This window comes from Methylobacterium sp. 22177, assembly GCF_052045615.1.
GTDB lineage: Bacteria > Pseudomonadota > Alphaproteobacteria > Rhizobiales > Beijerinckiaceae > Methylobacterium > Methylobacterium radiotolerans.
Genome location: NZ_JBQEPK010000021.1, coordinates 1 through 45,403 on the forward strand (window position 1 = coordinate 1; position 45,403 = coordinate 45,403).

General features: G+C 71.4%; 40 protein-coding genes. 20 read left to right on the forward strand and 20 right to left on the reverse strand.

The window, feature by feature from the left end:
* Together ACTJK8_RS18665 and ACTJK8_RS18670 are read right to left on the reverse strand one after the other, a co-directional pair.
* Positions 1–746: MFS transporter (locus ACTJK8_RS18665; protein WP_440762357.1), on the reverse strand; the 746-nt coding region annotated here is incomplete at its 3' end.
* A gap of 215 nt (positions 747–961) precedes the next feature.
* Positions 962–1,933 carry a c-type cytochrome gene (locus tag ACTJK8_RS18670; protein WP_024829192.1) on the reverse strand — a complete coding sequence of 324 codons (972 nt, stop codon included), beginning with the start codon at positions 1,931–1,933 and terminating at the stop codon, positions 962–964.
* A 342-nt stretch (positions 1,934–2,275) separates the two neighbouring features.
* Here ACTJK8_RS18670 and ACTJK8_RS18675 point away from each other — a divergent pair, with 342 nt between their 5' ends.
* A complete protein-coding gene (locus ACTJK8_RS18675) occupies positions 2,276–3,019 on the forward strand; it encodes a 3-deoxy-manno-octulosonate cytidylyltransferase (RefSeq protein WP_012320585.1) in 744 nt (247 codons plus the stop codon).
* Positions 3,020–3,043: 24 nt separating this feature from the next.
* On the forward strand, positions 3,044–3,901 hold the full coding sequence (locus ACTJK8_RS18680) for a prephenate dehydratase (RefSeq protein WP_012320586.1): 858 nt from the start codon (positions 3,044–3,046) through the stop codon (positions 3,899–3,901).
* 4 nt (positions 3,902–3,905) lie between these two features.
* On the opposite strand, the gene ACTJK8_RS18685 is transcribed toward ACTJK8_RS18680, so the two are convergent.
* Complete coding sequence (locus ACTJK8_RS18685; protein ID WP_012320587.1) at positions 3,906–4,631, reverse strand: tyrosine-protein phosphatase; 726 nt, start codon at positions 4,629–4,631, stop codon at positions 3,906–3,908.
* A gap of 209 nt (positions 4,632–4,840) precedes the next feature.
* Between ACTJK8_RS18685 and ACTJK8_RS18690 the strand changes: the two genes are divergently transcribed.
* Together ACTJK8_RS18690 and ppa are read left to right on the forward strand one after the other, a co-directional pair.
* Complete coding sequence (locus ACTJK8_RS18690; RefSeq protein ID WP_063111567.1) at positions 4,841–5,347, forward strand: GNAT family N-acetyltransferase; 507 nt, start codon at positions 4,841–4,843, stop codon at positions 5,345–5,347.
* Between the two features lie 111 nt (positions 5,348–5,458).
* The gene (ppa, locus tag ACTJK8_RS18695; protein WP_012320589.1) at positions 5,459–5,992 is read left to right on the forward strand and encodes an inorganic diphosphatase; all 534 of its coding nucleotides are present in this window, start codon (positions 5,459–5,461) and stop codon (positions 5,990–5,992) included.
* A 42-nt stretch (positions 5,993–6,034) separates the two neighbouring features.
* Here ppa and ACTJK8_RS18700 read toward each other — a convergent pair whose 3' ends face one another.
* Complete coding sequence (locus ACTJK8_RS18700; protein ID WP_024829190.1) at positions 6,035–6,568, reverse strand: gamma carbonic anhydrase family protein; 534 nt, start codon at positions 6,566–6,568, stop codon at positions 6,035–6,037.
* Positions 6,569–6,725: 157 nt separating this feature from the next.
* On the opposite strand from ACTJK8_RS18700, the gene ACTJK8_RS18705 reads away from it, so the two are divergent.
* Positions 6,726–7,004, forward strand: coding sequence for a hypothetical protein (locus tag ACTJK8_RS18705; RefSeq protein WP_063111566.1), 279 nt, complete (start codon positions 6,726–6,728; stop codon positions 7,002–7,004).
* Between the two features lie 383 nt (positions 7,005–7,387).
* Here the strand turns inward: ACTJK8_RS18705 and ACTJK8_RS18710 are convergent, their stop codons facing one another.
* A complete protein-coding gene (locus tag ACTJK8_RS18710) occupies positions 7,388–7,552 on the reverse strand; it encodes a hypothetical protein (protein WP_012320593.1) in 165 nt (54 codons plus the stop codon).
* 94 nt (positions 7,553–7,646) lie between these two features.
* A complete protein-coding gene (locus ACTJK8_RS18715) occupies positions 7,647–8,162 on the reverse strand; it encodes an META domain-containing protein (protein ID WP_012320594.1) in 516 nt (171 codons plus the stop codon).
* A gap of 221 nt (positions 8,163–8,383) precedes the next feature.
* On the opposite strand from ACTJK8_RS18715, the gene ACTJK8_RS18720 reads away from it, so the two are divergent.
* The 4 genes from ACTJK8_RS18720 to ACTJK8_RS18735 all read left to right on the forward strand — a co-directional run bounded on the left by ACTJK8_RS18720 (position 8,384) and on the right by ACTJK8_RS18735 (position 11,060).
* A complete protein-coding gene (locus tag ACTJK8_RS18720) occupies positions 8,384–8,707 on the forward strand; it encodes an XRE family transcriptional regulator (protein ID WP_024829187.1) in 324 nt (107 codons plus the stop codon).
* Between the two features lie 177 nt (positions 8,708–8,884).
* Positions 8,885–9,622, forward strand: a complete 738-nt coding sequence (locus tag ACTJK8_RS18725) for a PIG-L deacetylase family protein (protein ID WP_012320596.1) — start codon at positions 8,885–8,887, stop codon at positions 9,620–9,622.
* On the forward strand, positions 9,619–10,212 hold the full coding sequence (locus tag ACTJK8_RS18730) for an SAM-dependent methyltransferase (protein ID WP_012320597.1): 594 nt from the start codon (positions 9,619–9,621) through the stop codon (positions 10,210–10,212). Before ACTJK8_RS18725 ends, ACTJK8_RS18730 begins: the two co-directional genes overlap by 4 nt.
* Positions 10,209–11,060: a glycosyltransferase family 2 protein gene (locus ACTJK8_RS18735; RefSeq protein ID WP_063111565.1), complete on the forward strand. Its 852-nt coding sequence runs from the start codon at positions 10,209–10,211 to the stop codon at positions 11,058–11,060. The genes ACTJK8_RS18730 and ACTJK8_RS18735 overlap by 4 nt, the downstream gene beginning before the upstream one ends.
* A 189-nt stretch (positions 11,061–11,249) precedes the next feature.
* Here ACTJK8_RS18735 and ACTJK8_RS18740 read toward each other — a convergent pair whose 3' ends face one another.
* The 8 genes from ACTJK8_RS18740 to ACTJK8_RS18775 all read right to left on the reverse strand — a co-directional run bounded on the left by ACTJK8_RS18740 (position 11,250) and on the right by ACTJK8_RS18775 (position 21,854).
* Positions 11,250–12,221, reverse strand: a complete 972-nt coding sequence (locus ACTJK8_RS18740) for an HpcH/HpaI aldolase/citrate lyase family protein (RefSeq protein ID WP_043074238.1) — start codon at positions 12,219–12,221, stop codon at positions 11,250–11,252.
* Between the two features lie 188 nt (positions 12,222–12,409).
* A complete protein-coding gene (locus ACTJK8_RS18745; protein ID WP_070999993.1) occupies positions 12,410–15,160 on the reverse strand; it encodes a phosphoenolpyruvate carboxylase in 2,751 nt (916 codons plus the stop codon).
* Positions 15,161–15,383: 223 nt separating this feature from the next.
* Entirely contained in the window at positions 15,384–16,274 is an 891-nt protein-coding gene (gene sucD, locus ACTJK8_RS18750) for a succinate--CoA ligase subunit alpha (protein WP_010687110.1), read from the reverse strand.
* Between the two features lie 16 nt (positions 16,275–16,290).
* Positions 16,291–17,469, reverse strand: coding sequence for a malate--CoA ligase subunit beta (locus ACTJK8_RS18755; RefSeq protein ID WP_012320601.1), 1,179 nt, complete (start codon positions 17,467–17,469; stop codon positions 16,291–16,293).
* A gap of 433 nt (positions 17,470–17,902) precedes the next feature.
* The gene (gene fchA, locus ACTJK8_RS18760; RefSeq protein WP_012320602.1) at positions 17,903–18,544 is read right to left on the reverse strand and encodes a methenyltetrahydrofolate cyclohydrolase; all 642 of its coding nucleotides are present in this window, start codon (positions 18,542–18,544) and stop codon (positions 17,903–17,905) included.
* 10 nt (positions 18,545–18,554) lie between these two features.
* Complete coding sequence (locus ACTJK8_RS18765) at positions 18,555–19,418, reverse strand: NADP-dependent methylenetetrahydromethanopterin/methylenetetrahydrofolate dehydrogenase (protein WP_012320603.1); 864 nt, start codon at positions 19,416–19,418, stop codon at positions 18,555–18,557.
* Positions 19,419–19,597: 179 nt separating this feature from the next.
* The gene (locus ACTJK8_RS18770) at positions 19,598–20,542 is read right to left on the reverse strand and encodes a D-2-hydroxyacid dehydrogenase (RefSeq protein WP_024829184.1); all 945 of its coding nucleotides are present in this window, start codon (positions 20,540–20,542) and stop codon (positions 19,598–19,600) included.
* A gap of 103 nt (positions 20,543–20,645) precedes the next feature.
* Positions 20,646–21,854 carry an aminotransferase class V-fold PLP-dependent enzyme gene (locus ACTJK8_RS18775; protein WP_012320605.1) on the reverse strand — a complete coding sequence of 403 codons (1,209 nt, stop codon included), beginning with the start codon at positions 21,852–21,854 and terminating at the stop codon, positions 20,646–20,648.
* A gap of 519 nt (positions 21,855–22,373) precedes the next feature.
* On the opposite strand from ACTJK8_RS18775, the gene ACTJK8_RS18780 reads away from it, so the two are divergent.
* Genes ACTJK8_RS18780 through ACTJK8_RS18790 form a run of 3 tightly spaced genes read left to right on the forward strand, consistent with a single transcriptional unit; the run spans position 22,374 to position 24,983 of the window.
* Entirely contained in the window at positions 22,374–23,189 is an 816-nt protein-coding gene (locus ACTJK8_RS18780; RefSeq protein ID WP_024829183.1) for a UDP-2,3-diacylglucosamine diphosphatase, read from the forward strand.
* A gap of 10 nt (positions 23,190–23,199) precedes the next feature.
* The gene (locus ACTJK8_RS18785; RefSeq protein WP_012320607.1) at positions 23,200–24,246 is read left to right on the forward strand and encodes a glycosyltransferase family 4 protein; all 1,047 of its coding nucleotides are present in this window, start codon (positions 23,200–23,202) and stop codon (positions 24,244–24,246) included.
* 38 nt (positions 24,247–24,284) lie between these two features.
* Positions 24,285–24,983 (forward strand): ribonuclease HII, encoded by a 699-nt coding sequence (locus ACTJK8_RS18790; protein WP_234740701.1) that lies wholly within the window; start codon positions 24,285–24,287, stop codon positions 24,981–24,983.
* A gap of 15 nt (positions 24,984–24,998) precedes the next feature.
* Here ACTJK8_RS18790 and ACTJK8_RS18795 read toward each other — a convergent pair whose 3' ends face one another.
* Entirely contained in the window at positions 24,999–27,101 is a 2,103-nt protein-coding gene (locus ACTJK8_RS18795) for a methyl-accepting chemotaxis protein (RefSeq protein ID WP_012320609.1), read from the reverse strand.
* Positions 27,102–27,851: 750 nt separating this feature from the next.
* On the reverse strand, positions 27,852–28,967 hold the full coding sequence (locus tag ACTJK8_RS18800) for a PA0069 family radical SAM protein (RefSeq protein ID WP_440762347.1): 1,116 nt from the start codon (positions 28,965–28,967) through the stop codon (positions 27,852–27,854).
* 157 nt (positions 28,968–29,124) lie between these two features.
* Here ACTJK8_RS18800 and ACTJK8_RS18805 point away from each other — a divergent pair, with 157 nt between their 5' ends.
* Both ACTJK8_RS18805 and ACTJK8_RS18810 read left to right on the forward strand, forming a co-directional pair.
* Positions 29,125–29,655, forward strand: coding sequence for a hypothetical protein (locus ACTJK8_RS18805; protein WP_083461000.1), 531 nt, complete (start codon positions 29,125–29,127; stop codon positions 29,653–29,655).
* Between the two features lie 149 nt (positions 29,656–29,804).
* Positions 29,805–31,253: an amino acid permease gene (locus ACTJK8_RS18810; protein ID WP_012320612.1), complete on the forward strand. Its 1,449-nt coding sequence runs from the start codon at positions 29,805–29,807 to the stop codon at positions 31,251–31,253.
* Between the two features lie 7 nt (positions 31,254–31,260).
* Here the strand turns inward: ACTJK8_RS18810 and moaB are convergent, their stop codons facing one another.
* Positions 31,261–31,818: a molybdenum cofactor biosynthesis protein B gene (moaB, locus tag ACTJK8_RS18815; protein ID WP_012320613.1), complete on the reverse strand. Its 558-nt coding sequence runs from the start codon at positions 31,816–31,818 to the stop codon at positions 31,261–31,263.
* Between the two features lie 157 nt (positions 31,819–31,975).
* Here moaB and maiA point away from each other — a divergent pair, with 157 nt between their 5' ends.
* The 4 genes from maiA to ACTJK8_RS18835 all read left to right on the forward strand — a co-directional run bounded on the left by maiA (position 31,976) and on the right by ACTJK8_RS18835 (position 34,783).
* Complete coding sequence (maiA, locus tag ACTJK8_RS18820) at positions 31,976–32,623, forward strand: maleylacetoacetate isomerase (protein ID WP_116656052.1); 648 nt, start codon at positions 31,976–31,978, stop codon at positions 32,621–32,623.
* Between the two features lie 140 nt (positions 32,624–32,763).
* A complete protein-coding gene (locus ACTJK8_RS18825; RefSeq protein ID WP_012320615.1) occupies positions 32,764–34,095 on the forward strand; it encodes an NAD(P)/FAD-dependent oxidoreductase in 1,332 nt (443 codons plus the stop codon).
* Between the two features lie 65 nt (positions 34,096–34,160).
* Positions 34,161–34,472 (forward strand): EthD family reductase, encoded by a 312-nt coding sequence (locus ACTJK8_RS18830; RefSeq protein WP_012320616.1) that lies wholly within the window; start codon positions 34,161–34,163, stop codon positions 34,470–34,472.
* Complete coding sequence (locus ACTJK8_RS18835) at positions 34,469–34,783, forward strand: hypothetical protein (RefSeq protein ID WP_012320617.1); 315 nt, start codon at positions 34,469–34,471, stop codon at positions 34,781–34,783. The genes ACTJK8_RS18830 and ACTJK8_RS18835 overlap by 4 nt, the downstream gene beginning before the upstream one ends.
* A gap of 33 nt (positions 34,784–34,816) precedes the next feature.
* Here the strand turns inward: ACTJK8_RS18835 and ACTJK8_RS18840 are convergent, their stop codons facing one another.
* From ACTJK8_RS18840 to ACTJK8_RS18850, 3 genes are all read right to left on the reverse strand, one after another.
* Positions 34,817–38,152 carry an ATP-binding protein gene (locus ACTJK8_RS18840; RefSeq protein WP_440762348.1) on the reverse strand — a complete coding sequence of 1,112 codons (3,336 nt, stop codon included), beginning with the start codon at positions 38,150–38,152 and terminating at the stop codon, positions 34,817–34,819.
* A gap of 54 nt (positions 38,153–38,206) precedes the next feature.
* On the reverse strand, positions 38,207–39,481 hold the full coding sequence (locus tag ACTJK8_RS18845; protein ID WP_012320619.1) for an O-antigen ligase family protein: 1,275 nt from the start codon (positions 39,479–39,481) through the stop codon (positions 38,207–38,209).
* Between the two features lie 113 nt (positions 39,482–39,594).
* Entirely contained in the window at positions 39,595–40,602 is a 1,008-nt protein-coding gene (locus ACTJK8_RS18850; RefSeq protein WP_012320620.1) for a CobW family GTP-binding protein, read from the reverse strand.
* A 293-nt stretch (positions 40,603–40,895) separates the two neighbouring features.
* Between ACTJK8_RS18850 and ACTJK8_RS18855 the strand changes: the two genes are divergently transcribed.
* Complete coding sequence (locus ACTJK8_RS18855) at positions 40,896–42,218, forward strand: efflux RND transporter periplasmic adaptor subunit (RefSeq protein ID WP_012320621.1); 1,323 nt, start codon at positions 40,896–40,898, stop codon at positions 42,216–42,218.
* 16 nt (positions 42,219–42,234) lie between these two features.
* Positions 42,235–45,384, forward strand: a complete 3,150-nt coding sequence (locus ACTJK8_RS18860; protein ID WP_024829172.1) for an efflux RND transporter permease subunit — start codon at positions 42,235–42,237, stop codon at positions 45,382–45,384.
* Positions 45,385–45,403 lie beyond the last annotated feature (19 nt).

Sequence of the window (45,403 nt, forward strand, 5' to 3'; positions counted from 1 at the left end):
GCCAGGACGGCCCCGCCGACCATGCCGAACACGACGATCAGGCAGTCGAACCCGACCTCCTGCGAGGAGCGCCCGAGCCGGTCCACGAGGAGGAACGGCGCCACGGCCAGGAAGGCGTAGAGGCTGGTGCCGCCGCAGGCCCCCGCCACCAGGTAGGCGCGGAACACCGGGACGCGCACCAGCCGCAGGTAGCCGGACAGAACGGCGACGAAGCCCGGCAGCGCGACCTTGTGGCGGTTGGTCTCGGGCAGGGTGAAGACCACGAGCGCGCCGAGCACGGCGACGAGGCCGGCCAGCACCACGAACACCGCGCGCCAGCCGAAAGCCTCGTTCACCACGCCGCCGATCGCCGGGGCCAGCGCGGGCGTGAGCGTCATCGCGGTGGTGAGGATCGCGAGCTTCCGGGCCGCGTCCTCGCGGGTCGAGACGTCGCGGACCATCGCCCGGCCGATCACCAGCGAGCCGCAGGCGCCGAGCGACTGCAGGACACGGGCGACGAGCAGGACGCCGATATTCGGCGCGGGGATCGCGAGCAGCAGCCCGGCGAGGTAGAGGCCGAGTCCCCCGATCAGGATCGGGCGCCGCCCGTACCGGTCCGAGAGCGGCCCGTAGAGGAGCTGACCGCCCGCGAGCCCGATCAGGTAGACGGTGATCGTCAGCTGGGCGCCGGCGGCGTTGGTGCCGAGGTCGACGGCCGCCGCCGCCAGCGCCGGCACGAAGATGTGCAGCGCCACCGTTCCGGTCATGGTCACGGCGACCAGGAGCGGCAGGGGTGCCCGGCGCTCCGCCACATCGGGACTTCGATCAGCCAAGGGGTCCTACGCGGTTCTCGATCCGGCAGGATGCCGGGGCGCGGCCGCCTTAGAGCAAGGGCCGCGCCCGGAGCCATGCCGGCGGAACGCGCCAGACACGCGAGGGGCGGGACCGTCCCCGGCCCCGGACCCGGACCCGGAGGTGCCGCCTACTCCTTCGGCAGCGGCTGCGGGGTCGGCAGCGGCGCGTTCAGATCCTTGGTCGGGCCGCCGACCTCGAGATCCTTCGCCCGGTCGACGGCCTCGGGATTGGCCTGCGCGGGCGGCTCCTTGGCGGCCGGCGCCGTCGGCGCGGTCGGCTCGGCGGGGATCAGGCTCGAGGGCTGGCCCTGCTGGTCGCTGTCGTGGGCGCTGGCCGGCGGGGCCGGCGCGTTGCGGTCGCTCGACTCGCCGGTCGTGCGCGGGCTGCCGGGCGACTTCGCCTCGACCGGCTTGGCGGTGCCGGTATCGGCGGGCTTGGCCGGGCTGTCCTTGCCCTCGGACGCCTTGCCGGCGGCAGGCTTGTCGGCAGACGGCTTGTCGGCTGCGGGCTTGTCTTCGGGCTTGGCCGCGGCGGGCGCGGCCGCCGGCGCGGCGTCGCTCTTCTCGACGGCCGGCAGCGGCTTCGGCGATTCGGCGAGCGTCCGCAGGTAGGCGATGACGTTGGCCCGCTCCTGCGGCGCGGCGATGCCGGCGTAGGCCATCTTGGTGCCCTTCACGTAGGCCTTCGGGCTCGTGAGGAACTCGTCGAGGTCGGCGTAGGTCCAGGTGCCGCCCTTCTCCTTCATGGCCGCCGAGTAGTCGAAGCCCGCATGCGCGCCCTTCGGCCGCTCGACGATGCCGTACAGGTCGGGACCGACCTTGTTGGGGCCGCCCTTCTCGAAGCTGTGGCAGGCGTGGCAGGCCTTGGTGCCGGCCTCGCCCTTCTCGACGTTGGCGCTGGCGAGGCGGACGGCGATCGGCTCGACCTTGGCCTCGGGCGCCGCGGAGGCGGCCTCGGGCTGCGGCTCGGGCAGGTCGTAGCCGGCTTTGCCCGCCGGCTTCGGGTGATAGATCAATTCGGCGACGAAACCCGATCCGGCCGCGAACAGAAGGGCGCCGAGGACTGCACCCAGGACCTTGTTCACCTCGAACGAGTTCATGCTCTTCTCGCAACTCGGCCGTGCCGATCGCGCGCCTGACACGGGCGAGCGGGCTCGGACACCGGACATTGGAAGATTTCGAGGTTGCCTTAGCGGTTCCGGGCGGTTCCTGACAATGCCGCAGGGGCGTTCCGCGTCGCTCCAGCGCAGGATTGTTCCACCGAATTGCCCAGCTTGTCACCAGGTGGCACCTTTTCTCCACCGCGGTCCGGCCGCATCCCGGCCCTCTGCCCGGCCCTCGACCGGCCCGTTTCCGGGGACGACAACCGGGGGCCGGCCTGTTAAGCAGCCGGCCGCCTCCCGCCGCGGCCGCTCGACCCGCGCATCCGGATCCGAATCTCGATGTCCGATCCCCTGGTCCTGATCCCGGCGCGCCTCGCCGCGACCCGCCTGCCGAACAAGCCGCTGGCCGACATCGCCGGCGAGGCCATGATCGTCCATGTCTGGCGCCGGGCCGTGGAGGCCGGCATCGGCCCCGTGGTGGTCGCCACAGACACGGCGGAGATCGCCCGCACGGTCGAGGCCGCGGGCGGCCTCGCGGTGATGACCCGGGCCGACCATCCGTCGGGATCCGACCGGCTCGCCGAGGCGCTGGAGATCGTCGATCCGGAGGGGCGCCACGACGTGGTCGTCAACGTGCAGGGCGACCTGCCGACCATCGACCCGGCGATCATCGGCGCCGCTATCGTGCCGCTCGCCGACCGCACCGTCGACATCGTCACCCTGTGCGCGCCGATCACCGATCCGCACGAGGCCGACAACCCCAACGTGGTCAAGCTCGTCGGCCACGCGGTCGGTCCCGGGCGACTGCGCGCCCTCTACTTCACCCGCGCCCGCGCGCCCTGGGGCGACGGGCCCCTCTGGCACCATATCGGCCTGTACGCCTACCGGCGCACGGCGCTGAGCCGATTCGTGGCCCTGCCGCCCGGCGAGCTGGAGGTGCGGGAGAAGCTGGAGCAGCTGCGGGCCCTCGAGGCCGGCATGCGCATCGATGCCGCCATCGTCGACGACCTGCCGCTCGGCGTCGACACCCCCGCCGACCTGGAACGGGCCCGCGCCCTGCTGCAGGGCCGGCGCCTGAACTGACACGCCGAACGAATCCGCGCCGCCATGACCGACCGCACCATCGCCTACCAGGGTGAGCCCGGGGCCAACTCGCACATCATCTGCGCGGAGGCCTACCCGGACTGGACACCCCTCCCCTGCCCGACCTTCGAGGACGCCTTCGCGGCGGTGACCGAGGGGCGCGCCCAGCGGGCGATGATCCCGATCGAGAACTCGATCGCGGGCCGGGTCGCCGACATCCACCACCTGATCCCGATCTCGCCGCTGCACATCGTGGCCGAGCACTTCCTGCCGATCCACTTCCAGCTGATGGTCCTGCCGGGCACGAAGCGCGAGTCGCTGAGGAGCGTCCACAGCCACGTCCACGCGCTGGGCCAGTGCCGCCGGATCATCCGGCGGATGGGCCTGAAGGCCGTGGTCGCCGGCGACACCGCCGGGGCGGCCCGCGAGATCGCCGAGATCGGCGACCCGAGCCGGGCGGCCCTGGCGCCTGCGCTCGCCGCCGAGGTCTACGGCCTCGACATCCTGGAGCGCGACGTCGAGGACGAGGCGCACAACACCACCCGGTTCGTGGTCTTCTCCCCCGAGCCCGTGCCGGTCGCCCAGGGCACCGAGCCCTGCGTGACGAGCTTCGTGTTCCGCGTCCGCAACATCCCGGCCGCCCTCTACAAGGCGCTCGGCGGCTTCGCGACCAACGGCGTCAACATGTCGAAGCTCGAGAGCTACATGGTCGACGGCGAGTTCACCGCCACGCAGTTCTACGCCGAGGTCGACGGCCACCCGGAGGATCCGGGCCTCAGCCGCGCGCTCGACGAGCTCGGCTTCTTCTCGCGCGAGCTGCGGGTGATCGGCACCTACCCGGCCCACCCGTTCCGCGAGGCGGCGCGGCCGGCGGCGGAGTGAGCCCTCACTCCCGCCGGAGCACCCGGTCGGCCGCCAGATCCGACCAGAAGCCCGGCCGGAAGTCGCGCTTGAGCGCCTCGGGATCGTAGACGGTCTCGACCCAGGTCAGGAAGTCGAGGCCCTTCGCCTCGCCCTCGGCGCGGTACCGGGCGAAGAACGCGTCGAGGATGCCGGTCTTGGCGAAGCGGAGATGGCCGTAGCGGGCGGAGAGCTGCCGCGCGGCCTCGGCCACCGGGCGGCCCTCGTGCAGGATCAGGTACAGGGCCGAGGCGAGGCCGGCCCGGTCGGCGCCGGACTTGCAGTGCATCACGGCCGGGTACTCGATGCCGGCGAAGAACGCCTTCGCGCCGAGGATGGTGGCCCGGTCGGGCGCCTCCCGCGAGCGGAGCACGAACTCGACGAGCTTGAGCCCGTGGCGCTCGCAGGCCTCGCGCTGGAGCGGCCAGGACCCGTGCTCGCGCCCGCCGCGCAGGGAGATGATCGTCCGCACCCCCTCGGCCCGGAAGCGGGCGAGCTGGTGGGGACCGGGCTGGGCCGAGCGCCAGAGGGCGCCGGACCCGACCCGGTGCCGATTGAGGTAGGCGAGGCGGAAGACCCCGTGGTCCATCAGCAGCATGTTGGCCCAGGCCATCAGCCGGTCGCCGGGGCCGGCGATCGGCCGCTCGAAGCGGGCGATCCGGGCCATGCGCCGCGCGTAGCGCGTCTCGGGCTTGAGGAAGCGGTTGAACAAGGCCGTGCTGCCGAGGGAACGAGCCCGGGCTCTACCAGCCACCCGCCCACCCCGCAATTCGCCGGCCGGCAGGTGACCGGCGGGCGGGCAACGCCCCGGAGCCGGCGCGATCCGGCGCCATTCTTGCCTTCACTCCGCCCGGATCGGCACCGAACCTGCGCGGGCCGCGCGAGTTATCCGCCGGTCGGACGATCGGAGGCCCGAAGCCCATGAGCACGCGCACCACGAGCATCCGCCGGGCCCGCGAGGCCGATCTCGGCGGCTTGTCCAAGGTGTTCGATGCGTCCTGGCGCGAGGCTTATCGCGGCATCATCCCCGGCGTCGCCCTGGAGCGGCTGATCGCCACCCGGGACCGGGCGTGGTGGCGGGGCGCCCTGCGCCGCGGGCGGCCGATCGCGGTGGTCGAGACGGGCGAACTCGTCGTCGGCTACGCGGCCTACGGGCGGACGCGCAGCCGGTCGCTCGGGCCCGAGGCCGAGATCGACGAGCTCTACCTGCTTCCGGAGTACCAGGGCGTCGGCCTGGGCCGGCGCCTGTTCCGGGCGGTGCGCAACGACCTCGCGGATCACGGCCTCACGCGGCTCGGCGTGTGGAGCCTGGAGGACAACGCCCGCGCCAGCGCCTTCTACGAGGGGCTCGGCGGCGTCGCCGGTCCGCGGGTGCTGGACCGGGTGGCGGGCCTCCCGCTCCCCAAGGTCGGCTATCTCTTCGGCTAACGTTTTCCAGCGCTCGTTGCCGGGCCGCACCATCGACTGATTTGCTTTGCCAAGCCGCGCCTCTAAGAGAGCCGGGAAGCGGACGAGACCGCATTCCGGAAGCGACACGCCATGAAGATCGACGCCATCCCGCTCGGCAAGAAGCCGCCGCACGACGTCAACGTGATCGTCGAGGTGCCGCTCGGCGGCGAGCCGATCAAGTACGAGATGGACAAGGAATCCGGCGCGCTGGTCGTCGACCGGTTCCTGTACACCCCGATGTTCTACCCCGGGAATTACGGCTTCATCCCCCACACCCTGTCGGGCGACGGCGATCCCTGCGACGTGCTGGTGGCCAACACCCGCGCCGTGCTGCCGGGCGCGATCATCAGCGCGCGTCCCGTGGGCGTCATGGTGATGCAGGACGAGGGCGGCGAGGACGAGAAGATCATCGCGGTGCCCTCGCGCCACCTGACCAAGCGCTACGACCGCGTCGAGAACTACACCGACCTGCCCGAGATCACGATCCAGCAGATCCAGCACTTCTTCGAGCACTACAAGGACCTGGAGCCCGGCAAGTGGGTCAAGTTCGTCCGCTGGGGCGACAAGGAAGAGGCCCACCGGCTGATCGAGGAGGCGATCGAGCGCGGCAAGGCCAAGAAGTAAGGGCGGCCCGGCCGCTCCCGCCCGGGGAGCGGCCCGTACCCGTCAGCCGTCGATGCGGCGCAGGCCCGCCCGGTAGCGCCGGGCATTCTCCACGTAGCGCTGGGCGGCCTGCCGCAGGCCCTCGATCGCGGCCTCGTCGAGGGTGCGCACGGCCTTCGCCGGCGCCCCGACGATCAGGCTGTGATCCGGGAATTCCTTGCCCTCGGTGACCAGCGCGTTGGCGCCGACGAGGCAGCCGCGGCCGATCCGGGCCCCGTTCAAAACCGTCGCCCCCATGCCGACGAGGCTGCCGTCCCCGATGGTGCAGCCGTGCACGATCGCGCCGTGCCCGATCGTGACGTCGGTCCCGATGTCGAGGGGAAAGCCGGGATCGACGTGCATGATCACGCCTTCCTGGACGTTGGTGCGGTCGCCGATGCGGATCGGCTCGTTGTCGCCGCGCAGGGCCGCGCCGAACCAGATCCCGACATCGAGGCCGAGATGCACGCGGCCGACCACCTGCGCGTCGGGCGCGATCCAGACCCGGTCAGGGTCGGCGAGGTCGGGGACGTGATCGTCGAGGGCGTAGAGCGGCATGGCGGCCTTTCGGAGGGAGTGGTCGTCCCGACCGCGCGGCGCGGCCGGGATCGCGACGGATGACGCGCAGCGCCTGTCGCGGGAATGGTACGGCGCGCCCAGGCTGCCAATGCTAGGCTGGCTCCGCAAGCGGTCGCGACCCGGATGGGAAACAGAGATGGCACGGTTCCCGGCCCTGATCGGTCTGACGGCGCTCCTGCTGACACAGGGGGCCAGGGCCGCGGATCTGCGGGAGGCCGGACCGCTCGGGCGGTTCCGGGCGACCTGCGAGGATCTCGGGACCTTCTGCTTCGCCGATGCCTGTGGCGGCGACCAGATCGCGGCGGCCCAGGGCTGCCGGGCGCGCTGCCCGAGCGCGTCGATCGTCGAGGTCGTCCCGGCCGCCTGCCCGCTGTCCGAGGGCCGGCCCCTGACGGTCCTCCGGCGCCGCGGCTGAGATCCCGCCGCGGCTGAGATCCCGCCGCGACCGCTCCCCGGGCGAAATTCCGCGTCGGCGGCAACGAAACGCGGAACGCGGCATTGATCGTTCGCGAACAGGTGAACAAGGGGACGCGGACAGATGCTCGCGAACGCGCGCGATGCCCGCAGGCGCACGGGGCTGACGAGCGATCTGCGTCCGCCCGAAGCGGGCCCGAACGCCGACCCCGTCCTGTACGGCGTGGCCGCAGGTCTGGCCGCCCTGTTCCCGCCGGTCATGCTGCGATCGGAGACGGCGCCGGAACCGCGTCGCCCCTCCGGAAGTCACCCCTCCGGAACCAACCAGTCGCGGGACACGACCGGCTCCCGGTGACCGGCGGCCCGCGCGGAGCGGTATCCGCCTCAGGCGGCGAGCCGGACGAGCAGGAGAAGCGTCGCCGCGACGGGGACCGCCGTGGCGAGCCAGAGGGCGCCGGGGTGGAACCCCTCGGGCCCCGAGAAGCGCGAGGTCCGCGTCACCGCGGGACGCAGGGCGTCCCCGCGTCCGATCCCGATCCCGACTGGCATCCGTGGCCTCCTCGATCCGCGAGGAGTGAGCCTCGACGCCTCTCAAGGGCGTCTGAATCGGCGGCCGCCTTCGTCCGGCGTGGTGAACCGGACCTTAAAGGGCCCGGTCGAACTTCAGCTCGCCGTTCGGGCTCTTGAGCACCAGCTGCGAGCCGACCATGTCCCACACCGCCGAGGTGCGCAGGGCGATGAAGAAGGCCTGCTCGGTGGCCGCGAGGCCCTTGTCGCAGCTCTTCTTGGTCAGCGCGAGCGGGCCGACGGCGATGTGCTGCTCCTTGAGCGGGAACGCGGTGGCCGCGAAGGTGTTGCAGCCGCCGTAGCCGCGGGCGCGGTACTGCTTGTCGATGATGAAGCTCGGCCGGTCGCCGCCCGTGAACGGCTTGCCGTTCAGGCTCACGGCGGTCCAGGTCGAATCCAGCGGGAACATCTTCTCGCTGGCCTTGGTCCCCGGCACGTACTGGGGCTTCTTCTCCTCCTCGCCGCCCGGCCGGCGGTTGCCCCGGCCGAAGCCCGTGGGCGAGCCGCCCATCTGCGCCTGTGCCTGCGTCGCCGCGGACAGGTCCATGGCCAGCACGGCACAGGCCAAGCTCGCGATCAGCACCCCTCTCATCGTCCAGTCCCCATGTCGCGCGCGCCGCGCGCAGGTCACCCCGGTCCGGAAGCGCCGCGCCGGCCGCGCGGTCCGGCCCCTCGCGAGGCCGCTCCGAATCCTTGCGCCCTGGCGGATGCGACAGGATTTCAGCACAATTATGGTCGCGCTCGGCCGAAGACCGCCCGGAAACGATCCGGGACCGCAATCGTTGTTGATGATCGCGAAGCAGGAGGATGACCTTGGCAGGATCGGACGAGGGGGCGCAGAGCGGGAGCCGGGCGCTCGCCATGACCCCGGCGCAGTCGCGGGCGGCCCGCGGGCTGCTCGGCTGGTCGGAGGCCGATCTCGCCGGCAAGGTCGGCCTGGACGAGCGATTCGTGCGGGACTTCGAGGGCGGCTACAGCGATGCGCCCAGCGGGCAGGTCGAGGCCCTGCGCAGCGCTCTCGGCGCGGCCGGGGCGGTGTTCAGCGACGCGCCGACGCCCGGCGTCCACCTCGCTGCCGGCCGGGGCGTCGACGAGGGCACCCGCGCCGACGATCTGACGACCGAGAACGACCGCTAACACCCGCCGGCCTTCCCGAACGCGCCGCTCATGGCGCGTTCATGCGCCGCACCCGAGAACCGGGGACGCCCGAACCCGCGCACCGTCCCTGGAGCGTCCCGTGATCGATCCCGTCTGCAGCCCGTCGCGGTGCGACCAGCGCTCTCCCTCGGCCCCCGACCGGATCGGAGGCCGCTGATGCGCGCCGACGCCTTCCTGGCCGCCGCCGACGCGCTGCCCGTGGCGAGCCTCGACGCCCTCCTGGGGAGCCGGGGGCTCGTGGTCGTCGCGCCCCATCCCGACGACGAGAGCCTCGGATGCGGCGGGCTGATCGCCGCCGCCCGGGCGTCGGGACGGCCCGTGCACCTCGTCGTGGTCAGCGACGGCTGCGGCTCGCACACGCATTCCCGCCTCTACCCGCCGGAGAAGCTGCGCGCCCTGCGCGAGGCGGAAACCCGGCGGGCCGTGGCCGTCCTCGGCCTCGGGCCCGATGCCGTCACCTTCCTGCGCCTGCCGGACGCGCACGTCCCGAGCGACGGGCCGGAGGCCGAGGCGGCCGCGTCCGCGGTGGCCAGCGCGGCCGCGGCGATCGGGGCCGGCGCGGTCTTCGTCACGTGGCGTCACGATCCCCACTGCGATCACAAGGCGGCCGCCGCGATCGTCGCCCTCGCCCGGCCGCGGATGCCGGGCGTGCGGGTCTACGAGTACCCCGTCTGGGGCTGGACCCTGCCGCCCGAGACCGAGGTCGGGCCGAGCCCGGCCGGCCTGCGCCTCGACGTCTCCGCCTATCGCGAGACCAAGGCCCGCGCCGTCGCGGCCCACGAATCGCAGACCACGAACCTGATCGCGGACGATCCCGAGGGCTTCCGTCTCGAGCCCGCCATGATCGACCGGCTCTGCGGCCCCTACGAACGCTTCGTCGCCGTGCCCGCATGACCCGGCGGACCCAGACCCTCCCGGAGGATTACTTCCTCGGCATCTACGCCAGCGACCCGGATCCCTGGCGCTTCACCACGTCGTCCTACGAGCGCGACAAGTACGCGGCGACGCTGGCGGCGCTGCCGAGGGCGCGCTACCGGGCCGGGTTCGAGCCGGCCTGCTCCATCGGCGTCTTCACGCACGCCCTGGCTGAGCGCTGCGATCGACTCCTGTCCACCGATCTGGTCCCGGCCGCCGTGGAGGCCGCACGGGCGCGCTGCGCGGATCGCCCCCATGTCGAGGTCCGGCAAGGCGCGATGCCTGCGGACTGGCCCGCGGAACGGTTCGACCTGATCGTTCTTTCCGAGTTCCTGTACTTCCTGGCGCCGTCGGATTTCGCCGCGCTCGTCCGCCGGGCCGGCGAGACGATCGAGCCGGACGGCGACATCGTGCTGGTGCACTGGCTGGGCGAGACCGACTACCCGCTGTCGGGCGACGGTGCCGCCGAGGCGTTCATCCGGCTGGCCGCGCCCTTCGCCCAAGTCCGGGCTCAGGCGCGGACCGCCGATTACCGGATCGACGTCCTGAGCGCCGGAGCAGCCCCGTGAGCGTCGCGGTCATCACCCTCAACAAGGGCCGGCGCGCGCACCTGACCCGCCTGCTCGAAGGCCTGGGCCGCGGCGATCCGCCCGATCGCTGCGTCGTCGTCGAGATCGGCGGCGACGCGGCGCCCTATCCGGACCTGCCCTTCCCGGTGGAGCGCGTGCCGTTCCCGCATGCCGGCCTGCCGCTCGCCGCGGCGCGCAATGCCGGGCGCCGGGCGGCCGGTGCCGACACGCTGATCTTCCTCGACGTGGACTGCATCCCCTCGGCGGGGCTCGTCGCCGGCCTGTCGCGGGCGGTGGCCGAGCGGGACGGCCTGATCTGCTGCGAGATCGGCTATCTGCCGGCCGGCGCGGTCATGGACGGGTGGCGCGCGGCGGATCTGGAGCGGCTCGGCCGGCCGCACCCCGTGCGGGTCTTCCCGCCGGCCGGTGCGGTGGCCCCGGCGCCGCAGCCCGGCCTGTTCTGGTCCCTCGCCTTCGCGGTGCGGGCCGCGACCTACGACCGGCTCGGCGGCTTCGACGAGACCTTCTCGGGCTACGGCGCGGAGGATACCGACCTCGCCTTCCGGGCCGAGCGGGCCGGCGTGCCGATCCTGTTCCTCGGCGGGCCCCGGGCCTACCACCAGCACCATCCGGGCTACGACCCGCCGCTGCAGCATTTCCGCGACATCGTCGCCAACGCGGCCCGCTTTCGCGACCGTCACGGGCTCTGGCCGATGGATGGGTGGCTCGACGGCTTCGCCCGGCTCGGGCTGATCGCGGCGGATCGGTCGACCGGGATCGTGGTTCACCGGGATCCGACGCCGGACGAGATGGCTGCGGCGCGGCTGCCGGACGATCGGCCGTTCTAGGGCCGTCGCGGCCGCCGCGCCGCAGAGTTGGTCCCTTCGCCCGAAGGGACAGGTGAGGGACGCGCCCGCTCCGGGGCCTTCTCCACCCTCAACCGAACGTGTCGGGCGGATCGCGGACGTGACCGCGGTCCGCCTCCCAGAGAGCCCCGGCCTCGGGCGCGTCGAAGCTCGGCGCGCCCGCGGGCGGCCTCAGCCCTTCATGGCGTTCGCCTTCTCGATCAGCGCCTCGGCCATGCGGATCGAGGCGATGTCGATGAGGCGACCGTCCAGGGACACGGCGCCGCGGCCGGCCTTGGCGGCCTCTTCCATGGCCTCGAGGATGCGGCGGGCCTTGGTGACCTCGGACTCCGAGGGAGTGAACACCTCGTTGGCGAGCTCGATCTGGCTCGGGTGGATCGCCCACTTGCCCTCGAAGCCGAGGGCGGCGCAGCGGCGGGCGGCCGAGCGGTAGCCGTCCGGATCCGAGAAGTCGCCGAACGGTCCGTCGATCGGGCGCAGGCCGTAGGCGCGACAGGCCACCAGCATGCGGTTCTGGGCGAACAGCCACGGGTCCTGCCAGTGGGTCTGGCGGCTGCCGGACTCGTCCTTGTCGGTGAGCACCGAGAAGTCGGGGTTCACGCCGCCGATCACGGTTGAGCGGGCGCGGGTCGAGGCGGCGTAGTCGGCGACGCCGAAGGACATCGCCTCCAGGCGCTTGGAGGACTGGGCAATCGCCTCGACGTTGGCCATGCCGAGCGCCGTCTCGATCAGCACCTCGAAGCCGATCTGCTTCTCGCGCTTCTTGGCCTGCTCGATCTGCGTGACCAGCACGTCGATGGCGTAGACGTCGGCCGGCACGCCGACCTTGGGGATCAGCACCATGTCGAGCCGTGGGCAGGCTTCGACGATGTCGACCACGTCGCGGTACATGTAGTGGGTGTCGAGACCGTTGATGCGGATCATCATGGTCTTGTTGCCCCAATCCAGGTCGTTCAGCGCCTGGATGATGTTGGTGCGGGCCTTCTCCTTGTCGTCGGGGGCGACCGCGTCCTCGAGGTCGAGGAAGATCACGTCCGCCGCCGAGGAAGCCGACTTCTCCATGAAGGTCGGGTTCGAGCCGGGCACAGCGAGTTCGGAGCGGTGCAGGCGCGGCTTGGCCTGCTGGATCAGGGTGAAGCTCATCTTGGGTTCTCTCTCTTGGTGACGGTTCTGGTGCCGTTGCGGGATGCGATCCCGTTCACCGGCGGCAAATGGCGCGCGCCGGACGCTCTGACAGAGCGCGGACGCGCGAATGGACCGGTTTCACCGGCGTCCGGCCGCAGCGCGGGTTCCCCCTCCCGAGCGGGAAAGGGCGCACGTTCTGCCCTCGCCTACCCGGTCGCCCCGAAGCCGACCGCGATGCAGTTGATGGACAGGAGCAGGGCCGACTTCACCGCCTCGCGCCGATCCTCGTCGGTCTCCGCGCGGTAGCGGGCGAGCAGCTCGACCTGCTCGCGGCTCACTTGGTTGATGGTCGGGAGCCGGCCCTTCAGGCGGTCCCGGAACAGCGGGAAGCGCTCGGCCAGCTCCGTGCCGCCGCTCACCCGCAGCACCATCTCGCGGGTGAGCGCGTACTCGGCCTCGATCATCGAGAAGATCCGGTCCCGGGTTCCCGGGTCCGGGACGAGGCCCGCGTAGGCGCGGGCGATGTCGAGATCGACCATCATCAGCGTCTTCTCGACCTCGTCGAGGACGAGGCGGAGGATGCGGGATTCGGTGAACAGCCGCTTGAGCGCCGCCTCGCCGTCCCGACCGCGCACGTCGATGAAGCTCGCGAGCCCCGATCCGACCCCGTACCAGCCGGTGATCACGTGCCGGTTCTGCGACCACGCGAACACCCAGGGGATCGCCCGGAGGTCCGAGAGCGCGCGCGCGCCGAAGCGGCGGGCCGGGCGGGAGCCGATGTTGAGGAGCGCGATCTCGTCCAGGGGGCTCGCCGCCTGGAAGTAGTCGACGAGGCCGTCGGTCTGGAGCAGCTGGACGTAGGCCGCCCGCGAGGCGCCGGCCAATGCCTCCAGGGCGTCGTCGTGGCCCGGCCCCGCCCGCTCGCCGTCGCCCGCCAGCGCGTGCTCGAACACCGAGGCCGCCAGCAACTCCATCTGGTAGGCGGCGGTGCCGCGGTTGGCGTACTTGAACGAGACGACCTCGCCCTGCTCGGTGGTGCGGAACCGGCCGCGGATGGAGCCCGGCGGCTGGGCCATGATGCCCCGGTGAGTCGGCACGCCCCCGCGGCTCACCGAGCCGCCGCGCCCGTGGAAGAAGGCGATCCCGACGCCGAGCTCCTCGCCGAGGCGGGTCAGCTTGCTCTGCGCCTTGTAGAGCTCCCAGTTGGCGGCGACGAAGCCGCCGTCCTTGTTGGAGTCGGAGTAGCCGATCATCACCTCCTGCACCCCGCCCTGCCAGCGGGTCGAGCGGCGCACCACCGGCGTCCCGAGCAGCGCCCGCATGATCGCCGGGGCGGCGCGCAGGTCGTCGATGGTCTCGAACAGGGGCACGATCGGCAGCGGGCAGATCTCCGTGCCGGCGGCGTCGAGGAACACCCCCGCCTCCTTGGCCAGCAGGTACGCGCCGAGCACGTCCTCCACCGAGCGGGTCATCGACAGCACGAAGGCGCCGAACGCCTCGCGGTCGAGGGCCTCGCGCATCTCGGCCACGAGGGCGAAGGTGGCGAGCGTCTCGCGGGCGGCGTCGGGCAGATCCTCGAAGGACCGCTCGGGATCGCGCGGCCGGGCGAGCTCCGCGTCGAGCCACTGGCGCCACGCGGCCGAGCCGAGGGCCGGCGGCTCGCCGTCGCCGTTGCGCTGGCGCCAGAGGGCGTGGAGCGTGTCGGTGGTCCGGGTGGTGTTCTCGCGCAGGTCGAGACGGACCGTCGAGAACCGGAAGATCTCGACCATCCGCCGCACCGGGCGGACGAGATCGCGCGCCAGCGCCCCGCACTTGGCCTCGGTCAGGCCGCGCTCCAGGGTGCGCAGATCCTCGATCAGCCCGTCCGCGCTGGCATAATCGGGACCGGACGGGTGCTCGCCCTCGTTGCGGGCGACCGTCGCCTCGATCTTGCGCAGGACGCAGGACAGGTACTGTCGGTAGGGCTCGCCCGGGTTGCGCCGGGTGATGGCGCGGGCTTGGCCGCTCTCGGCGAGCTGCCGGTCGAGCTCCGCGCGGAAGCCCTCGGGCAGCGGCAGCGAGCGCTCGGTGAGCGACAGGGTCCGGCCCAACTCGCGCACGCGGTCGCGGTAACGGGTGAGCGAGGCGAGCGCGTTGCGGTGCAGGGTCTGCCGCGTGACCGCGGCGGTGACGTAGGGGTTGCCGTCCCGGTCGCCGCCGATCCACGAGCCGAACTGGAAGAACGGCGGCACCCTGAACTCCGTGCCCGGATAGGTCTCGGCCAGCGCCTCGTGCAGCGCCTCCAGGGTCTCGGGCAGCATCTCGAACAGGGTCTCGTCGAAGAAGTGCAGGCCCCAGGCCACCTCCCGCTCGACGGTCGCCTTCTCCAGGTGCAGCTCGCCCGTCATCCAGACCAGCTCGATCTGGTCGCGCAGCTCGTTCATGAGCCCGTTGCGCTCGCGATCGGTCCAGCGCGGCATCTCCAGCTCGCGCAGCACGAGGTAGATCCGGCGGAACTTCTCCAGCACCGTGACGCGCTTGCCCTCGGTGGGATGGGCGGTCAGCGTCGGGCGGATGCGCAGGTCGGTGAGCAGCGCCTGGATCTTCTCGGGCGGCACCCCCTGTTTGCGCGCGTCAGCGAAGACCTTCGCGAACGAGCCGCTGAGCGCGGCCCGCCCCTCCGTGCGCTCGACGTGCCGGCGGCGGCGCATCGCGGCGTTCTGCTCGGCGATGGAGATCAGCTGGAACCAGATGCCCTGAACCTGCAGCGCGCGTGCGAGCATCTGCGGCGAGAAGCGCGAGATGTCGGCCGTGCCGTGCAGGACCGCCTCGAGGTCGGGGTCGTGCCGGCGGGCGACGTCGAGCAGCGCCTGGAACAGGATGTCCAGCGCCTGCTCCGACGACGTGCCGACGATCACTGGCGGCGCGAAGGCCGTGGCATCGACGAGACCGGGGGTTGCGTGAAGCGTGCGGGTCATGGGGCCACCTCGTGGCGCTCTTTCTTGAAGGACGAGGCGCGACGCGCCCCCTCCCCTCTCTGCGGGGGAGGGTGGCCCCCGCGTCAGCGGGGGTCGGGAGAGGGGAGCGCCATTTCCGGAGAGGTCGCGACGGGAGCTGAAAGCCCGCACCGTCGCGCTGCCCCTCTCCCGCCGCGCATCCGGGGGCACCCTCCCCCGCAGAGGGGGAAGGGGTGCAGCGCGGCTACGCCGCCCGGGCGAGCACGTCGGCCACCGTCTGGCCGAACGAGCCCGGATCCGGCGCTACGGTCAGCCCGTACGAGCGCATGATCTCGGCCTTCTCGGCGGCGCTGTCGCCGGCCGCCGAGATGATCGCGCCGGCGTGCCCCATGCGGCGCCCCTTCGGAGCCGTGAGTCCGGCCACGAACCCGATCACCGGCTTCGACATGTTCTCGCGGATCCAGGCCGAGGCCTCGGCCTCCTGCGGGCCGCCGATCTCGCCGATCATCAGCACCGCGTCGGTGTCCGGGTCGGTCTCGAACAGGGCGAGGTGGTCGAGGAAGGACGAGCCGTTGATCGGGTCGCCGCCGATGCCCACCGAGGTCGAGATCCCGAGCCCCAGCTCCTTGAGCTGGGAGGCCGCCTCGTAGCCGAGCGTGCCCGAGCGCGAGATCACCCCGACATTGCCTGGGAGGTAGATGTGGCCGGGCATGATGCCGAGCATGGCCTTGCCGGGCGAGATGATGCCGGCGCAGTTCGGGCCGACCACCATCGTCCGCTTCTCCTTGGGATAGCGGTAGAGGTAGCGCTTCACCCGCATCATGTCCTGGGCGGGGATCCCGTCGGTGATCGAGCAGACCAGCCGCAGCCCGGCATCGGCCGCCTCCATGATCGCGTCGGCCGCGAAGGGGGGCGCCACGAAGGTGATCGAGGTCGTGGCCCCGGTCGCCGCCACCGCTTCCTTGACGGTGTTGAACACCGGCAGGCCGAGATGGGTGCGCCCACCCTTGCCCGGGGTGACGCCGCCGACGACGTTCGTGCCGTAGTCGAGCATCTCCTTGGCGTGGAAGGTGCCCTTGTCGCCCGTGATGCCCTGGACGATGATCGGGGTGGTCTCGTCGATGAGGATGCTCATGGCGCGGTCTCCCCTCTCAGTGCTGGGTCTTGGCGGCGGCGCAGGCGTCGACCGCCTTCTTGGCCGCCTCCGCCAGGGTGTCGGCGGTGATGAGATCCAGGCCGCTCTCGGCCAGGATCTTCTTGCCCGCCTCCACGTTCGTGCCGGCGAGCCGGACCACCAGCGGCACGTCGATCTTCACCTCGCGGGCGGCCTGGACGACGCCCTCGGCGACCCAGTCGCAGCGGTTGATGCCGGCGAAGATGTTGACCAGGATCGCCTTCACGTTGCGGTCGGAGAGCACGAGCCGGAAGGCCGTCGCCACCCGCTCAGGGGACGCACCGCCGCCGACATCCAAAAAGTTCGCCGGCTCGCCGCCCGCGTGCTTGATCATGTCCATGGTGGCCATGGCCAGCCCGGCGCCGTTGACGATGCAGCCGATCTCGCCCTCGAGGCCGATGTAGCTGAGGTTGTGCTCGGCGGCCTGGGCCTCGCGGGGGTCGCCCTGCGACGGGTCGTGCATGTCGGCGATGCCCGGCCGGCGGAACAGGGCGTTGTCGTCGAAGCTCATCTTGGCGTCGAGCGCCAGCACCCGGTCGTCCTTGGTCACGACGAGCGGATTGATCTCCAGCATGGTGCCGTCGCAGTCGCGGAACGCCCGATAGGCGTTCATGATCGTCTTCACCGCGGCCGAGACCTGCTTGATGTTCAGCCCGAGCTGGAAGGCGATCTCCCGCGCCTGGAACTGCTGCAGGCCGACCGCCGGCTCGACCACCACCTGGATGAGCGAATCCGGCTCCTTGGCGGCGATCTCCTCGATGTCCATGCCGCCGCGCTGGCTGGCGATGACCCGGACGCGCTCGGCCTTCCGGTCCAGCACGTAGCCGAGGTAGAGCTCGCGCTCGAACGGGTCCGCGGTCTCGACGTAGACGCGCTGCACCGGCTTGCCCTCGGGGCCGGTCTGGTGCGTGACGAGGCGCTTGCCGAGGAGGTCCTTGGCGGCGTCGCGGACCTCGTTGTAGGTCCGGCACAGCTTGATGCCGCCGGCCTTGCCGCGGGCGCCCGCGTGGATCTGCGCCTTCACGGCCCAGAACGAGCCGCCGAGTTCGGTCGCCGCGTAGACCGCTTGGTCCGGGCTGAAGGCGATCGCGCCTTTCGGGACGGCCACGCCGAAGCTCGCGAGCAGCTCCTTGGCCTGATACTCGTGGACGTCCATTCGGCGCCTCCTCCGCGGTTCGTTGCCGCCGTTGACGCCATCTACTTTAGTTGAGTCGAAAGATTACGCCCGTCAAATTTTTTGATCTCGGGCTTGACGACGGCTTTTTCGCATCCGCAGCACGGATCGTATTCGATATTGCGACGCAACATACAGAAAAACAACGAGGCCGGGGCATCATGCACCCGGCCTCGATTGTCGATCCGATGGACTTTTCTTCAGAACGCTTCGTTCGAGGCGCCCGCTCCGTCATCGCGAGCGCACCGAAGTGACCCAGGGCAGCGCGACTTCTGAGATCGTACCGCCGACGGGATTGCTTCGCTTCGCTCGCGGAGACGGCGGCGTCGACGGGATCAACCGGACACGCTGTCCAGCTTGGCGCCGCCGCAGCGGGCACGCGCCCTCCCCCTGCGAAGGACGCAGGGCGGCCCTCTCAGTTCACCTTGGCCTTCACGATCCCGTAGACCTTCTCGGTCAGCGCACCGGCCTCGCCGAGCAGCTCCTCGAGCTCCTTCAGCCGCTCGTCGGCGAAGTCGCGGTCCTCGAGACCCTTGGCGTTGACGTAGACGTTGAGCGCCGCGCTGCGCAGGCCGGCATAGGCGGAGAGCACCGCCACGCCGGCGTCCGACACGACGTTGAGATTGCCCTTGTCGGCGGTGATCGCCGCGAGGTCGATCACCGCGCGGCAGGCCCGGCAGCAGGCGAGCGGCACGTCGCAGGCGGTCTTGAGCGCCGCCTGGATCCTCTCCGCGCGGGCCGCCTTCTCGTCGTCGGTGTTCTTGGGCATCCCGTAAGCGCCCATCACGGCGTCGAAGGCCTGGACGTCCTCGCCGATCATGCCGGTCAGCACGACCCGCAGGCCCTCGGACTTGGCCAGGACGTCCTTCAGCTCGGCCTCGACCTCGACGTACTTCTTCTTGCCGATGGTGAGGTTGCAGACCATCGACACCAGGGCCGCGCCCATGGCGCCGGAGATCGCCGCCGCGCCGCCGCCCCCGGGGGTCGGGGCGGCGCTCGCCAGCTCCGTCAGGAACTTCTCGATGCTGTCGCCCTCGGGGCGATGCGTCTCGGTCACCGGCGCCTCCTCAAGCCATCGTCTTGGCGAGGGCGTAGATCTCCTCGGCGTCGAGCACCTTGTCGGTGCTCTCGAAGAGCTGGCCGACGCAGGCCCGGTGCAGCTTGAGCTTCAGCCCGCCGATGCCGAGCGCGCCGAAGGCCTGCTTGCCGTTGCGGTCCTTGCCCTTGTCCATCACGTCGATGCCGCCGATGCCCGTCGGAGGCTGGGCGTTGTAGTCAGCGACGAACTCGATGGACGATTCCTGCGCCCAGGCGGATTCGGGCAGCAGCTCGACGCCGATCGCGCCGGCCGTGAACACGAGGTTGGTGCCCTTCACCAGGGCGACGCGGGAGGCCTCGTCGGGGGTCGCGGCGGCCTTCACGTTGACCTTGAAGCGCTTGTTGATCTGGTCCGCGGCGGCCTGGGTCTTGTCGAGGGCGCGGCCCGCGATGGTGACCTCGGCGCCCTCGCCGGCGAGCAGAGCGGCCGAGCGCATGCCGACCGGGCCGGTGCCCGCCAGCACGACGGCCTTCTTGCCCTGGAGCGAGCCGGCGGCCTTGGCCACCAGCGCGACGCCCGCGGCGGCCGTGGTGTTGGAGCCGTTGGAATCGAGCATCACCGAGACCCGGAACGGGCCGAAGAAGCGCTTCTTGACGGCGGTGAACAGCTCCTCGCCGGCCGCCATGCTGCCGCCGCCGACGAAGATCGCCGTCGACTTCTTCTCGGAACCGCCGCGGGTGTAGATCGTGCCGTCCACGAGCGCGCCGACATTGTCGGGATTCACGCCGCCGTAGCCGGTGATGTGGTCCGCGCCGCCGTCGTAGCCGACGACCGTGTCGAACACGTTCGGCACGGCATCGGTGTCGAACAGGAACAGCAGCTTCTTGGTCATTCTCTACCTCGGCCCAGGGTGGGCATCATCGACGTGAACACTCCACCCCGTCATTCCGGGTCCGCGAGGCGGGACCCGGAATCGAGACGCTCAGGTGGTTCTCTGCCGACACCGTCGGCGACACTGGGTTCCGAGCCCGCCCGCGGCGCCCCGGAATGATGGCGCGCTGCGCGCCGCCCTCAGCTCTCGACCACGTTCTGCGGCTTGCCCGCCACGAACGCCTCGACGTTGTCGACGAGCTGGTCGGCCAGGATCTGCATCGCCTCCTTGCTCGCCCAGGCGACGTGCGGCGTGACGATCAGGTTCGGCAGGTCGGCCTCGCACAGGATGTTGCCGTCCTTGGGCGGCTCCTGCGCCACCACGTCGAAGCCGGCGCCCGCGATGGTGCCGTCCTTGAGCGCTTCGAGCAGGGCCGCCTCGTCCACCAGCCCGCCCCGGGCCGTGTTGATGAGGATGGCGCTCTTCTTCATCTTCTTGAGCTCGGCGGCGCCGATCATCCCCTTGGTGTCCGGGGTCAGCGGCACGTGCAGCGTGATCACGTCGGACTGGGTGAGGATCGTCTCGAAATCCACGAGCCCGTCCTGCGGGAACACGTCGTAGGCGATGACCTTCATGCCGAGCGCCTCGGCGCGCTTGGCGATCGACTTGCCCAGCGCCCCGTAGCCGACGATGCCGAGGGTCGAGCCGGCGATGTCGTAGATCGGGTAATCGAAGTAGCAGAACTGCTTGGACTTCGCCCAGTCGCCGCGCCGCACCGAGTTGGCGTAGGGCACGATCGCCCGCCGCAGGGCGAACATCAGCCCGACCACGTGCTCCGGCACGGTGTTGAACGCGTAGTTGCGGATGTTGACGACCGTGACCCCCTGGGCCTTGGCCTGGGCCTTGTCGACCACGTCGGTGCCGGTGGCGGCGACCGCGATCAGCTTCAGGTCGGGGAGCTGCTTCAGCGTCTCGGCCCGCATCGGGACCTTGTTGATCAGCGCGATCTCCGCCCCCTGGAGCCGCGAGACGATCTCTTCCGGCGTCCAGGTCGACTCGTGCTCGACGTATTCGTGGGGGAAGTTGAACGGTCGGACCCTGGCATCGAGGGACTCACGATCCAGGAACACGATCTTCTTGGTCATAGGACCCCTCTCGAACGACGGGCGGTTTCCTCGATAGTCTTGTTCTTACTTGCGCGTCGGGGCGGGCCCGGCAACCCGGTCCCGCCCCGATCGCGTGCGCAGTTCACGCCTTATGCAGCGGATTCTCGCGCAGGTAGCTGGAGGCGGCGGCGACGCCCGAGCCCGGCGTGACCTTGATGCCGCAATCGAGCATGGCCATCTCGGCGCCCGCGATGGCGCCCAGCAGCGACAGCTCGTTCAGGTCGCCGAGGTGGCCGATGCGGAACACCTTGCCGGCGACTTTCGACAGGCCGGCACCGAGCGACAGGTTGTAGCGCTCGTAGGCGTGGGTGATCACCTTGGCGGCGTCGGCACCTTCCGGCACCACGATCGCCGTGACCGTGTCGGAGTTCCACTTGGGCTCCTTGGCGCAGGGCTTGAGGCCCCAGGCCGCCACGGCCTGACGGGTCGCCTCGGCGAGCACGTGATGGCGGTGGTAGACGTTCTCCAGCCCCTCCTCCTTCACGATCGCCAGCGCCTCGCGCAGGCCGTAGAGCAGCGGCAGGACGGGGGTGTAGGGGAAGTAGCCGGTGGCGTTGGCGGCCAGCTGGTCCTTCCAGGCGAAGTAGGCGTGGCCGAGCCGGTCGTTGCGGCCGGTGCCGCCCTCGGCGATCTTGAGCGCCTTCGGGCTGATGCAGATCAGGCCGAGGCCGGCCGGGAGCATGAAGCCCTTCTGCGAGCCCGCGATGGCGCAGTCGACGCCCCACTCGTCCATCTTGAACGGCAGCGAGCCGATCGACGAGATGCCGTCCACGAACAGCAGCGCCGGGTGGCCGGCGGCGTCGATCGCCTTGCGCACCGCGCCGATATCGCTGGTGACGCCCGTGGCGGTCTCGTTGTGGACGACCATCACGGCCTTGATGGCGTGGTCCTTGTCGGCGCGCAGCGCCTCCTCGATCTTCTGCGGGTCGGCGCCCGCGCCCCACTCCTCCTCCTGGACGATCACGTCGAGGCCGAGGCGCTGGGCCATGTCGACCCAGAGGTGGCTGAACTGGCCGTAGCGGGCGGTGAGCACCTTGTCGCCGCGGCAGAGGGTGTTGGACAGGGCCGATTCCCAGATGCCGGTGCCCGAGGACGGGAACAGGATGACCGTCCCGTTGGTCGAACCGAACACCATCTTGGAGTCCTGCAGCAGCGGCTTCACCAGCTCGGGGAAGCTCGGCGACCGGTGATCCTCGGACGGCACGTGCATGGCGCGCAGGACGCGCTCCGGGATGTTGGTGGGGCCCGGGATGAAGAGGTGGTTGCGACCGGGGCGCCGGGTTGCGGCCATGATGTTTCCTCCGAAAAGTCCATTGCGCGCGGGCGTGAACCCGCGCCGGGTTGTCCAAGCGTCCTCAGGGAGTCGGTCCGGCGCCGTCGAAAGCGGCTCGCGCCGCACCCCCTCGAACGCCATCCTCTGCCGTGATCGGGGGGTCTCCGCGGAGCGGCAGGCGGCCTCACGCCGCTCGCGTCGCGGCGCGCCCCCGCGCGCCGGTCGCCTCCGAATTGCCGTCCCGTCCAACGGCTCCAGGGCCGTCCTCGCCGCCTTCCTGTCAAGGTCCGGCCGTGCTCGTGCCGAGCGGCCGGTTCTTGGTATTATGAGGCGGTGAAGCTCGAAAGGAAAACCGGAAAAACTTCCGGAACTTGCCAAAAAAATTTTTTGTGCGACGCAACGAAGTCGAGCTCCGGTTGAGAGGCTTCGCGGCACCGCACACCGAAGTCTTTCCGCCCCGTCCGAACCCGCGTCATCAAACTGAGATCGGATCGCGCTCTGGATCCCGGCACCGTAAAGCCGCCGGGAGAGGGTGCCGTGGCCGAGGTTGAGGAGATGCCGGTCCGCGTGCGGACGCTGTTCCTGTCCGACCTGCATCTCGGCACGCGCGGCTGCCAGGCCGGCCTGCTGCTGTCGTTCCTGAAGGACTACGACGCCGACACGATCTACCTCGTCGGCGACATCGTGGACGGCTGGCAGCTGCGCTCGGGCTGGTACTGGCCGCAGGAGCACAACGACGTCGTGCAGAAGCTCCTGCGCAAGGTCCGCAAGGGCGCGCGGATCGTCTACCTGCCGGGCAACCACGACGAGTTCCTGCGCGACTACGTGGGCACGAGCTTCGGCGGCATCGAGCTGGCCGAGACCGCGATCCACGAGGCGGCCGACGGCAAGCGCTACCTCGTCATCCACGGCGACCAGTTCGACATGGTCGTGCGCCACTCGCCGTGGCTCGCCCATCTGGGCGACGGCGCCTACACGCTGGCGCTCTCGCTCAACACGCTGATCAACAAGGTGCGGCGGCGTCTCGGCCTGTCCTACTGGTCGCTCTCCGCCTGGGCGAAGCTGCGCGTCAAGAACGCCGTGAGCTTCATCGGCCGCTTCGAGACGATCCTGGCCGAGGAGGCGCGCCGCCAGGGCGCCGACGGGGTGATCTGCGGCCACATCCACCACGCGGCCGACCGGCCGATCGGCGACCTGCGCTACCTCAACACCGGCGACTGGGTGGAATCCTGCACGGGGCTCGTGGAGCACTACGACGGCCGCATCGAGGTGCTGCACTACCCGAGCCTCCTGCGGGCGCGGGCGGCCGAGATCGTGCCGCAGACCCTGCCGGGCCGGCGCGCGGTGGCGTGAGGGCGCCGCCGTGAAGCTCCTGATCGCCAGCGACGCGTGGCACCCCCAGGTGAACGGCGTCGTGCGCTCCCTCGAGCAGATGGTCCGCCGCGCGCCGGAGCACGGCTTCGCCACGGCCCTGCTGTCGGTGGCGGATTTCCGCTCGCTGCCGCTGCCGGGCTACCCCGAGATCCGCCTCGCCTATGCCGGGCGCGAGCGGGTGGCGGCGCGCTGGCGGGCCGAGCGGCCGAGCCACGTGCACATCGCCACGGAGGGGCCGGTGGGCCTCGCGGCGCGCCGGCACTGCCTCGCGCACGGCCTGCCCTTCACGACGAGCTACCACACGCGCTTCCCGGAATACCTCGCCGCCCGCGCCCCGGTGCCGGAGGCGTGGTCCTACGCGTATCTGCGCCGGTTCCACGGCGCCGCCCGGGGGACGATGGTCAGCACCGCCTCGCTCCAGGGCGAGCTCGCGGCGCGGGGCTTCGGCCGCCTGATGCGCTGGACTCGGGGCGTGGACACGGAGCGGTTCCGGCCGGCCGAGCCCGGGACGCCCGCGCCGGCGGAACTCGCCGGCCTGCCGGGGCCGCTGTTCCTCTACGTCGGGCGGCTGGCGGTGGAGAAGAACGTCGCGGCCTTCCTGAGCCTCGATCTGCCCGGCACGAAAGTGGTGGTCGGCGACGGGCCGGACCGCGCGCGGCTGCAGGCGCTCGCGCCGGAGGCCCGCTTCCTCGGCACCCGCACCGGCGCGGACCTCTCGGCCGTCTACGCGGCCTGCGACGTCTTCGTCTTCCCGAGCCTCACCGACACGTTCGGCATCGTGCTCCTGGAGGCGCTGGCCAGCGGCCTCCCGGTGGCGGCCTTCCCGGTGCCGGGCCCCAACGACGTCGTCGGCGGCACCCGGGTCGGGGTGCTCGACCCGGATCTGCGGGTCGCCGCGCTGGCGGCTTTGCGCCTGTCGCGCGCCGAGTGCCGGGCCGAGGCGCTGCGCTGCGGCTGGGACGTGAGCGCCCGGCAGTTCTTCGGCAACATCGTCGAGGCGCATGGCGGTGCCCGGAGCACCCGGGACGCCGCCTGACGCGTGACGGCGCCCGCGCGGGATGGCAGGACGGCGCGATGCCGTCCGCCAAATCGTCCGCCAAGCCGCACGCCGGACCGCCCACTGGATCGACCGCCGGAACGCCCGCCGGAACGCGCGCGTCCGTCAGGACCCGGGCCCCGGGCGCTGGCCCGTTCGATCCCGCCCGGGCCGCCGCGTATCCGGCGGCGATCGGCTGCGACGAGGTCGGGCGCGGCGCGCTCTGCGGACCGGTGGTGGTGGCCGCGGTCTGGTTCGATCCGACGGCGATCCCGCCCGACCTGCTCGCGGCCCTCGACGACAGCAAGCGCGTTCCCGAGCCGGTGCGGGAGCGGCTGGCGCCCCTGATCCGCGCCCACGCGCGGGTCGCGGTGGCGGCGGGATCGCGCGCCCTGATCGACCGGATCAACATCCGCGGCGCGACCCTCGACGCCATGGCGCGGGCGGTGGCGCGGCTCGGCCTCGCCGCGCCCGTGCTGGTCGACGGGCGCGACGCCCTGCCGGGCCTGCCCGGCCGCGCCGTGATCGGCGGCGACCACCTCGTGCCGCAGATCGCCGCCGCCTCGATCGTCGCCAAGGTGCTCCGGGACCAGCTGATGCGGCGCCTCGCCCGGCGGCATCCCGGCTACGGCTGGGAGCGGAACGTCGGCTACGGGACGGCCGTCCACCGCGCCGGCCTGACGCAGCTCGGGCGCAGCGCGCATCACCGGCTCAGCTTCACCCGCGGGTTCGATTGAGCCGGGCAAGACGGGTCACGCGGCCCGGACGCCCGCCAGGAAGCGGTGGACCTCCGCGGCGAGTTCCTCCGACTGACGCGTGAGCGCGGTGGCGGCCGTGAGCACGTGGTCGGCCGCGCGCCCGGTCTGGTCGGCCGCCTGCGCCACCCCGGCGATGTTGCCGGTCACCTCCTGCGTGCCAACACTGGCCTGGGCGACGTTGCGGACGATCTCCCGCGTGGCCGCCCCCTGCTGCTCCACCGCGGCCGCGATGGCGGCGGCCACGGTGTCGATCTCGCCGATCCGGCCGGTGATCGTGCCGATCGCCCGCACCGCCTGACCGGTCACGGTCCGGATCTCGCCGATCTGCCGGCCGATCTCGTCGGTGGCGCGGCCGGTCTGAGCGGCCAGTTCCTTGACCTCGGTGGCGACCACCGCGAAGCCGCGCCCGGCCTGACCGGCCCGCGCCGCCTCGATCGTGGCGTTGAGCGCGAGCAGGTTCGTCTGAGCGGCGATGCCGGCGATCAGTTCGACGACGGCGTCGACCCGGGCGACGGACGCGTTGAGCGCCGCCACCAGGGCGGCCGTCTGGTCGGCCTCGCCGACCGCGATCCGGGCCAGTTCGGACGAGCCCTGGACCTGCCGGCCGATCTCCTGGACGGAGGTGCCGAGCTCCTCCACCGCGGCGGCGGCGGTCCTGACGCCGGCAGAGGCCTCCTCGGCGGCGGCGGCCACGGTATCGGACTGGCTGGCGGTCTCCTGGGCGGTCGTGGTCATCTGCCAGGCCGTGGTCTGCAGCTCGGTCGCGGCTGCGGAGACCTGCCCGACGATGCCGGCCACCGCCGCCTCGAAGGTCTGCGCCAGCGTGTGCGTCATCGTCCGGCGCTGCGCCTCCGCGGCGCGCGCCGCTTCGGCCGCGTCCGCCTCCAGGGCGCGGGTGCGGACGAGGTTGTCGCGGAAGACCTGCACGGCCGCCGCCATCGCGCCGATCTCGTCCCGCCGTCCGCGGGCCGGGATCTCCACGGCGACGTTCCCGGAGGCGAGCGCCCGCATCGCCCGGATCATGGCCTGCAGCGGTCCGAGCACGCGGCGGAAGACCGTGACGGCGCCGACACCGGCGAGCACCACCGAGGCGGCCAGGAACAGGCTGGTGTGGAGCAGCGTCGCCTCCGCCTCCGCGGCGAGCGCCTGCGCGCGGGCGACCATCGCGTTCAGCGCCGCCTGGGCGAGGTCGGCGATGGTGTTGACCTCCCGCGTGTTGCGGTCACGCAGGTCCTGGATCGCGACGCCCGGCGACTGGCCCCGGCTCAGGGCCGCCCGCAGGGCCTGCCGCCGCGCCGCGACCTCGCCCTCGAAGTTGCTGGCGCCCGCCCTCACGAAGGCGTCTTGGACCTCCCGCGGCAGCGTGTCGTCCATGTGTTCGACGAGGTTCGCCCAGCTCGCCGCGACGCGGCCGCGCTCCTCGGCCTCGGCGAGGCGCTCCTCCTCGGACCAGCCCGTCCCCCGCGTCACGGCCGTCTCGGCCCGCGCCACGTTGCCGCCGATCGCGACCCGCGTGATCCAGGCGGCACGCTTGATGTCCAGGGCGCGGGCCAGCGCCGCGTCGCGGCGCGGGATCGTGACGTCGACGGCCCCGCTGGTCGCCGAGAGCGCGTCGAGCAGATCCCGGAAAGCGGTCGCGGCGACCTCCGCGGTCGCGGCGGCGCGCTCCGCGATCGGGACCGAGAGGGCCGCGTCGATCCGCGCGGACAGGCCGGTGACGGCCTCGTGCGCGCGTCGGAGCGGATCGACCGTCTTCGCCACCGCGGCGGTGTCGATCGCGCGCACTAGGATCAGGAGAGCCTCCAGCCGTTCGGTCCGGGTCGCGCGCTGTCGGGCGATCAGGGCCGCGTCGGCGGGCGGGATCCTGCCCGCGGCGATCAGCGCCTGCAGAGTCCGTGCCCGCTCGAGGCGCACGGCGAGCAGGACCTCGAGGAGGATCCGGCTGCCTTCCGTGAGCGCGACCACGCGGCGGCTCTCCCGCTCCTGCGCGCGGGCATCGTGTGCCGTCCGGGCGCCCGCGGCCAGCAGCATGGCGCTGAGTGAGAACAGGATCGCGCACAGGATCGTGCCGATCGAAGGACGCGGAAGACGCAGCATGAGGGTCGAGTTCTCTCTTCGCAGTGCGTCGAGACGTGCGGCCCGCCGCCGGGCTGCCCGGTTCGAGCAGGGCGGCCGGTCGGCCTCGGTCGCCGGAAAGGCTGAGCGACACGACGGCCCCCGGGGGCCGTGACCGCGCGATCCGGGGACGGCCGGACCCCCAGGGGCACCCCGACGCGGCGCCGGCCCGGTTCGCCCGGAGGGCGCGGCGAGGTCGCGGGCTCGCCGGCGATCCCGGTCCGGTCATCGGACAGGAAGCGCGCCCGGTCGGCATCGAGGTCGGCGTCCCGAGACTCCACCGCCTCAAGGGAGGCCGGCAGCCGCGACCGGCCGCATCGGGCAGGGCCGCGGAGCGCGGCTCGCCCGCGACCGGATCACCGCGCGCGCGGTACAGAGGTGCGATCGGAGGACACAAACGCCGAACACAATCCCTTTTCTACGCACAGCATCGACCTCAATATCTTGCATTAATACAGTATATTAATCGCTTCGGACTCATTAGTCACCACGAAAGCTCATCGTTCCCGGCATTTGACTCACAAAACAACAGATGTCAACCTTACGTTCCTAGGTTGAGCGTCATAGAATATCGCGATATAAATAAAAAACATTCACAATTAAAAAAAACAATTCAACTAACATTCGATACATAGACGACGATTATGGAACAATTATTGAATTTATCGAGGAGATATGGTGATCGGACAGATCCGCCGCCTCGCGCGCGGGCGACACCGCGTCGGTCGCGTTTCAGAGCAGCACAAGCTGCGAGCCGGGCTTGCGGAACGCGTCGCGGTTCAGATCCATCCGTCCGAAGGCGAAGCCGAGACGGGTGCCGGCGAGTCGGACCCGCTGGCCGATCATCGCCGCGTAGGCCCCCTCCCCGCGGAAGCGGTGGCCGAAGCGCGGGTCGTTCTCGCGCCCGCCCCGGGCGTCCCGCAGGAGTGCGAAGGCCCGCGCCCGGCGCTCCGGATAGTGCTCGGCGAACCAGTCGGCCACGAGGTCGGCGACTTCGCCGGGGAGGCGCAGCAGCGCGTGGCCGATGCGGCTCGCCCCGTGCGCGCGCGCCTCGGCCAGGATCGACTCGATCTCGTGATCGGTCAGGCCGGGGATGATCGGCGAGACGTTGACCATGACGGGCACTCCCGCCGCGCTCAGCGCCCGCATCGCCGCGAGCCGCTTGTCCGGCCGCGGCGCCCGCGGGTCGAGGCGGCGGGCGAGGTCCGGATCCAGCGTCGGCAGCGAGATCGCCGCCAGCACGAGGTCGTCCGCCGCCATCTCGGCCAGAAGGTCGAGGTCGCGCAGCACGAGGTCCGACTTGGTGGTGATGCTGACGGGATGGCGGGCCTCTCGCAGCACCTCCAGCACCCCGCGGGTGAGCCGGTGCTCCCGCTCGACCGGCTGATAGGGATCCGTGGCGGTGCCGAGGGCGATCGTCTCTGGCCGGTAGCCCGGCGCGGCGATCTCGCGGGCGAGGAGCCGGGCGGCGTCCGGCTTGGTGAAGATCCGCGACTCGAAATCGAGCCCCGGCGAAAGGCCGAGCCAGGCATGGGTGGGGCGCGCGTAGCAGTAGATGCAGCCGTGCTCGCAGCCCCGGTACGGGTTGATCGACCGATCGAACGGGATGTCGGGCGAGCCGTTGCGCGCGATGATCCGGGCGGACCGCTCCGGCGTGACCTGCGTGCGCAGGGGCGCCGGAGGGTCCGCCGTCCAGGTCCCGTCGTGGAACGCCTCGCGCCGGGCGGATTCGTACCGGCCGGTCGGGTTGGCCGTCGCGCCGCGCCCGCGCCGGGCGGCCGGATCCGCGGCGCTCGAGCCGAGTCGCGTCACGGTCCCGGACGCGGTTCCGTCGCGCGTGTCCACCATCCCGACTCGCCCCACTCCGGAAACCGATCGGAACATACAACGAACAAACCGCCGGCGATCGCCTCTTTTTCAGGCAAATCCGGCTCCGCGGCCCGTCCGGGCAGCGGCGCGTCCGCGCGGAGACGGCAGGGCAGTTTACGGCGCCGCAGAATCGTCTATGCGCGCGCTCATGCTCTCCGCCGTGACCTATCTGGCCGACCCGGCCGAGCCGGACGCGATCGATCGCCTGGCCGACACGCTCAGCGTGCTCGTCTCCGGTGTGGCCGGCGGCCTCGTCGGCGACGCGGTGATCGTCGCGGGCCGCGAGAGCGAGGCCGTGGCGGCCGTCGCGGAGGCCACGGGTGCGACCCTCGTGCTGCACCGGGGCGGCAATCCCTACGCGGCGGGCGCCGTCGCGGCCCGGCGGGACTGGATCCTGTGCCTGGAGGCGGGCGACGTCCCGGCCGAGGGCTGGATCCGCACCCTCGACCGCTTCGTCGGGACGGCGCGGCCGGAGACGGCGCTCGGCCGCCTGCACCGCCCGGCCGGGGGCTGGCTCGGCCGCCTCGTCAGGCGCGCGGAGACCGTCGCCGGCGCCCGGCAGGCCCGGGCCGGCGACGTCGTCCGGCGCGAGGCCCTGCGGGCCGAGGGCGCGTTCGCGGGCCGCCTCAAGGTCAGGCCGCTGATCGCCCGGATCGAGCGCGCCTGACCGGAAGAATCGCGACCGTGCGAATCTTGCGCCGGCTCACGTTGTTGTCGGTCGATTCGCCGCTACAACTCTGGAAGCGCGGCAGAAACGGCGCCGCCTCCGGCCGTGTCGACGCGCGCTGAATCTCCCCGACTTGGAAGGATGGTGCCATGGATTCGTCGGGCCTGATGGGGCGGAAGTCGGTCGACGACATCGTCGAGAGCGGCGAGGGCGAGCAGCAGCTCTCGAAGTCGCTCGGCGCCCTCTCGATCACCGCGATGGGTATCGGGGCGATCATCGGCGCCGGCATCTTCGTCCTCACCGGCACCGCCGCGGCCCAGTATGCCGGGCCGGGGATCATGCTGTCCTTCGTGCTCGGCGGCATCGCCTGCGCCTTCGTCGGCCTCTGCTACTCCGAGATGGCCGCGCTGATCCCGGTCGCCGGCTCGAGCTACACCTACACCTACGCGACGCTCGGCGAGTTCTTCGCGTGGCTGATCGGCTGGGACCTGATCCTCGAATACGCCATGGGCGCCGCCACCGTGGCGGTCGGCTGGTCGGGCTACATGACCAGCATCCTCAAGAGTGTCGGCATCGTGATCCCCGCGCAGTTCGCCAACGCGCCGGGCACGCCGATCGAGGGCGGCGGGACCGCCCTGTTCAACCTGCCGGCCGTGCTGATCGTGGCGCTGATCACGATCCTGCTGATGCGGGGCACGAAGGAATCGGCGCGCTTCAACAACGTCATGGTCGCGGTGAAACTCACCGTCGTGATCGCCTTCATCGTTCTCGGCTGGAGCCATGTGAACGCCGCGAACTGGAGCCCGCTGATCCCCGAGAACGACGGGACCTTCGGACATTTCGGCACCAGCGGCGTCCTGCGCGGCGCGGGCGTGGTGTTCTTCGCGTTCATCGGCTTCGACGCGGTCTCGACCGCCGCCCAGGAGGCGCGCAGACCCCAGAAGGACATGCCGATCGGCATCCTGGGCTCGCTGGCGGTCTGCACGATCCTGTACGTGCTCGTCGCCGCCGTGCTCACCGGGCTCGTGCCCTACAAGGAGCTGAACGTCCCGGACCCGATCGCCAAGGGCGTCGACGTGATCGGCATCGGCTGGTTCGCCCTCCTGATCAAGCTCGGGGCGCTGACCGGGCTGACCACGGTGATCCTCGTCCTGCTCTACGGCCAGAGCCGGATCTTCTTCACCATGGCCCAGGACGGCCTGCTGCCGAAGATGTTCTCCCACGTCCACCCGACCTACCAGACGCCGTATCGCAGCCAGGCGCTCATCGGGGCCGCGGTCGCTGTGGTGGCGGCCCTGGTGCCGATCCACATCCTCGGCGAGATGGTCAGCATCGGCACGCTCGCCGCCTTCATCCTCGTCTGCGGCTCGGTGCTCTACCTGCGGCGCGCCGAGCGCCACATGAAGCGGCCGTTCCGGGCGCCCGCCGTGCCGGTCGTGCCGATCCTGGGCATCCTGTCCTGCCTGCTCCTGATGATCGGCCTGCCCCTCGACACGTGGCTGCGGCTGGTGATCTGGATGGCGATCGGCCTCGTCGTGTACTTCTTCTACGGCCGCAAGCACTCTGTCCTGCGCCGCAAGGAGGGGAATCTGGCCTAGCGCCGCCTCACACGGTGAGGCTCGCGCCGCGCCGCAGGTGCTCGTCGAGGCGCGGCATGATCTCGACAAAGTTGCAGGGCCGGTGCCGGTAGTCGAGCTGCTGGGCCAGGATCCCGTCCCAGGCGTCGCGGCAGGCGCCGGGCGAGCCCGGCAGCACGAACACGTAGGTCGCCCGCGCGACCCCCGCGGTGGCGCGGGATTGCAGGGTCGAGGTGCCGATCTTGTCGTACGAGATCCGGTGGAACACGGCCGAGAAGCCGTCCATGCGCTTCTCGAACAGCGGCTCCAGCGCCTCGGGGGTGACGTCGCGGCCGGTGAAGCCGGTCCCGCCGGTGGTGATCACCACGTCGACGCCGGGATCGCGCAGCCACGCCTCCACCCGCTCGCGGATCGCCGGGATCTCGTCCGGAACGATGGACCGGGCCGCCAGACTGTGCCCCGCCTCGGTGAGGCGCTGGGTCAGGGTGTCGCCCGAGCGGTCGTCCTCCGGACGGCGCGTGTCGGAGACGGTCAGGACCGCGATGTTCAGGGGAATGAAGCGGCGGGCGTCGGTCTGATCGGCCATCGTGCGGGCTCTCCGGTGGGGGAGACCGATATGGGCCCGGCGGGACCGCTTGTCGCCCCCGGGGGCCGCCGCGCCCGCGCCCCCCCCCCCGCGCCCCCCTTGCGGCCCGCCGCAAACTCGGCTGTGCTCCTCCGGCCCCGGCGGAGATCGCTCACCCATGCACATGTACGGCAACTGGCGCTCGGCCGCGGCTTTCCGGGTGCGGATCGCCCTGAAGCTGAAGGGCATCGCGTACGAGGAGACCTTCATCGACCTCGACGCGGGCGACCAGCACAAGCCGGAGTTCCGCAGGATCAACCCGCAGGGCGCGGTGCCGGCGCTGTTCGACGGCGACGGCCCGCCGCTCACCCAGTCGCTGGCGATCCTCGACTACCTGGAGGAGACGCGCAGCGGCGTCCGCCTGCTGCCCGAGGAGCCCCGGGCGCGGGCCCGGGCCCGCTCGCTGGCGCAGGTGGTCGCGTGCGACACCCACCCGCTCTACGTGCCCCGGGTGCGCACCTTCCTGATGGAGCATTACGGCCTGCCACGGGAGCGCATGCTGGATTTCCTGCGCAACGCCTTCGAGACCGGCCTCCGGACCCTGGAGACGCGCCTCGCCACCGAGCCGGGAACGGGCCGGTTCTGCCAGGGCGATTCGGTGAGTCACGCCGACCTCTGCCTAGTCAGCCTCTGGGTCGGGACGGGCATCTTCGGCATCGACACGGCGGCCTACCCGACGGTCGCGCGAATCGCCGAGGCCTGCCTCGCCCTGCCGGCGGTCGCGGAGGCACACCCGCTGCGCCAGCCGGGCGCCCCGCAGGGGTGACCGGGCTCCGCGCGCCGCCCGCCCGGTGCGCGACGTCGCACTCGTGACCGGGGGTCGCGGCCGGCGATGTGGTATTCGGCAACCCAGGCCGTGTAAGGAGGCCGGCGACTGATCCCGGTCCGGGGGGAGAAAGAGTGTCGATGGCATCCGTCGAGAACGAGTCGGGCCTTCATCGCGTCGTGGTAGTCGGCGGCGGCGCCGCCGGACTGCAGCTGGTCACGAAGCTCGGCGACAAGCTCGGGCGCGGCAAGCGCGCGCACGTCACCCTCGTGGACCGCGCCCGGACGCATATCTGGAAGCCGCTGCTCCACGAGGTGGCGGCCGGCAGCCTCGACGTCGGCCACCACGCGGTGGATTACCTGCACCACGCCCACACGCACGGCTTCCGCTACCGGATCGGGCGGATGACCGGGCTCGACCGGGAGGCGCGCACGATCCAGCTCGCCGCGAGCTACGACGCGGAAGGGCGCGAGGTCACGCCCGAGCGCGCCGTCCCCTACGACACGCTGGTGATGGCGGTGGGCTCCACCACCAACGATTTCGGCACGCCGGGCGTCGCCGAGCACGCCATCGCCCTCGACACCCAGGACCAGGCGGTGCGCTTCCACCAGCGTCTGGTGAACGCCTCTCTGCGGGCGCACACGCAGGCCGGCCCGGTCCGGCCCGGCCAGCTCCACGTCACGGTGATCGGCGCGGGCGCGACCGGGACGGAGCTCGCCGCCGAGCTGCACCGGACCCTGCGCCACGTCGTCTCCACCGGGCTCGACAAGATCGACCCGGGCAAGGACATCCGCATCACCCTGGTCGAGGCCGCCGACCGGATCCTGCCGGCGGTGCCGCAGCGCCTCTCGGCCGAGGTGATGCAGCTCCTCAACAAGATCGGCGTCGACGTGCGCGTGAAGGCGCGGGTCACCGAGGTGCGCGCTGACGGCGTGCAGCTCGCCGACGGCACCTTCATCCCGTCCGAGCTGGTCGTCTGGGCGGCGGGCGTGAAGGCGCCGCCCTTCCTGCAGGGCATCGGCGGCCTGGAGACGACGCGGACCAACCAGCTGGTGGTGACGCCGACGCTGCAGACGACCCGCGATCCCGACATCTTCGCCATCGGCGACTGCGCCTACCTGGTGGAGGCCGGATCCGACACGCCGGTGCCGCCGCGCGCGCAGGCGGCCCACCAGCAGGCGAGCCACCTGATCGGCCAGATCCAGGCGAAGATCGACGGCAAGCCGCTGAAGCCGTTCCGGTACAAGGATTTCGGCTCGCTGGTCTCCCTCGGCGAGTACTCGACCGTGGGCAGCCTGATGGGCTTCGTCCGCGGCAAGAACATGCTCATCGCCGGTCTGTTCGCCCGGATGATGTACCGCTCGCTCTACAAGATGCACGAGCGGGCGCTGCACGGCACGGCCAAGACTGCCCTCGACACCCTGGCCCGCGCGCTCACCCGGCGCACCGAGCCGCGGGTGAAGCTGCACTGACCGTCGCCGTACGAACCGAGGACGGGCGCCCGGATCGACCGGGCGCGCCACAGGAAGGAAACACCATGATCCTGGTAAGCGTGATGTACCCGGCCGGCCCGAGCTTCGACATGGGCTACTATCTCGGCCACCACATGCCGCTGGTGCGCGAGCGCTGGTCGTCCCTCGGCCTCCACGACGCGAAGGTCGTCAAGGGCGCCGGCACGCCGGACGGCGGCGCCGCCCCGTTCCAGGTGATGGCCCTGCTCACCTTCGAATCGGTCGACGCCTTCAAGAAGGCCGTGGCCGCCCACGGCGAGGAGATCTTCGCCGACATCCCGAACTTCACCTCGGCGCAGGCCCAGGTCCAGCTCAACGACTTCGCGGAGAACCCGTGATCGACATCGTCAAGGCGGTGCAGGAGGCCGATCCGAGCCTCGGCACCTACGTGGTCGTGCTGCGCACCGACGCCCGGGCCCTCGACGGCCCGGAGCGCTTCACGCCGGAGGCGCAGGCCTGGATCGCCGAGAAGGCACCCGGCGGCCGGCTCGCCCGGGTGCGCGTCCTGCTGGCGCCCTATCCGGGCGCGGAGCCGGCCGCGCGCGAGGTCACCGTGGCGGCTTTCGCCGACGCGCGGGAGCTCGCCGCCTTCGCGACGACCTGGACCGGCGACCCGCTGCCCGAGGCCGACGCGGCGGAAGGCCCCTGAGAGCGGTGCGGCGCCGGCGGGCGCCGCACCGGGTCAGGCCGCGCGCAGCTGCCGGATGGCGCGGAGCGCGGTCGCTCGCTGGATCTCCAGGCGCCGGATCAGCGGCATCAGGTCGGCGCCGGCGTGGGCGGCGGCCTCGACCTCGCGGCACAGGCTCGACAGCCCGACGAAGCCCAGGAGCCCGGCCGCCGCCACCAGGGCGTGCGCGTCGTGGGCGATCTGCAGGCGGTCGGTCTCGCTCGGCCGGAACCGTTCGGACAGCTCGTTGGCCAGGAGATCGAGCAGCGCCCCGACGCGGTCGGCCCCGAAGCTCGCCTCCATCTCGGTCAGCACAGCCGCGTCGAGCACCGCCGAATCCACCTGCGGCAGGCGGCGCGGCTCCTCGGCCCGCGCCGGCCGCCGCGCGCCCGGCGCCGTCCAGCGGCTGATCGTGGCGAAGAGGTCGGCCCGCCGGAACGGCTTGCCGACGTAATCGTCCATCCCGGCCTCGCGCAGCTCCTCGATCTGCGACGGCAGGACGTTGGCGGTCATGGCGACGATCGGGATGTCGCAGGCGGGCGGCGCCAGGGCGCGGATGCGGCGCGTGGCCGTGAGCCCGTCGACGCGGGGCATCTGGACGTCCATCAGCACGAGATCGTAGGCCCGGCCGGCCGCGACGGACGACCCGACGGCCGTGATCGCCTCGGCGCCGTCTCCGGCCACGTCCACCGCGTAGCCCTGGGATTCGAGCACCGCGCAGGCGAGCTCCTGGTTGAGCGGCACGTCCTCGACGAGCAGCAGCCGCAGCGGCGCCCCCCGGGCATCCCCGGCCGCCGGAGCCGCGGCCGGCGGCGGCCGCGGCGGCGCACCCGCGTCGGCCGCGGCGCCCGAGGCCGCGGCGCCCTGCTCGGCGCGGGGCAGCACCAGCCGGAACCAGAAGGTCGAGCCCGCCCCCTCGCGGCTCTCGACCCCGATCTCGCCGCCCATGAGCGTCACGAGGTGCCGGGAGATCGCGAGGCCGAGGCCGGTGCCGCCGAAGCGCCGGCTGATCGAGCCGTCGACCTGGCTGAACCGCTTGAACAGCCGGTCCTGCTGCGCCGGCGCGATGCCGATGCCGGTATCGACCACCGAGAACCGGACCGTGTCGCCGGGCCGCCCGCCGGGCGCGCCGCCGTCGTCCTCCCGCTCCACGATCACCGTGACCGAGCCCTCGGGCGTGAACTTCACGGCGTTGTTCAGCAGGTTGAGCAGCACCTGACGCAGGCGCCCGGCATCGCCGACCACGAAGGTCGGCAGGGCCGGGTCGATCCGGGCCTCGATGGCGAGGCCGCTGCGGAGCGCGCTGCCCCGCACGATCGAGACCGTGCCGTCGACGATCGAGACCAGCGGGAAGGTGACCGGATCCAGGGTCAGCTCGCCCGCCTCGATCTTCGAGAAGTCGAGGATGTCGTTGACGACCGTCAGCAGGGCCGCGCCGGAGCTCTGGATCAGCTCCAGGCGGCGCCGGTCCTCGTTCTGGATCGCGTCGCCGTCGAGGAGCAGATCGGCGTAGCCCAGGATGCCGTTCAGCGGGGTGCGGATCTCGTGGCTCATGGCGGCGAGGAACTCGCTCTTGGCCGCGCTCGCCCGCTCCGCCTCGGTGCGGGCCGCCTCGGCGTCCCGCGTGGCGGTGCGCAGGGCCGCCTCGACCGCCTTGCGCTCGGTGATGTCGAGATGGAGGCCGACCATGCGCTGCGGCTGGCCGTCGGCTCCGGAGAGCGTCCGGCCCCGCGCGTAGAGCCAGCGCGCGCCGACCCGGAACTCGGCCGCGTAGGGGGTGCCGGACTCGACCGCCCGCCGGATCTCGGTCCAGACATCGGCCACGTCGTCGGGATCGATCAGCGCCGTCCACGCGGACGCCGAGATCGTGTGGGCACCGCCGGTATCCGGCAGACCGTGCATCCGCGCGCTTTCCGGGCTGAGGACGGCGAGCCCCGTGCGCATGTCCCAGTCCCAGGTGCCGGCCTCAGCGGCGTCGAGGGCGATGTCCAGCAGGCCGCGGGCCTCCTCGACGGCGAGCCGCGCCGTGACGATGTCGTCGACGTCGAGCGCGGTCCCGAGCCACTCCGCCACCGCGCCGTCCGCCGGATCGAGGCGGATCGGGATCAGCGAGAGCTTGTGCCACCGGTAGACGCCGTCGTGACGGCGGATCCGCCACTGGCCGCTGTATCCCGTGCCGGTCTCGACGGCCCGGATCCAGGCCGCTTCCATGGCGGCGGCATCCTCCGGGTGATTCCGGACGAGGCGCTCCGCGCGCTCGGGCCCGATCGGCCCGTAATAGGCCTGGAACTGCGCGTTCACGTAGGTCGCCCGGCCGTCCCCGACCCGCATGGTCCAGACGAGGAGCGGCAGAGCCTCGGCGAGGCCCCGGTAGCGCAGCTCGCTGCGGCGCACCTCGTCCTCGGCGCGCCGGCGCTCGGTCACGTCGATCAGCACGCCGAAGAGGCCGGCGCTCGCCCCCTCCCCCCGGGCCATGCCGCGCACGACGACGTCGCGGAGTTCGCCGTCCGGCCGCAGCAGCCGGGCCTCGAAATCGAACCGGGTCCGACGGGCGACCGCGTCGGCGACGATCGCCTCCAGCCGGGCACGGTCGTCGGGATGGTAGATCTCCGAGAAGACGTCGAGGTGCGGCGGCGGGGTCGCGGGGTCGCGGCCCGCGATGGCGTAGAGGCTGGCCGACCAGACCGGCTGCCCGTCCCCGAGCTCGATGCGCCAGTTCCCGACGCCGGCGAGCTGCTCGGCCATGGTGAGCTGGTGGTTCGCCGCCTCCTGGGCGCGGGCCCGCGCGTTGATCTCCCGGTGCTGCTCCCGGATGACCGCCTCGCGGATCGCCGCCTGCGCGATCTCCCGGTCGCGCCGGACATTGGCCTCCGTGAGGCGCAGATGCGCCACGACGACCTCGGCGAGGTCGCGGAGGGCAGCCGCGTCCTCGGGGGAGAAATCGGAGCGGGGCCGGGGATCGGCGAGGCAGAGGGTCCCGATCCGGAGGCCCGGCTGGAGACTCAGCGCGATGCCCGCGTAGAACCGGATCCCGCCCGGTTCGGCGGCGATGGTCAGGTCGCGGAAGCGCGCGTCGAGCCGGGCATCGGGGACCACCACGAGGGCGTCGCTGCGGATCGTGTGCTGGCAGAAGGTCTCCGCCCGCCGCAGCGTGGTCGGCAGCTCCGCGCAGGGGGTCTTGAGCCACTGATGCGTGTCGTCGAGGAAGGCCACGAACGCGGTGCGCACGCCGAACAGGCGGCGGGCCGTCCGGCAGACGGCCTCGAAATGCGGCTCGGACGGGGTCCCGAGGATCGCGAGGGCCTCGAGGGCCGCGAGCCGGTCGCGCTCGCTGTCCGGCTGTGTGTTCACGTACCGTCTCCGGGTGCCGATCGGCAGCTCGGCCGCCACCGAGCGATGCCGCGCCTAGCGCCGCGTTTCAAGCGCGCCCGCCTGCGGCGGCGTGCCCGCGCGCAACCGCGCGGCCTCCAGCGCCCAGACCATGCCCAGCATCATGTAGACGTGGCGCCACTTCTCGATGTCGATCTGGACCGCCTGCAGGAAGAACATCAGCAGCGCCGGCCAGACGATCTGGGCGTGCGCCCGGACCGGCGACGGCCGGGCCAGGAGCCGGAACCCGACGAGGCCGGTCGCCGCCACGAGGCCGATGAACACCGCGCCCCCGAGCCAGCCGCCGTTGGCGAAGGAGCCGATGTAGGAGTTGTGCGGTTCGAGCCCGAAGGTCAGCCGCCAGTGCATCGGCCCCATCCCGAACGGCCGCTCCAGCAGCATGGCGAAGCCGCGGATCTGGTTGCCGAAGCGCCCGGTCTCGCCCTGGTCGTAGTCCTGGGTCAGCGCCGCCCGGGTCTCGAACATCTTGTGGACGTGGTCGACCGAGAGCAGCCCGATCACCGCGGCGGTGCCGAGGACGAGCGTCGCGAGGGTCAGGAGCACGATGCGGCGGCGCAGGCGCGGGGAGGCGCTGCCGGCATAGACCGATCCCACCATCAGGAGCACCGCGACGACGCTCCCGCCCCAGGACCCGCGCGAGAACGACAGGAAGATGCCGGCCACGATGACCAGCAGGCCGGCGAGGGACACGAGCGGCCGGCGGGTGGAGCCGGTGAGCAGGCCGTGCATCAGGTAGAGGGCGCCCAGCGTCAGGAACGAGCCGAAGACGTTCGGGTCCTGGAAGGTGCCCGAGGCCCGGTCGTACTTGTAGAACAGGTCCTCGATCCCGAGCCATTGCAGGTAGCCGACGATGCCCAGCGCCGCCGAGAACACGCAGCTCGCCGTGTAGGCCTTGAGCGCCAGCTCCATCCGGGCGTGCGTGTCGTCCGCGAAGAACATGGCGAAGAAGATGCAGGTGATCGAGAGGTAGATCAGCTGCACGGTCCAGGTGACCGGGAAGTCCTCGTTCAGGTACGGCAGCAGCGCGGTGACGATGGCCGCGAGGTAGAGCAGGAGGAGCGCCACCAGGGGCACCGCCCCGCGGTGCAGCCGCACGCCGAGGCAGAGCCAGAGCAGGATCGTGGGGATCGCGACCGCGTCGTAGGGGGAGGTTTCCGAGAAGGCGAAGCAGGCGAAGAAGATGAACGCCGCGAACAGCGCCTTGGCCAGCCCCTCGACGGCCGCGATGAGCGGGACTCCGCCCACCGACCCGGACGGGACCGGGCCTGCGGGCGCTGCGGTGTGGGCCATGGATACGCGGGCTCCGCGGGCCGGTTACGCTGGCCCGCGCCGTCGGTGATGCCATCCAAACGTTGAGAATCGCCTTCCCGGCGCGCCGCGCCCCTCGGCGGCGCACCGCCGGTTCAGGCGCGGCAGGCCTCGAAGCCCTCCTTGATCGCCGCCGGATCGAGGTTGCGGCCGATGAACACCACCCGCGAGACCCGCTCCTCGTCCTTGCCCCAGTCGCCCTGCACGTCGCCGTCGAGGATCATGTGCACGCCCTGGAAGACGAAGCGCTTCGGCTCGTCCGGGAAGGCCACGATCCCCTTGCACCGCAGGATGTCCGGCCCCTGCGACTGGGTCAGGTTCGAGATCCACGGCATGAACTTGTCCGGGTCGACCGCGCCCTCGATCTTCGCCGAGACCGAGCGGATGTCGGAATCGTGGTGGTGGTGGTGACCCGCCTCCAGGAAGTCGGGCTCGACGTCGAGGATGCGGTCGAGGTCGAAGGCGTTGCGCTCGAGCACGGCGTCGAGGGGCACCGCGCAGTTCTGCGTCCGGTGGAGCTTGGCAAGCGGGTTGATCGTGCGGATCTCGGCCTCGACGCGGTCGAGGTCGGCCGGGGAGACGAGGTCGCTCTTGTTGAGCAGGATCACGTCCGCGAAGGCGATCTGGTTCTTCGCCTCGGGCGCGTCCTTCAGGCGGTCGGACAGCCACTTGGCGTCGGCCACCGTCACCACGGCGTCGAGGCGGGCGGCCTCGCCGACATCCTGGTCGACGAAGAAGGTCTGCGCCACGGGGGCCGGGTCGGCGAGCCCGGTGGTCTCGACGATGATCGCGTCGAACTTGCCCCGGCGCTTGACCAGCCCGTCCATGATCCGGATCAGGTCGCCGCGCACCGTGCAGCAGACGCAGCCGTTGTTCATCTCGAACACCTCCTCGTCCGCGCCGACGACGAGGTCGTTGTCGATGCCGATCTCGCCGAACTCGTTGACGATCACGGCGTAGCGCTTGCCGTGGTTCTCGGTGAGGATCCGGTTGAGGAGCGTGGTCTTGCCCGCGCCGAGATAGCCGGTGAGCACGGTGACCGGGATCTTGCCGGCGGCTGAACCGGGAGCGGCCGGGACGGAAGCGTTGCTCGTATCGGACATGACGGGTTCTTCGGTGGCAGGTGCGGGATCGCGCGGGCCTGGACCCGCGAGCGTTGTCATATTGTAACAAATCCCGTCAAAGGAAGACGGGGCCACACGGTTTCGCGACCGGGGCGCCGGATCGATTGCCTGTCTGACAAGCTTTGCTCTAGGCACGCGGGACCGCCGGAATCTTCCCGCGGCGCGCCATAGAAAAGCACCAGCGACCGCATTGATGTAGGCGTCGCCCGGTCACGAATCGTACTCTCGTCACGCAGCCCGGACTCTCGGCCCGGACCTAGAAGATCATCCGCATGGACGCCCGAAATCCGCTGGACCAGGACGAGGCCGTCACCGTGCCCGCGCGCGGGCGCCGGTGGCCCGGCCTGCTGGTCGCCGTCGTGCTGCTCGCGCTCGCCCTCGGCGCCGCCTTCGCGTTTCCCGACCGGACCCGCGAGACCGTCGCGCACCTCGTCGCGGCGGTGACCGGGCTGTTCGCCCCGGGCAACCCCGACCCGGGCATCGACGTCGAGAAGGCCGGTCCGGTGGAGCGGGTGTTCCGGCCGTCCAAGGAGCAGCGCGCCGCCTTTGAGATCCTGCCGGTCGCCAACCTCGTGTTCCGGCCCGAGGGCACGGCCGAAGGACGCATCGCCCTCAACGAGGACGACAACGTCCCGGTGGTCTCGCCCTATGCCGGCCGGGTGACGAAGGTCCTGGTCCGCGCCGGCGACGACGTGAAGGCCGGCGACGTGCTGCTGACGCTCGAGGCCACCGACATGGTCCAGGCGCAGAACGACTATCAGGCGGCCGTGAACAACCTCCAGAAGCAGCAGGCGCTCCTGAAGCTCGACCAGACCATCGCGCAGCGCCAGCAGGAGCTGTTCCAGGCCCACGCGACGGCGCTGAAGGACTACCAGTCGGCGCAGAACGACGTCATCGCCGCCCAGAGCGACCTGAAGACCGCCGAGGGCGCCCTCGACGCGGTGAAGAGCCGCCTGCGCCTGTTGGGCAAGACCGACGCCGAGATCGCCGCCTTCGAGAAGAAGGGCACGATGAGCGCCGAGACGCAGATCCGGGCGCCGATCGCCGGCACGATCGTCCAGCGCAAGGTCGGCATCGGACAGTACCTCTCCGCCTCCAGCGACCCGGTCTTCGTGATCGGCGACCTGTCGACGGTCTGGCTCGTGGCCAACGTCCGCGAGAGCGAGATCCCGAAGATCCGCATCGGCCAGGAGGTCGAGGCGAAGGTGGCGGGCTTCGGCGCGCGGGTGTTCAAGGCCCGGGTGAACTACATGGCCTCCAGCCTCGACCCGGCGACGCGGCGGCTCGCCGTGCGCAGCGAGGTCGACAACCCGGACCGGGTGCTGCGGCCGGAGATGTTCGCCACCTACACGATCATCACCGGCAAGGGCGAGCCGAGCCCGAGCGTGCCGGTGGCCGCCATCGTGTACGAGGGCGACCGCACCCACGTCTGGGTGGCCCGGCCGGACGGCGCCGTGGAGGCGCGCGACATCAAGCTCGGCCTGATCAACGGCGACAACGCCCAGGTCGTGCAGGGCCTGCGCGCGGGCGAGCAGGTCGTCACCCGGGGGGCCCTGTTCATCGACCGGGCGGCCACCGGCGACAAGGCGTCCTGAGCGGGGATCCGGTCCGATGAACGCCCTGATCGCCTTCTCGCTGCGCCAGCGCGTGCTGGTGGTGCTGCTGTTCGTCGTGATGCTCGGCGTCGGCTACGGCGCCTACACGCAGCTCAACATCGAGGCCTACCCGGATCCGGTCCCGCCGCTCGTCGACGTGATCACCCAGAACCCGGGCCAGTCGGCCGACGAGATCGAGCGCTACATCACCATTCCCCTGGAGGTGGCGCTCGCCGGCATCCCGAACGCCCAGGTGGTCCGGACGATCTCGCTGTTCGGCCTCTCGGACGTGAAGGTCCAGTTCAACTACGAGTACACGTACGAGCAGGCGCTGCAGCGGGTCCTCAACCGCCTGTCGCAGGCCCCGACGCTGCCCAACGGCGCCACGCCGCAGATCTCGCCGACGAGCCCGGTGGGCGAGATCATGCGCTACAAGCTCGTCGGCCCGGCCGGCTACTCGCCCATGGACATGAAGACCCTGCAGGACTGGGTGCTGCAGCGCCGGTTCAAGGCGATCCCCGGCGTCGTCGACGTCACGGCCTTCGGCGGCAAGGCCAAGGAGTACGAGGTCGCGGTCGACCTGAACCGCCTCCAGGCCCAGGGCCTGACCCTGGTGCAGCTGACCAACGCGCTGAACAACGCCTCGATCAACGTCGGCGGCCAGACGCTGAACGTCGGGCAGCAATCGGCGGTGGTGCGCGGCATCGGCCTGATCCGCGACATGGACGACATCCGGGACACGATGATCAGTCTCGTCAACGGCACCCCGGTGCTGGTGCGGGACGTGGCGGAGGTGCGCGTGTCGAACGCCCCGCGCCTCGGCATCGTCGGCCACGACAACCAGCCCGACATCGTCGAGGGCATCGTGCTCATGACCCGCGGCGGCAAGAGCCTGCCGACGCTGGAGCGGGTCGAGGCCGAGATCGACAAGATCAACAGCTCCACGATCCTGCCGCCCGACGTGAAGATCGAGCGGATCTACGACCGCTCGGGCCTGATCCACACCACCACCCACACGGTGATGCACAACCTCGTCTTCGGCGTGGTGCTGGTCTTCGTGGTGCAGTGGCTGTTCCTCGGCTCGCTCACCAGCGCGATCATCGTGGCGGCCACGATTCCGTTCGCGCTCGGCTTCGCGATCCTGATCCTGGTTGTGCGCGGCGACTCGGCCAACCTCCTGTCGCTCGGCGCGATCGATTTCGGCCTGATCGTCGACGCGACCGTGATCATGGTGGAGAACGTCTTCCGCCACATCGCCGAGCCCGACCACGTGAAGGGCGAGGCCCCGCCCAGCGGCCTGACGGGCCGGCTCGGCACCATCGCGGTCGCCGGCCGCGAGGTGAACCGGGCGATCTTCTTCTCGGCGACCATCATCATCGTCGGCTTCCTGCCGCTGTTCACGATGACCGGCGTCGAGGGCCACATCTTCGGGCCGATGGCCAAGACCTACGCGTACGCGCTGCTGGGCGGCCTGCTCGCGACCTTCACGGTCTCGCCCGCGCTCTCGGCCCTGATGCTGCCGAAGAAGCTCGAGGAGCGCGACACCCTGATCGTGCGGGTGCTGCGCGTCGGCCACGAGGCGGCTCTGCGCTTCGGCCTGCGCAACCGCGTCCTGGCGATCGCCGTGATGCTGGCGGTGCTCCTGGTCTCGGGCCTCACGGCCCGCAATCTCGGCCTCGAGTTCCTGCCGCGTCTCGAGGAGGGCAACCTCTACGTGCGCGGGACGATGCCGTCCTCGATCTCGCTGGAGGCCGGCAACGCCTACGTCCAGCGCATGCGCAAGATCTTCCAGGAGGTTCCGGAGGTCACCACCGTCCTGTCGCACCAGGGCCGCCCGAACGACGGCACCGACGCCACCGGCTTCTTCAACGTCGAGATCCTGGCGCCGCTCAAGCCGATCGACCAGTGGCGCAAGGGCCTCGACAAGGAGACGCTGATCCAGGACCTCAGCAAGAAGCTGGAGGCGGAATTCCCCGGCATCGAGTTCAACTTCTCGCAGTATATCGAGGACAACGTCCAGGAAGCGGCCTCGGGCGTGAAGGGCGAGAACTCGGTCAAGATCTACGGCAACGACCTCGCCCAGCTGACCAAGACCGCCAACGCCGTCAAGGCCGCTCTCGCCACCGTCCCGGGCGTCACCGACCTGTCGGTGTTCGAATCCCTCGGCCAGCCGACGGTGCGGATCGACGTCGACCGCCACAAGGCCGCGCGCTACGGCCTGTCGATCGGCGACGTGAACACCACGATCCAGGCGGCGATCGGCGGCCAGACCGCGGGCGACCTCTACGAGTACGGCTCCGACCGCCACTTCCCGATGCGGGTGCGGCTCGCCAAGGAGTACCGCTCCTCGCTCGCGGGCATCCGCAACATCGCGGTCGGCGCCCAGAACCCCAACGGCGGCGTGATCCAGGTGCCGCTCTCCGAGATCGCCGACGTCGACCTCGTCTCCGGCGCCTCGTTCATCTACCGCGAGGACCAGCAGCGCTATATCCCGGTGAAGTTCTCGGTGCGCGGCCGCGACCTCGGCAGCGCCGTGCTGGAGGCCCAGCGCAAGGTCGCCGATGCGGTCGACCTGCCGCCGGGCTACCGGCTGGAATGGGTCGGGCAGTTCACCAACCTGAAGGAGGCGGCCGCTCGCCTCAGCCTCGTTGTGCCGATCACGCTGCTGCTGATCGCGCTGCTCCTCTACATCAACTTCTCGTCGGTGGCCGACATGCTGCTGACCCTGTCGGTCATCCCGATGGCGATGATCGGCGGCATCTTCGCCCTGGCGCTGACCGGCACGCCGTTCTCGATCTCGGCGGCGATCGGCTTCATCGCGCTGTTCGGGATCTCGACCATGGAGGGCGTGATCCTGCTCGCCTACTACAACCAGCTGCTCGACGAGGGCTGGAAGCGGCAGGAGGCGGTCTGGCACGCCGCCGTGGTGCGCATGCGCCCGGTGATGATGACCTGCGTGGCGGCCTGCGTCGGCCTGCTGCCGGCCGCGGTCTCCACCGGCATCGGCTCGCAGGTGCAGAAGCCGCTGGCGCTCGTGGTGGTGGGCGGCATCATCCTGGCGCCGAACCTGATCCTCGTGATCGTCCCGGTGCTGATCTCCCTGTTCTCCCGGCGTCGCCCGAACCCGGACGCCCAGGCGCGGCCCGCGCACCGGGCCGCCGCGTGAGCCTGCTCAGGAGCGCGCG

Coding starts and splice junctions, on each gene's coding strand:
- ACTJK8_RS18670 (WP_024829192.1), bottom strand. CDS start 1,933: ATGAACTCGTTCGAGGTGAACAAGGTCCTGGGTGCAGTCCTCGGCGCC.
- ACTJK8_RS18675 (WP_012320585.1), top strand. CDS start 2,276: ATGTCCGATCCCCTGGTCCTGATCCCGGCGCGCCTCGCCGCGACCCGC.
- ACTJK8_RS18680 (WP_012320586.1), top strand. CDS start 3,044: ATGACCGACCGCACCATCGCCTACCAGGGTGAGCCCGGGGCCAACTCG.
- ACTJK8_RS18690 (WP_063111567.1), top strand. CDS start 4,841: ATGAGCACGCGCACCACGAGCATCCGCCGGGCCCGCGAGGCCGATCTC.
- ppa (WP_012320589.1), top strand. CDS start 5,459: ATGAAGATCGACGCCATCCCGCTCGGCAAGAAGCCGCCGCACGACGTC.
- ACTJK8_RS18700 (WP_024829190.1), bottom strand. CDS start 6,568: ATGCCGCTCTACGCCCTCGACGATCACGTCCCCGACCTCGCCGACCCT.
- ACTJK8_RS18705 (WP_063111566.1), top strand. CDS start 6,726: ATGGCACGGTTCCCGGCCCTGATCGGTCTGACGGCGCTCCTGCTGACA.
- ACTJK8_RS18710 (WP_012320593.1), bottom strand. CDS start 7,552: ATGCCAGTCGGGATCGGGATCGGACGCGGGGACGCCCTGCGTCCCGCG.
- ACTJK8_RS18715 (WP_012320594.1), bottom strand. CDS start 8,162: ATGAGAGGGGTGCTGATCGCGAGCTTGGCCTGTGCCGTGCTGGCCATG.
- ACTJK8_RS18725 (WP_012320596.1), top strand. CDS start 8,885: ATGCGCGCCGACGCCTTCCTGGCCGCCGCCGACGCGCTGCCCGTGGCG.
- ACTJK8_RS18730 (WP_012320597.1), top strand. CDS start 9,619: ATGACCCGGCGGACCCAGACCCTCCCGGAGGATTACTTCCTCGGCATC.
- ACTJK8_RS18740 (WP_043074238.1), bottom strand. CDS start 12,221: ATGAGCTTCACCCTGATCCAGCAGGCCAAGCCGCGCCTGCACCGCTCC.
- ACTJK8_RS18745 (WP_070999993.1), bottom strand. CDS start 15,160: ATGACCCGCACGCTTCACGCAACCCCCGGTCTCGTCGATGCCACGGCC.
- sucD (WP_010687110.1), bottom strand. CDS start 16,274: ATGAGCATCCTCATCGACGAGACCACCCCGATCATCGTCCAGGGCATC.
- ACTJK8_RS18755 (WP_012320601.1), bottom strand. CDS start 17,469: ATGGACGTCCACGAGTATCAGGCCAAGGAGCTGCTCGCGAGCTTCGGC.
- ACTJK8_RS18765 (WP_012320603.1), bottom strand. CDS start 19,418: ATGACCAAGAAGCTGCTGTTCCTGTTCGACACCGATGCCGTGCCGAAC.
- ACTJK8_RS18770 (WP_024829184.1), bottom strand. CDS start 20,542: ATGACCAAGAAGATCGTGTTCCTGGATCGTGAGTCCCTCGATGCCAGG.
- ACTJK8_RS18775 (WP_012320605.1), bottom strand. CDS start 21,854: ATGGCCGCAACCCGGCGCCCCGGTCGCAACCACCTCTTCATCCCGGGC.
- ACTJK8_RS18790 (WP_234740701.1), top strand. CDS start 24,285: ATGCCGTCCGCCAAATCGTCCGCCAAGCCGCACGCCGGACCGCCCACT.
- ACTJK8_RS18795 (WP_012320609.1), bottom strand. CDS start 27,101: ATGCTGCGTCTTCCGCGTCCTTCGATCGGCACGATCCTGTGCGCGATC.
- ACTJK8_RS18800 (WP_440762347.1), bottom strand. CDS start 28,967: ATGGTGGACACGCGCGACGGAACCGCGTCCGGGACCGTGACGCGACTC.
- ACTJK8_RS18805 (WP_083461000.1), top strand. CDS start 29,125: ATGCGCGCGCTCATGCTCTCCGCCGTGACCTATCTGGCCGACCCGGCC.
- ACTJK8_RS18810 (WP_012320612.1), top strand. CDS start 29,805: ATGGATTCGTCGGGCCTGATGGGGCGGAAGTCGGTCGACGACATCGTC.
- moaB (WP_012320613.1), bottom strand. CDS start 31,818: ATGGCCGATCAGACCGACGCCCGCCGCTTCATTCCCCTGAACATCGCG.
- maiA (WP_116656052.1), top strand. CDS start 31,976: ATGCACATGTACGGCAACTGGCGCTCGGCCGCGGCTTTCCGGGTGCGG.
- ACTJK8_RS18825 (WP_012320615.1), top strand. CDS start 32,764: ATGGCATCCGTCGAGAACGAGTCGGGCCTTCATCGCGTCGTGGTAGTC.
- ACTJK8_RS18830 (WP_012320616.1), top strand. CDS start 34,161: ATGATCCTGGTAAGCGTGATGTACCCGGCCGGCCCGAGCTTCGACATG.
- ACTJK8_RS18845 (WP_012320619.1), bottom strand. CDS start 39,481: ATGGCCCACACCGCAGCGCCCGCAGGCCCGGTCCCGTCCGGGTCGGTG.
- ACTJK8_RS18850 (WP_012320620.1), bottom strand. CDS start 40,602: ATGTCCGATACGAGCAACGCTTCCGTCCCGGCCGCTCCCGGTTCAGCC.
- ACTJK8_RS18855 (WP_012320621.1), top strand. CDS start 40,896: ATGGACGCCCGAAATCCGCTGGACCAGGACGAGGCCGTCACCGTGCCC.
- ACTJK8_RS18860 (WP_024829172.1), top strand. CDS start 42,235: ATGAACGCCCTGATCGCCTTCTCGCTGCGCCAGCGCGTGCTGGTGGTG.